Origin of the sequence: Enterococcus alcedinis, from assembly GCF_014635985.1 — a bacterium.
GTDB lineage: Bacteria > Bacillota > Bacilli > Lactobacillales > Enterococcaceae > Enterococcus_I > Enterococcus_I alcedinis.
The window spans coordinates 1-57,289 of the sequence record NZ_BMDT01000002.1; the positions used below are offsets into that span (position 1 = coordinate 1).

A 57,289-nucleotide genomic window follows, 5' to 3' on the forward strand; every position below is an offset into this window, starting at 1 on the left:
GATGGCTACCGCATTGAAGTTAAACGCGCGAAATAATTTTGATTCTTGTAAAAATAAACCTGTCGATAATAGTCGACAGGTTTATTTTTTTAGTCTTCTAACAGCCTTATTTATGATAAAGTTCTGCATATCGGTAATAAGTGAGGTTTTCTATCTATTATAAAAACTGGACTTTATATTTTTAAAAATAACTACCTTACAATCAACTCTCGTCAAAAAAGAGGGCTCACCGTAATAAATCCAGCGAACCCTCTTTTTCAATTTATTCTTTTTACTTATCCCAGAAGAATGTCCATTCTCCTAATTGTTCCCCTGCATTCACTCATTTAGATAGTTGGTAAGCATCAATTGTTCCTAGAATAACTAAAATCAGACCTCCGAAAAAAGGTACAGATGAATCCATAGTAATTTACTCACTTCCTTCTTCATTACATTTCCCTCTCCTCAACCTTCCTTTATAAAGTAAAAAGACCAATCACCGTTTAAGATGATTGGTCTCAAAATAATAATATATAATTGAAATTCTAGTTGTTTCTTAAAGAAAATTTGGGTAAAAACCTCATCATTTGTGATAAGGCTCTCCCCGATTTATCCGGAAGCAGCGATATATCTGCTCAACCAACACCAATCGCATCAACTGGTGTGGATAGGTCATTTTGCCAAATGAAATCTGCGCGTTGCTGCGTTTTAGCACGCTGTCGCTTAAGCCGAGTGATCCACCGATGACAAAAACGAGTTGGCTTTTACCTTGGATACCGAGTTGATTGATTTGTTGGGCGAATGCTTCACTTGTTGGATTCTTGCCATCGATGGCTAAAGCGTAGACGTATTCTTGGTCTTTTATTTTGGCTAAGATGCGCTCGGCTTCTTTTTCTTTGACTTGTAGCATCTCTAATTCACTTAAGTTTTCAGGCGCTTTTTCATCGGGAACTTCTATTAGTTCCATTTTGGTATAGGCTCCTAGGCGTTTGACGTACTCATTGATGCCTTGCACGAGATACTTTTCTTTCAATTTTCCAACACTTATAATTTTTATATTCACTTTCTCACCTTATTCTTTCTTTTTCAGTAAAGTTTTTAACAATGTTATGCACACTATACACAGGGTTATCCACAAAAAACAAGCATATCAGGCTTGTTTTCAAGCCTTTTCTGATAAGAACACCTGTTTCTTTTAAGTTACTCACATTATCCACAACCCTGTGTATAACTCGTTCAGCACTTACACACAGAGTTATCCCATTTTTATTCTCATAATTGTTCTGTTTTTTTTCATTAATTTTCAAATTTTTTAGCGCAGCTTTTTCATAATTTATTCAAACTCTATTAGTAGACTAATCCTTGAAAGTAATACTATACTATAGATAATGAATCAACAAGGAGGAATTCTGATGTCAAGAAAAAATGGTTTCTTTAAAAAATTTGGTATTGGACTGGCTGGTGGTGTTCTAGGTGGGATACTTGCTGTAGGTAGTTTCTATAATTTTTCAGGTACGTTATTTAACAATAATGGAAATGAAACACCTACAACTGAAACAACGGTTAATTCAAATAACAAAACCGAAGTCAGCAATATTAAAGTCAACGCGACAAGTGATGTCACTAAAGCAGTTGAAAAAGTTCAAGATGCGATCGTTTCCGTTATTAACTTACAATCAACACAATCAAATGATTTAGAAGATATTTTTGGAAATCCAGAAGTCAATGGCGATGGTGATGGCGAGCTGCAAACCGCTTCTGAGGGTAGTGGCGTAATTTATAAAAAAGATGGTAAAGATGCATATGTCGTAACGAATAATCACGTAGTCGAAGGACAAAAAGGCTTAGAAGTTATGCTAAAAGATGGTTCAAAAGTTCAAGCTGAACTGGTTGGTACGGATGCCTTTACCGATTTAGCCGTCTTAAAAATTCCTAGCGAAAAAATTGAAACAGTGGCAACTTTTGGTGATTCAGATTCACTAAATGTTGGTGAGCCAGCTATCGCAATCGGTTCACCGCTTGGTTCTCAATATGCGAACTCTGTGACCCAAGGGATTATCTCTTCTTTAAATCGTCCAGTTCAAAGCACAAATGAAGCGGGTGAGCTTGTAAGTATCAATGCCATCCAAACCGATGCAGCAATTAACCCAGGGAACTCTGGTGGTGCGTTAATTAACATCGCTGGTCAAGTAATTGGAATTAACTCAAGTAAAATTGCAAGTTCTGCTGGTTCTGGTGTAAGCGTTGAAGGAATGGGCTTTGCGATTCCAAGTAACGATGTCGTTGCTGTTATCAAACAACTTGAAGACAAAGGTCGTGTCATTCGTCCGGCACTCGGTGTGACAATGAGTGATTTAGCAAACATTTCCGTTCAACAACAACGCGAAATTTTAAACTTGCCTGAGTCTGTCGATAGTGGTGTCGTGATTCGTTCCGTTGCAGGTGCGACACCCGCTGAAAAAGCTGGGCTTGAACAATACGATGTCATTACAAAAATCGATGGCAAAGACATTACGAACAGCACTGAATTACGCGCAGCTTTATACAACAAAAAAGTCGGCGATTCAATGGAAATTACTTTCTACCGTGGCGATCAAGAGAAAACGGTAACCGTTGAATTATCTGTCGATCAATCAATTTTACAACAAGAGCAACAACAACAATTAGAACCAAATCAATAAAAAGAGTAAAAAAGGAAATGACGCCAACGAATGGCTCATTTCCTTTTTTTATTCTCGATTATTGACCAACAGCAAAAGCTGATCCGACAACAGCGTCTTGTGGTAACTCTAAAATCCCACGTTTCATTGATGCATTTGCTATGTTTAATTCTTTTGCAGAGCAAACCATGCCGTAACTTTCTACGCCACGTAATTCACCTGGCCAAATTAATAAACCATCGGGCATCATTGCGCCTGGTTTTGCAACAACAACTTTCAATCCTTTACGAATATTGGCTGCGCCACAAACGATTTGTAACACTTCACCATTATCGACTTCGATTTCAGTTACTGATAGATGATCACTATCTTCATGTGGGACACATGTTTTCACAAATCCTACAACAAATTTTGGTGAGTCATCCTTTTCTAAAATATCTTCAAATCCAGCTTTTTGAATCATCTCGTTCAATTGTGCCAATTGAGCATCATTGATTTGAACTTGACCGGTTCCTTCGATTGTCATCGCTTTTGAAATTTCAAAGAAGTTCCAACCAATCACACGACCGTCTTCTGTTTTCAAACGCGCAACGTTTTCACGACGTTCAACTGTTTGTTTCATACTCTTATCATCCGCCGTTACGACCATTAATGTGTCACTCACGTACTTTGGGTTATATGCAAAAATCAAAACTCATTCCTCCTAATTGTTTTCCTTGCTCATTGTATCAGAATTTCACTTTTATTTCATTACTTCCAATTTAAATAAAACAGTGTCTCCTGATTTTAAAACTAAATCTTTTGCGCCTTCTAGAGCCATTTCACCATTCAAATCGTACATCCAATATTTTCCAGCAGACTCATCTTGTGATTGACCATCAATACTATTGATAAAGCCATCTTGGTCTTCAATCTCAAAGTTGGCAGCCATCACATCATATAAGACATCGCCTTCGTTGAATGAAACTTCTTTGTTTTCAACTTCTTTCCCATCAACTGTAATCACAATGGTTGCCGTCGTTTGGGCAATTGCTTGACTGGTTGAGCTTTCATTTGAACTTGTGCTCTTTGTCTCAGGTGTGTTTGTTGCACAGCCACTAATCGTTAAGACACCTAAAATTGTTAAGAATAGTAAATTCATTTTTTTCATTGATTGTCTCTTTTCCAACAAAAAAGCCGATAGATTCGACTTTTTTGTTTGTTTATTTTGTTGATTCCGATTCATTTTCCGGTTGAGTAACGACTAATACATCACAGGGCGCTTTACGAATCACATAATTGGCTACACTACCTACCATCATCGTTTCGACACGATTCAATCCAGATTGACCGACCATAATCAAATCAATCCCATGCTTTTTCGGCAATTCGATAGCGAGTACGCTTTTGGCTTGTCCAAAAACTAAATCTTTGGTGACTTTTGAAAAATTCACCGATTCGGCATACAGTCGGCAACGCTCTAACAAGTCATTTCCATAGGTCATTTGCTCTTCAATGTACTCATTTCCTAGTGGTGCAACCGTTAAGGCGGTCGTCATTTGTTGTTCAATGATCATTGTCACAATCACTTCGCCCTCATTTCTACGGGCAACTTCGACTGCTTTACGAAAAGCCTCCATCGCATGTTCTGAACCATCGACACCGACTAAGATTTTTTTGTAGGTTTGTTCCATTTGATTCACGCTCCTAATTTATGATTTGTTTACTGATAAATTACGGATAAATGTGGCAATCTCTTCTTTTGTTTTACGCTCTTTATTGACAAGTCTTCCTAGCTCTTTGCCGTCTTTAATCACGACGAAGCTTGGAATACCAAAAATTCCCCACTCTACACACACATCGATAAAAGCATCGCGATCGACTTCAATCCATTGATACTCTGGAAATGATGCTTCCAATTCTGGCATCATTGGATGGATGTAGCGACAATCACCACACCAGTCTGCAGTAAAGAAAAAGATATTTTGGCCTTTTTCAACATAAGTAGCTAATTCTTCTAAATCTTTAGGAATAATCATTAAATCTATTTCTCCTCTATTTACCAGCAATAATTGTATCAACTGTTGATTTATCTAAGCCTTTTAAGATCTGAATTAGCATTTCACGTGCCGCTTCAAAATCTTGGATGCTAAACATGGTTTGATGCGTATGAATGTAACGGCCAGCAACACCAATTACTGTACTTGGAATCCCTTCATTCGCCATGTGAGCCGCGCCTGCATCGGTACCACCTTTTGATACGAAATATTGATATGGAATCTTATGTGTCTCCGCCGTATCAAGTAAGAACTCTTTCATCGCCGGTAACATAATCATCCCTGGGTCAAAAATACGTAAAAGTGTGCCTTCACCTAAATGACCAAAAGTACCGTTTTTCGTCACCGTATCGTCCGCAGGTGAACAGTCAACTGCAAAGAATAAGTCCGGTTTGAATTTCGTTGCCGATGGACGAGCGCCACGTAAGCCTACCTCTTCTTGAACGTTCGCTCCAGCAATCAGTGTGTGATTCAACGTTTCGTTTTGTAAGGCCTCTAACGCCTCTAAAACAAGGGTACAACCATAGCGGTTATCCCACGCTTTTGAAATAATATTTTTCCCATTCGCTGTTTTGATGGTATCAACCAATGGAACAACGGTATCACCTGGGCGTACGCCATATTCGATTGCTTCTTCTTTTGATTCGAAACCTGCATCAAACAGAATATCTGTAACTTCAACGCCCTTTTGAGCCGCGCCACCACGCATTAAGTGCGGTGGAACCGAAGATGAAATACAAGTATATTTTCCTTTAGCTGTTGTTAATGTATAACGTTGAGCCGATACTACGTAAGGATTCCAGCCACCTAAAGGCGTAACTTTAAATAAGCCACGGTCGTGTGAGCAGCAACCATAATTCTTGGCGCATCTTGTTGCGCGTGTTCGCGAATACCAAAGATACCACCTAAGCCATCTTGCTCGATACGATCGACTAGCGGCGTCATCGCTGTACGCATATAATCACGAACTTCGTGTTCAAAACCACTCGTTCCTTGAAGTTCCGTTAATTCTTTAATTCGTTGAAATGTTTTATCGTTCATTTAGTCGTTTGATTAAGATCAAACATTCGCCTCCTTAAATTCTTTACTACTTATAGTATAACTCAATTTTTACTTGTTTTGGTCTTTTCTTACTCGTTTTTTTTAGACTATGGTAAAATAGAGTTAAATAGAAAAGTAAGGAGAAATTGTCTATGTCTAAAGAACGTCACTTTTCACCTTTAAAAGCCGGTTTGATTATCGGTGCAAGTATCGGAGCGGCCGCAGGGATTTATGGCACGCTATTCGTTAAAAAAAATCAAACGATTAAACCAGATCAAATTTTAGCAACAATCAAAAAAGCCTTTCTAGCAGAAGGTCCAATCGAAGGCTCATGGATTGAACATGATCCCGTTTTTGTCGATCACATCGTCCAAGAGTCCAAAGCTTACAATGGTGGTATCGTCCGCTATGAAGGCGATGAACTCGTTGTTTATGAATTTTTAGCCGATGCTGATTCTGGTGCCATTTTGAATATTACTCAGTTGGAATCACAAGCGTAAGCAAAGGAAGCGTGTCGAAAGTCGATTTTTTTCTGAGAATTTAGTGCATTTTTTCAAAAAAGCAGACTTTTTCATCCGTTTATTTTTCAGATGTTTATATCATAAAAAAGGTGCTGTGACTTGTGTCGCAGCCTTTTTCTATGCGTTCTTTTTAACGATTCCTATTGATTGACCAATGCGCATAAAATGTGTACAATCAATGTCAGAGGTGAGTCCATGCCAATAACTTCTAAACAGATGGTTAAGTTACTTAAAAAACATGGATTTAAAGAAGTAACACAAAATGGCAGCCATCTCAAATTGTTCAATCCTTTAACGGAAAAAACAACGATTGTCCCTATGCATAGCAAGGACTTAGCCAAAGGATTAGAACAAGCCATTCTCAAGCAAGCAGGTCTGAAATGACTTGCTTGTGTCGTAACGAAAAAAACTGATATGCATTGAAAGGAGATTGAAACTACTATGTTAGTATATCCAGCTATTTTTATCGAAGACGGTTCATATATTGTTGTTTCATTTCCAGATATTCCGGAAGCAATGACTCAAGGCGAATCCATTGAACATGCCTATCAAATGGCTGAGGAAGTTTTAGGTCTCGTTCTAGAAGACAAAAAAGATTTCCCTAAAGCTTCAACGATTTCAACTGTGCAAAATGATTATCCTGACGCTACGATTGCTTTAATCGGAATTGACCTTGCGGCTTATCGTCGAAAATATCACTCTAAAACTGTCCGGAAAAATGTTACTGTTCCCGAATGGCTCAGCGACATGGCAGAGTCTGAACGCATCAATTTCTCTCAAACCTTAACAGAAGCCTTGAAACTAAAGTTAGGAGTCTAGCAAAGTCTAGGCTTCTTTTTTATTTTCCACACAAAAAAAGGTTGCTTGGAATTCACACCCAAAACAACCTCTTCGTTAAAAACTCTTAGTTATTTTTATTTTGCCAGACGATAAATTGCATCAGCGTAAATAACTGCCGCTCTGAATAAATCATCTAAGCTCATAAATTCATTCGCTTGGTGCATCGTGTCAGTGAAACCTGGGAACATCGCGCCAAAAGCAACCCCACGTTTTAGTAGACGGCCGTACGTACCACCACCAATAATTTGTTCGTAGCCTTTTTCACCAGTATGTTCTTCATAGACGGCTAATAAAGTTGACACTAACGGATCTTCCATTGGTACATAGTGTGGACCAGAGTGTTTTTCTTGTACATCTAGTTTTGTTACGTATTGCCCAATTGATTGTTCAATTGCCGCTGCCATTGTTTCTTTGTCGGTACCTTGTGGGTAGCGGAAGTTGAAGTTAATATACGCACCTTCTTCTCCTGCGATAAACTCAAATAAACCAGCATTCATCGTTAGTTTACCCATCTTCTCATCATTGTGAGCCGCGCCTAATTTTTCACCATAAACGTCTAAATGAATATGACTAGCTGTTGCAATAAAGTTTTTCGCGCCACCAGCAAAATCAAAATCTTCTAAAAAGACAGCTAAGTACGTTGCTGCATTAATTCCTGATTGTGGGTTCGCTCCATGTGCGCTCTTACCGATTAATTTAATGTTTACGTTTGCCGCATCAACATCAGCGGTTCCTGAAATTGGATTTTCTTTAACGTAAGCATCAAAAGCTGTTTTTAATGCATTGGCTGCTTCATTTGATGGTGTCACAATCGTTGCAATCGCGTCTTGTGGAACCATGTTCGGACGTAAACCGGCTTTAAAGTTGATTAATTCATATGTTCCGCCATTGGTACTTTCAAAATAAGGAGCAATAGAGACATTCCCTTTTTCACCATTGATAATTGGGAATTCCGCATCTGGTGCAAAACCAAAGTCCGGCATTGCTTCATGTTCAAAATAATAATCCATGTCTTTCCAAGTACTCTCTTCATCAGATCCTACAACGAAACGGATCTTTTTAGAAACAGGTAAGCCTAGCTCTTTAATAATTTTTAGTCCATAATAAGCCGCCATACTTGGGCCTTTATCATCTGAAGAACCTCGCGCATAAATTTTGTTATCTTTAATTACTGGAACATAAGGATCAGTATCCCAACCATCACCCGCTGGTACAACGTCCATATGACCAAAGATTCCTAAAATTTCATCGCCTTCGCCGTATTCAATGTGTCCAGCGTAGTTATCAACATTTTTAACGATAAAGCCATCACGCTCACCGTAAGCTAACATATGTAATAATGCATCACGCGGTCCAGGTCCAAAAGGAGCGTCTGCTGTTATTTTATCGTCTTCTCTTTCACTTTTTACTTTTAAAAGCTCGATTAAATCGTTTAATAAATCATCTTTACGCGATTCAACTTCTTGTTGCCAATTGATTGTCATATGATTTCCCTCCAAATAAATTTTCTATTATTATCATACCACTTCTACTTTTTAAATGGGGTGTTTTTAATAAATTAAACCCACTTTTCCTTCGCTATTTCGCTAAAAACACGATAGTTTCCAACAGCCTTTGAATCTTCTCAATAAACGATTATCTCCAATATTGACAGTCACACATTTCAAGTTCAAAAAAGAATGCAGTCCTTTTAATCACAAAAAAAGTCAAGTAACATAAATGCTACCTGACTTTTTTTATTTATCTCAATTAGCTACGTAACGCTTCAACGTCACGAGCGATTACTAATTCTTCATCTGTTGGGATCATGAAGACTTTAATTTTTGATTCTGGTGTTGAAATGACAGTATCTTCACCACGTTTTGCATTTTGTTCTGGATCGATTTCACAACCAAACCAAGACATACCGTTAATAATTTGCTCACGGATTGCTGCATCATTTTCACCAATTCCAGCAGTAAAGACGATAGCATCAACACCGTTTAGCACAGTTACGTAACTACCGATATATTTACGGATACGATCAGCAAAGATGTCTAATGTCACACGAACTTCTGGTTTGTCGCTGTTTGCTTCTAAATCACGCATATCACTTGAGATACCTGATAAGCCTAAAAGACCTGATTTTTTGTTTAATGTATCAACCATTTCGTTAATGTTTAAATCTAATTTTTCCATTAAGAATGGTAATGTTGAAGCGTCGATATCACCTGCGCGTGTTCCCATGGTAACACCTGCTAATGGCGTGAATCCCATTGAAGTATCAACAGAAATACCACCGTCAACCGCCGTGATTGAAGCACCGTTTCCTAAGTGGCAAGTAATAATTTTTGTTTCTTCAATTGGTTTACCTAACATTTCAGCTGCACGTTGCGCAACGAACTGGTGGCTCGTACCGTGGAAACCATACTTACGTACTTTGAAATCTTCGTAGTATTCTCTTGGTAAAGAATACAAGTAGCTTACTTCTGGCATTGTTGCATGGAATGCTGTGTCAAATACGGCTACACTAATAATTTCAGGCAATAAGTGTTTGAACGCTTTGATTCCCATTGCATTTGCTGGGTTATGTAATGGCGCAAATTCCGCTAAATCTTCAATGTTTTTTAGCACTTCATCATCAATGATAACTGAACGATCGTAGAATTCTCCACCATGAACGACACGGTGACCAACACCTGTGATTTCATCGTATGAAGCTAAGATTTTCAAATCGATTAATTGATCTAATAACATTTTAACCGCAACATCGTGATCTGCGATATCAACGATTGTTTCGTATTTTTGATCTTCACCGTATTTAATTGTAAAAATTGAATCATTTAAACCAATACGTTCTACGATTCCTTTTGCGACAACTGTTTCTTCTGGCATAACATATAGTTGCCATTTTAAACTTGAACTTCCAGCATTAATTGCAATTGTTTTAGACATTTTTTGCTCTCCTCAATAGTTGTTTTATAATTTAATTTCGTAAATAAATTTACGATTCGTGCACCGTTTTAAAAGTTTTTTTGCTTCCAGTCAGTGACTTCTTTAAAGAAGTGATTGATAATTTGCGGATCTTTCAAACTTGCCAATTGTGCAACAAGAATCTTATCTGCTTGTTTAGCCAATGTTCCTTTATTTTGTAAAATGACAATACTTTTACGAGAAGCCTCATTTTTGAATAATTCATCTGGTAATTGGATGATGCCTTGTAAATAAGCTGTTTCCCCTAACCAGTTTTTGAAATATTCACTTTGTTCGCTATCTAAAAAGTTACTTGGTAATAAAAAGAATCCATAGCCATTTTGACGAACTTGCTTCATTGCCTGTTCAACTAATAAATGGTGGGCATAGCTATGTCCTTGTTTTGACGCCATCGCAAAAGGATAAGCAATACTATCAACTGGGTAATAACCCACTGGTAAGTCACTTACAGCGACATCTACAACATCTGGCAACTCTTGCTGTAATGCATCTTGATGTGAAAGCGTTGCTTGCGTGTTCATCCATTGATTATTTGCTTCTGCAATTTCAATTAACAACTCGTCGTTATCAATGCCAATGCCGCGAGCTTCATAACCTGACAATTTCAAATTGGTTAATAAAGTAAAGAGCAAATTCCCCGTTCCAACTCCAACATCCAATATTGTTAACGGCTCTTTTTTATCTGTATAGAATTGTGCGATTAAATAAACAAATAAAAAACCAATACTATCTGGCGTTAATTGATGATTGGCTTGAACCGGTTCGTTTTGTGTTCCTTTTAAAAGTAATAACTGCGCTAATTTTCGTATGTCTTCAGGTTCTAGTTTCTCTGCTTTTAATTCTCGATAAATCGCTTGTAACTTCTCAACAGTTTCTGCATCTGGGACATCGCTAATCACTTGCACATTGTATCCATCTAAAATATTGCCTACTTGTTCAAGATAGGCTTCAAAAAAAGAAGTTGTTAAGGCATTTTGCAACAGTTCAATGGCTTCTAAATTTAAATGAAAGTTTTTTTCTACACTTTCCACTGACATAAGGCACCTCTTTTCAATAATCACTATAACAACTTTTATTCCTGTTTAATTTTATCTGATTTGACCTAAATAATCAACCCGTTCCACCTGTGATTTTATTTTTGTGAATTGATTCTTCGGAAAACGCTGAAAAGAATGATAAAAAAGTGAGTAATACGCTTTTTCATCATTCTTTTATTTTCATTCTTTTCACGATTCATTCGATTTCACCAATCGATTCAATCCTCGATTCGTCTGTACTATTTTGGTTATAAATCTGTACTCCTTCATTAGACACAAAATCTCGTCCATCCGAAGATTCACCTTGTTTTGAATCATTCGTTTCTTCTGTTATCAATAGCTTTTCTTGATACGTTTGTTGGTGTTTTTTCGTTTTTGAGACAAGTGATAAGATCGTTTCTTTTTGAGTAAATGTTACACTGCCAGTAGAATAATAGTACGTCCCACTTACTGGCCTCTGCGCTTTCGGGATTGCTAAATACTCGGCTAAAAATAATTCTTTCATAATCGCCATTTTGTAATATTCTGAATGACGATTCGCTGTAAAGACCGTCAGCTGATAATTTTCAGCAAGTGATAAATATAAAAAAGTCAATATTCCGAGTGTCGCAATCGCTACGACCATTAGACTGCCACGGTACTTATGGGATGGTCCATTTACCAACTTTTTCCACTCCATTCAAAAAGCGCACCGTAAAAAGAATCGCATCACCCTGACGATCAAAGGTAATCGCCTGGACTTGCGTTAGTATCGGTTCGGTGCCTCCATTATTACTGAGATAAACATATTTTTTATTCGAACTGTATTTAATTGCTAGCGTAACAACCTTTCCTTCATGCAGTTCCTCGCGCTCAAAAATTAGTGCGGTAGAACTCATATCCCTAAACGTTCCTTTCTCCGTTATTTTATCAAATTGAATCAAAAAAATTTGCCATTCTAATTCTTCCCGACTCTCAACCCGCTGGAAAATCTGCTGACTCTGGGAAAATACGCCAGATAACATCAAAAAGAATAAACTAATAAAAAACAAAGAAATCAAACATTCAATCAATGTAAAGCCATGATAATTATTTCTCACGGTAGATACCAAACTCTTGTTGTCCAAACGTAATTTTGGCAGACGGTGAGTCTTGCAAACGATAACTGACTTGATATTTGCCATTTCGGTGAATGATTCGTTGTTCATCAGATTTGTTCATTTTACGCCCCTCCACGACTTCTTCGTATAGAACGCGATACATTCTCGATTCAATCATTTTATTTTCAATATCTACTAAAAAAGCCACTTCGCCTTTATAAAAAAACAAGATAGCAAATGTGATCACACCAAACGAAAGTAGCGTTTCAATTAAAATAAACCCTTTATGGTTTGTTCCTGATTTCTTTTTCATAATGCCCCTTACCAAACAAAAAGTTATAAGAAACTTGAATTTTCTTTGCATCCCAATCAACGAAGAAAGAACGCATTTGTCCTTTATCACCGGTACCAATCGCAAAATTCATTGGTGGAAAATTCGAAACGCGTAGTCCTTCTGGCACTGGTAAATCAAAGGTCTGTTCTCCCACAATAAAATGAATTGTACGACTACCTTCCCCTCGCCCCATAATCACACGATCTTGCTCAACGAAAGAAGCTTGGTGATTCAGCAAAATATGCTTATCTAATTTAGTGAAAAAATGCCGAATTGCTAATTCTTGTTCAAGGTTTTTCGTTATCACGACACTAAAGGTTACTATTACACTTACCAAAGTTAAGACTAAGAGGGATTCAACAAGTGTGAACCCAGCAAATTTAGGCTTCATCGCTTGCCTTTAATTTCTACTTCATAGAGTTCTTTTTGCTTCTCATCGGTAAATAAACCCGCCTCTTCCTCTAGGGTTAAGGTTCTCCCTTTTTCAAATTCGGCCAATTCAATTTGCGTTCGCATCGTTGCAACAATCGCTTTGTCACTTTCTTCCATTGCTTTCGTTTTTGAGTTTCCTAAATTCGGGATAAATAACAAAACCAACACACTAATAATCAAAATTACAACCATCATCTCCACTAAAGTGAATCCGTCATGTAACTTATTTTTTATTTTTTCAAACATCAAATCAATCCTCCTATATTTCCGTAAATCGGTAAAAACATCGCAACATAAATCATCACAATGACGATAGCAATCAATAAAAAAACGATTGGTTGGACCCATTTCAGTGTTTTTTCGACTTTTTGAATTAGTTTATTCAATAATAACTGATGGTAAATTAATAGTTCTTCCCCTAACTTGCCTTTTAACTCACCTTGGAAAACAATAAATGAAAACTCTGGTGTTAAAAATGAATACTGTGGTAGTTGTTCAGTTAAAATAACACCTGAACGTAAGCCACTATTCAATTCATTGGCAAGTGCTACCATCAGTGATTGCTGAGGCAACTGGATTAACGTTTCTAGAATTTGCTTCATTTCAAGTCCTTCACGAAATAGTTTTCCCCACTCTAATGCAAAATAACTTGTTTGATAGAGACAATACCAGGAGCCGACTAAGGGAAATGTACTCCAATAATGCGCACGTTGTAAAAATGATTTGCGCTTCAACCATTGATGGTGGACCAGTACCAATACGAATCCAAATAATAAGATTAATAAGAAAATCATTGGACTATGGGTTAAGAATAAAATGCCCCAATGATCCGTTTGCACCATATTTGAAGCTAGTAATTGCGGTAATAAAATCCAGCGCATGCTAAGCAACATCCCCATCGAAAAAAGGAGTAAGACAAAAGGATACGTCATCACTTTTTGTAATTCTGTACGCTGATGTGCCACGAGTTGGTTATTGTTCAATAAATTTTGTAACGTCTCAACTAAATCTCCATGAACTTCAGCTAATTGTATTTGTAGCACTTCCTGTTCAGAAAACCCTATGACATGAAAGCATTCACTTAGTGATTTCCCTATGGCTAACCCTTGTTGGATGCCTGCTAACAGTTCATCAGAGAACTGTCGACTTCGCAGCATGACTTGTAAACTTTCTTGTAATCGAAAGCCATTCCCTAGTAACAAAACAAACATTTCTAAAATCGCCAATCGCGCCTTCGATTTTCTCCTTGAAAATGGCTTCATAACTCACCGTCAACATTCGGCCAAATCCATGATTTACTCGATCCTTGCTCAAAAAAGAAGTCATACGCAAACAATGCTTTCATCTCAGACTGCTTTGTTAAAAGTAATTGTTGATAAATTACGCCCATTAAACAATTGTCTAATTCGCTACTTTCACCCACTAAATCGACTAATCGACTTCTTGTTTCATTGACGCCTTTCGCATGGATGGTCGCAAAGACTTTATGCCCCGTCAAAGCCGCTCGAATTGCTGCCTTAGCCGTTAATGCATCTCTAATTTCGCCAATAATTAAGACATCTGGGCGATGACGTAAGGCCAACTTAATCAATTGATCGTAATTTTGTTCAATCTTATCATTCGTTTGCAATTGCAAAAAATCGGGTTGCTCGATTTCAACCGGATCTTCAATCGTAATGACTTGTCCATCAATTTGTTGTGCTAAATGATACATAAATGTTGTTTTCCCTGAGCCAGTTGGACCGCTAAACAAATATAAACCATTTTTTTCATGAATATTTTTTTCAATCAATGTGACATCTTCCGGACAAAAATAACCTAAATTCTGGAGATTAAAGTCATGTAAAAATCGAATCACTAAACTCTCCTTCCCGCGATAATCTCCAACGGTCGATAAACGTAAGCGCGGCTGACACGTTGGTAAAGGATACGTGATTGCACCTAATTGTGCTTTTCTTTTCTCACCGACATCCATTTCACCTAAATATTTAAAACGTGCTATTAATTGCTGGGCAACTTCCACACTGACCTCGTCTTCAAAAGGAATCATCTGTTGATCTCTTCGATAATAAACCGATGCCTTTTCATTTAGAAAATAGATATATAAATCTTGCATGCGTTCTTCAATCCCATAGGCAATTAAATCATCTGAAATCGTTTCAATTTGCATCCAACTCTCTCCTCTCATAAATAACTTTACGCAAGATTCATTCATATTTTTTTGAACAAAAAAATAGACTGTGACAAAAGCCACAGCCCATTTAATATTCGATTGATCAAAAGTGATAAAAGTTTACTCTTTCGAAAAATTTAACTACATTCAGTTGCTCAGAACACTGCAGCATTTGTTACACTAGCTTATCAAATGTTCTATTCTTTCAATATTTCTTGTGCAATTAATGAAGTATAAGCATCTAAGCCAATCTCATTGGGATGAACACTATCTTCTCTAAACCAAGTTACTTGCCCTTGGCTACTGTCATACCAGTCAATCAACGTCACATTTTCATACTTGGCTGCCATATCTGCTAATAGACGGTTTACGTCATTTTGCCAACGTTGAGTTGGAACAAAGACATTGACTAAATAAACTTTTCGATTGCCCAAGACTGCCATTAGTTGCTCAAATTGTCCTTGCGTTGCCGTACCATTTGAACCCAATCCTAACAATACGGTATCTTTTAACAACCCTTTATCTTTCAACTTCTGTAAATCTTCTACACTATCGTACAATTGGCGTCCGACAACTGCATCAACAATAATATGAGGGAAGACTTCTTGTAAGTTCAATGTCGCGCCTAACATTACCGAATCACCAAACGCGGTTATTTCCAATTGTTTACCTCGTATGACTTGTTCTTTCGTCAATTGATAGCGAGTCATGATTTGTTGCATTTCTTCTGTTGGTGACTCATTATTTACTGGCTTTTCATTCACTTTTTCTTCTGGTTCTTTAGGATTAATCAACGTATCTTTCGCAGCATTTGTATTCTTTTCTACCGCCTCTTGAAACTCTCGTTGTTCTTGCGTAATCAGATTGGCAGGTGCTGTCACAATGCCAAATAATCCGATTAAAACAACGACTGTCACTAAACTATATTGAATTTTCTTGCCCGTACTCATCGGCTCTTTTAACGTAATAAAAAATTGTTTCAATGTGTCAAAACGCCATTTAATTTTATTTTTTTCAATAAAACGATAGGACAGTTCACTCAATCCAAAAATCAAAATGAGTTCAATGACTGTATGCAACCAGACATTTTCAGCAATATTTTTTACTTTTGCCTCATAAAAAATCATAACTGGAAATTGATATAAATAAATACTATAACTTCGTTGTCCTAAGTAGCTAAAAATTGGATTCGTTAGCCAACGATTCCAATTCGCACCTGGGTGTGCAATCGTCGCAACTAATACGAGCGCTGCCAAACTAATCAAATAAAGACCACCATAATACACAAACGAATAACGCGCATCTAAAAAGAAAAAAGCGAGAATTAATGTAGATAACGAGATACCTCCTGCGAGATTCAGAACCCTTTTTGCTTGAATGGGGATTTTTTCGCTTAGTTGAGTACTCGGCCATAAAAATGCGAGAAGACTACCGAGCCAAATTGAAAACAGACGTGTATCAGTCCCATAGTAAACACGAGTCGGGTCACTGCCTGGTTGGTATAAAATCGCCATTAGGATTGCCGATACAAGGGTACCAATGAAGAGAAATTTCGCAATATTTTGTTTTTTAGGGACGAATTTCATTAGTAGGATAAATAAAATTGGCCAAATCAAATAATTTTGCCCTTCGACTGCCAATGACCATAAATGGGTGAAAGGCGATTCATTATTAAAACGATCAAAATACGACATCCCATTACTGATTTGCCACCAGTTATTTACATAAGTTAGACTACTCAAAAAAATGGCTCGTAAATTATCGAGTAAGTTTCGTTGAAATAAAGTAATGTAGGCTGTCGACCCAAGCAATAGCGTAACCAAAGCAGGATAGAGTCGTTTAATCCTTCTTACATAAAATGATTTTAGGTCAATTCTTCCATTTGATTGCCACTCTTGTCGTAATAAATCAGTAATTAAATAACCTGAAATGACAAAAAAAACAGGCACACCTAAATAACCACCGCGCATTTTTCCAGGCATTAAATGATAAAATATCACACCAATAACGGCTAACGCTCGTAAGCCATCCAGTCCTGTGATATATCTTCTTTTTTTCTGTTGATTTTCCATGGTGCTTCCCTCTTATCTCAGCAATTTCTTCTTTATCTATCATGCCATAAAAAAGCAAAAAAATCTCATTCAATTTGGCTCTTTAGGAAAAATTAATGGATTCATTTTTTACAGCATCGGTAACATTTAAGCGCTTCTTGCTTTAGCTTCCTAAGCAAAAAAAATAGTAGGGTGTTCGACCCCTACTAAAAATTCAGTATTAAGTAAATAATTTTTACTACACACTTTAAAAAAACCTTCGATAATCGGTATTTCTAAAGCTGACATTCAGAAATAAGCCAATTTTGGAAAAAATGAAAAAACCATTTTCTTCCCAGATACTTGCTTATTTTTCATGTCAAAACGCTTTACAAATAACCTTGTTCGAATCAGTATTGATTGAGCAGTGACTCGGTAATAAGCCTGAATCTTTTTGAAAGTAAAAAACACTTTCAAACGATTCTTTGCTTATTACTCGTCACTAACACTCAATAAATAACCTTGTTCTACAAATCTTCTTCGTAAAATCGGCCTAGTATTTGAACGTTTTCGGAGATGCTGACGAAGGATTTTGGATCGTTTTCTTTCATGATTTGTTTTAATATTGGTAACTCAAAGCGGGTTACAACGGTGATCAAGACTTTCTTTTGATCATGACGGAACGCGCCTTCTGCTTCGTTAATGATTGTAATCCCACGACGTAAGTTTTTATGAATGCCATGAATGACGGCATCTGCTTCTGAAGTGATAATCATGACTTGCATTTTCTTTTGCTTCGTATAGACGGCATCCGTCACTTTACCACTAATAAAAATTGCTAGCGCGCTATATAATGCCGATTGCCAACCAAATAAAAGACCAGCTGCAACCATAATCATTGAGTTAAAAATAATCGATAGTGAGCCAATTGTTTTCCCCGTTTTCCGACGTATCGAAATAGTGATAAAGTCGAGTCCTCCTGATGAGGAATTGCTTTTTAAGATGTAACCGTTAGCTGCTCCTAATAATACACCACCAAAAATCGCATTGATCGTCGGATCGGTCGATAGGACTTGATTGGGGATAATCTGCATGAACAATGACGTAAAGGCTACCGTCATCCCTGTGTAAAGCGTAAATTTCGGGCTGATTTTATACCAACCTAATAAGAATAGTGGGACATTCAATAAGAGTAATACAATAGATAATGGTAATTCCACGCCAATCATTTGTGTCGATAATCGACTAATAATTTGAGCAATTCCCGTGACCCCACTTGAGTAAATATTTCCTGAATCATAGAAGAAACTGACTGCCACTGCTGCTGCGATTGCATATACAACGGAGGTTGAAGCCTTTGCCGCATATTTTGACCAAGGAACCTCCTGAAACCATCGAACCATTTTTTTATTAGCCTCGCTTTATATCAATTTTTTTATCATATTCATTATACGCTTTTTTATTAAAAATAAAACAAGCAATTGGTACAAATGAGGATTTCTCCCCAAATGCACCAATTGCTTAATCAAATCTTATTCTTGTTCGACAGTTACATCGATACCTAATTCAAATAATTGTAATGGTGCGACTGTGCTTGGCGCTGAAGACATTGGATCCATTGCACGACCATTTTTAGGGAAAGCAATCACTTCACGAATATTCTCTTCACCTGCAAGTAACATCACTAAGCGGTCTAGACCTAACGCGATACCACCGTGTGGCGGGAAACCGTAGTCTAATGCATCTAATAAGAAACCAAATTGGTTTTGCATTTCGCGATGTGAGAAGCCTAATGTTTCAAACATTTGCTCTTGCAATTCACGAGTGTGGATACGTAGCGAACCGCCACCTAACTCGTAACCATTTAAGACAATATCGTATGCTTGTGCATGAACTTTGCTTGGGTCTGTCGCAAGTAAGGCAATATCTTCTTCTTTTGGTAACGTGAACGGATGGTGAGCAGAAACAAAACGGCCCGCTTCAGCATCGTGTTCAAATTGTGGCCAATCAATCACCCATAGGAAATTGAATTGCTCTTCATTGATTAACTCTAACTCTTGACCAAAACGTGAACGTAACGCACCTAAAGCTGCAGAAACAACTTCAAAGCTATCGGCACCAAACATTAATAAGTCACCGACTTCAGCATTTGTTGCAGTAATAATATCATCTGTTGCTTCAACTAAGAATTTCGCGATTGGGCCTTTTAAGCCGTCCTCTTCCACTTTTAACCAAGCTAAACCTTTGGCACCGTATTGTGCAACAAAAGTTCCTAAGTTGTCCATGTCTTTACGTGAATATTTCGCTGCAGCACCTTTGGCATTTAACGCTTTGACAACTCCACCATTTGATAGAGCCATTTGGAAGACTTTAAAATCAATGTCTTTCACTGTTTCAGAAAGATCAATTAATTCCATATCAAAACGTGTATCTGGTTTGTCGCTACCGTAACGGTTCATCGCATCTTGCCAAGAAATACGTGGGAATGGCGCTGTAATGTCTTGCCCTTTCACGTCTTTCATGACTTTGACTAACATTTCTTCCGTCATTGTTTGAATTTCTTCTGCCGTTAAGAACGTGCTCTCAATATCGACTTGCGTAAATTCAGGTTGACGGTCGCCACGTAAATCTTCGTCACGGAAACAACGAACGATTTGGTAATAACGGTCAAAACCAGCATTCATCAATAATTGTTTAAAGATTTGTGGTGATTGTGGTAAAGCGTAAAAATGACCTGGGTGAACACGCGATGGGACTAAATAGTCACGCGCGCCTTCTGGTGTTGATTTCGCTAAGTATGGTGTTTCGATATCTAAGTAATCTTGGCTATCTAAATATTCGCGAATCGAACGTGTTGTTTTCGCACGCATCATAATGTTTTGTGTCATGCGCGGACGACGTAAGTCTAAGTAACGGTATTTCATACGAGACTCATCACCAACATTGGCATCATCTTCGATTGGGAAAGCTGGTGTTTTCGCTTTGCTTAAAATCGTAATTTGATCAGCCATTACTTCAAATTCGCCGGTTTTCATTTTCGGGTTAACAGCTTCTGGTGCACGAGCAATCACTTTTCCGCTAATTTCAATCACGTATTCGCTACGACAAGTATCCGCTGTTTCCCATGCTTCTTTTGATAATTCTGGGTTAAAAACAACTTGAACGATGCCTTCACGGTCACGTAAATCGATAAAGATTACGCCTCCTAAGTCACGACGCTTTTGCACCCAACCTTTTAATACTACTGTTTGTTCTAAATGCTCTTTTGAAACTAAGCCATTATAGACTGTTCTTTTAGCCATTTTATTCTCCCTCTTCTTTCGTCATCTGGTCATAAACTGCACCAAAATCTTCGTAAATTGCCGTTAATGGCACTTGAATTTCTTTACGTGTCGCCATTGCTTTGACGTTAATCATACCTGACTCTAATTCACTTTCGCCTAATGTTAAAACGAGTGTCGCATTTAATCGATCGGCTGTTTTAAATTGACCTTTCGCTTTACGGTTTAACACATCACGATCGGCTGAAAAACCTGCTTGGCGAATTTTTTGAACGACTTTTAACGCCTCAAGATTGACTACTTCACCAAGATTGACTACGTATGCATCTAATTGGTGGCTCGTTGGTAACTCGACACCTTCCGCTTCTAAAACAAGTAAGACACGTTCCATCCCAATCGCAAAACCAAAGCCTGGCGTTTCTGGTCCACCAAGTTCTGCGACTAATTGATTGTAACGACCACCGGCACAAAGGGTATTTTGTGCACCCAATCCTTTAGCGTCACTCATGATTTCAAAAATCGTATGCGTATAATAATCCAACCCACGAACCATATTACTATCGATTTGGTAAGGAACTTCTAGCGCATCAAGCATCGCTACCACTTCATCAAAATGCTTTTTAGCCGGTTCACTTAAATAATCCAAAATCGATGGCGCATCGGCCACAAATTGCTTATCACGCTTGTCTTTACTGTCTAACACACGTAATGGATTTTCATTTAAACGACGTTGCGAATCTTCACTTAATTCGTCTTTCAACGGTGTTAAATAATCGATTAATGCTTGACGGTAATTTTGACGCGTTTCAGGATCACCTAATGAGTTGATGACTAAATGAAACTCGCTCATGCCTAATTGTTCAAAATAAGCCAACGCCATCATCATCGTTTCAACATCAGTTGCTGGATTTTCAGAACCAAATGCCTCTACCCCAATTTGATGGAACTGTCTTAAGCGGCCCTTTTGTGGACGCTCGTAACGAAACATTGGGCCAGTATAATAAACTTTGTATGGTTTTGTATATTCTGGTCCGAATAATTTATTTTCAACAAATGAACGAACAACGGGTGCTGTGCCTTCTGGACGTAAAGTAATGTGACGGTTTCCTTTGTCATAAAAATCATACATTTCTTTCGTCACGATATCACTTGTATCACCTACACTGCGCGTAATCACTTCAATGTGCTCAAACATCGGTGTGCGAATTTCTTGGTATTGATAGTCACTAAACAATAAACGAGCCGTCTCTTCAATAAATTGCCACTTCTCGATTTCTCCTGGCAAAAGGTCAGCTGTGCCTTTTGGGCGTTGATAACTCATACTCTTTCCTCCTTATAAAATAAAAAAAACGCCTTATTTCTCTACAGAAATAAGGACGCAATCATCTTCACGTGGTACCACCTAACATTCGAAAGTTCGACAAAACAGAACTTTCCTCAAACGATTAACGCTCGTACACGAAGAGGCTTTTCTTCCTCTCATCTCCAGATTGTCTTTCCGTCGTTTTCCCTTGAATAACTCTCAGCCACGGTTATTCTCTCTAATAAGTCAAAAACAGACATACTCGATCCTTCATCGATTTTCTTTAATAGTAGTTCCAACATTACAAGAAAATTCCATGAAAGTCAAGTGAATCTTTGAATAATCACTAGAAGATAACGTAACAAAAGGATGCTCTTTCGAAAAACGACACGAAGTTCTCAGAGTAAAGCAACTTTTTTCACATCGATTCTTTTCGTTGGAAATAAAAAGCAAGATAAAAGATTGCGGTTAAAAGACACAAACCACTTGACCAAAATCGCAAATTCTCTTGGAATAAAAACAACCATAAAATGGCAACAATCGTTGGAATATTAATCTTCCCTTTAAAGAACAGTTGCTGTTTACTTTGATAGACAAAAGCAAGTATGTGAATCACTAAAACTACCGCCAAAACCGTCCATAAAATCAAGACGTTTTGATTACCCCTTAAGTTCATTCCACCAAAGGTTCCCATGTGGACATCGACGGCTTCTGGCACAAGAAAAATCGGTAAATTAGCAGCCACTAACGCCAACAAAACATTTAATAATGCAAAACCAATCGGATACGTTTTCTTTTCCTTCTTCAAATAGGCATTCGTATACAAATAATTCATCGTCCATTTGCCTTTGACATAATCCAACAAATTCGTTTGTTTATCCATGGTGATCCTTCCTTTCGGTGAATGCGCGAGTCAATTATTCCTAACTTTAGTATAAACGATGACTGCTTGACTTTCATGAGTAAAACTGGAAAAACAGACGTTTCCTCTAGACTTCTAACAACCATCATTGTTATGATAATAGTATCATAATCAATGGAGCTGAAATCATGAAAAAAGGCTTACCTACCGCAATTTTAATCTTATCGTGGGCGATTATTACTGGCCTATTACTCGATTCTTTTTCTGTTTTTTCCGTTAATAACGATGGACTATTAGCGATTGGTCTAAGCTTATCCTATTTAACGATAGGCAGTTTCATTTTCTTGCAATTAATCAATCAACCTTTTAGCGATTCTTTTGTTTATCTAACAACGTCACTCGCCTTCTCCTCACTCTTATTGCATGCCAATCTTCCTATATACTATGACTTAGGCGTTTTTTTCTTATGTCTTTTCCCATTTTCACTTTTGTTCTTTCTTTATGCTTTTATCCAATCAAATCATCCCACGAAACTGATGAAGCGCTTGGTTCTTCTTGCACTCCTTGGTGGCTTCGTTGCTTACTCTTTTTTTATCAATCAATGGACTCAGCAAACATTACTTCTTTTCTTTCTTTTTTCAGCCGTCCTCTCACTACGAATGATTCAACAAGAAAAACAATTGTTTTTTGATCGATTCACGTTTCAGTTATTACGTATCGGAGTCGTTGCTAGTTTTACGCCCTTAATCTTTCTTTTCACTCGTTCTTTCTTTTTTACAAATATCGTTAATTGGCGTCTTGCTTCTATGACTGTCTCGCTATTTATTTTCCCCACAGTGATTGTTTTTATTTTGATTCATCAAAAAATGTTGAAACTTCCTACGCTAATTCTTGAATTTTTTATTTTACTCTTCTGCTGCCTATTAATTGTTTCTGTTTTTCAAATATTACCAATTTCAAGCTCTACAAACACAGCCATCTGGTTACGAGTTTGACTTTTACTATAATCAGAAAATGGCACACCCTTCAACGGAAACAACTGCAGCAGCAACAACGAACACTTTCAAAAGAACAAAGCGATTTATTGAATCAAGTAACGTATTCTGATTTTTTGCATAATGTCTCTACACTTCTAACTAGTCGTTTATGCGAGCTGACTCAAAGTGAAAACTTTTTATTTTTGACTCAAAAAAAGAATGAAATCATGACACTAAGTCAAAAGGGCTGGCTCACGAAAGAAGACGTAATGCCCCTACTACCTGATTTCTACACAACTTCCAAAGTTGTTGAGCGAAACAATCAATCATTCAAAGCTTTACGTGTCCGACAAGCCGAACAGATACTGTGGCTGTTTTTTGAACAATCGTTAGACAATGCTTCTGATGTAGAAATCACCGCTTTTCTTCAACAATATTCGGTGATTACCAAAACGGTTCGTCTGTTACACGATGCACAAAAACAAACTATACGCATTACTTACATGACGAGGTGTTGCAAACGATTATTGCGTTAAATACCTTGATGCACCAACTAGAAGGTGACGCAGAAATAATGGAACTAATCACACTCGAATTTACTAAATTGATTGCATCGATTCGAAACGAGATTTTCAACACGGCACCTTCGACCTTGTATCATATTCCATTCGAAGACAACGTGGCCATTTTAATCCAGGATTTTAACCAACGCTATCCTGATCGCCATTTTCAATTGCGCCATCGCGTCTCACAACAACCGCCAGAATTTGTCATCGCACCAATTTATCGTATCATCAAAGAATTAAACGAAAACAGCGCCAAACATGCACACGGAACGCTCGTCGAAACAACGCTTGAAATCACAGCCGGTAATTTGACACTAACCGTTGAAGATGATGGTATCGGCATTGCTTCCTTAGAATACTTAGAAAAAGAGCTGATTCATAAAAAAGGGCATATTGGCTTGCTTTCGATTAAGAATGATGTCAATTGGCTAAATGGGACATTTGAAATGATTCCATCTGAAAAACACTCTACTGGAACAAAGATCAAAACGACAATCCCTTTAGAAGTCATGGAGGTTACAAATGAAAATACTATTAGTTGATGATCATTATTTAATCGGAAAAAGTTTAGAACTCACTTTGAATAAATACGAAAGCGTGACGGACTTTAAACATTTGATCGACCCATCTTTAACGCTTGAAACTGTCAAAAAGTACCAACCTTCCATCGTCCTGATGGATATTCATATGGGCGAATACAATGGTATTGAACTGGCTGAACAAGTCATCGCAAACTTCTCAAGTAAAATCATTTTCCTGTCAGGCTTTAATTTAGTCGAATACCATGAACAAGCACAAGCGATTGGTGCCTATGGCTTTTTCAGTAAAAATCTACCCATTGACCAACTGATTACCCAGCTTGAAAAAGTCCATTTCGATAATGTCTTCGTTTTTCCAAAAGAGAACGAGCAAGAACGGCTTTATCGCAGCTTAAGCCCACGTGAAAAAGAGATTCTACAACTGCTCGCACAAGGCGTCAAACAAACAGCGATTGCTGATGAATTAGCGATTAGTGATCGAACGGTCCGTAACCATATTTATACGATTAACGAAAAACTAGAAACAACTTCGGCTTTAACTTCCGTCATCAAAGCGATTGAATTAGGAATCGTTCGAGTGAAATTGCAATAATATTTTCGAAACATTTCGGTGATTTGTGCTAAACTAAAGGTACTACTAATCCAATTTAAAGGAGTTTCCTATGACTTATTCTGGTTATTTACGACAACCCCATTACTACGAAACAGATCAAATGGGGATTATTCATCACTCCAATTACATTCGCTGGTTTGAAGAAGCCCGTGTTGATTGGCTGACATTTTTAGATGTGCCTTATTATAAAATTGAAGCAGCTGGGATTATCATTCCTGTTTTAGCTGTCAGTTGCGACTATAAAGAAATGATTCGTTATGAAGATCAAGTACGGATTGAGGTCACAATTGATAAATATACCGGCACGCGTTTAGATTTTTCTTATGAGATTTTCAATCAAACAACCAATCAACTCTTAACAGTCGGAACAAGTAAACATTGTTTCTTAAGTAAAGAAAACAATCGCTTGCTTCAATTAAAACGTAGTCACCCTGAAATCCATCACATTTTCTTAGAAACATTTGAACAGCAAAAAGGACAAACCAATGATTAGACAAGCCAGTCTTACAGAAATCACATTTGTTGCAACGCTTGCTCAAGAACTTTGGCCTGATAATACCGTTGCCTCACTGGAAGCGGAGATGCGCGAAAGTCTCAAAAATTCCGATACTACTTTCTTCCTATACTACGCTGACAATCAAGCGGTCGCTTTTGCCCATGTTCAATTGCGCCATGATTATGTTGAAGGGACAGACAGCTCGCCCGTCGGTTACTTAGAAGGAATCTATGTACAAGAAGCGCTTCGTAAACAAGGGATTGCTGGGCAATTATTAACTGCTTGTCAAACTTGGGCCAAGCAACAAGGTTGTACAGAATTTGCGAGTGATTGTGAACTGACGAATGACGAGAGTTTACGATTTCACTTATCCCACGGATTTATTGAAGCGAATCGGATCATTTGTTTTACGAAAAAACTATAAATAGAAAAAAGGAATTCAGCCCAAACGAGCGAATTCCTTTTTTATTATTCTATTTGTTCCTTTTCTTCTCGTACGACAGTTTCAAGTGCATCCACTTGTTTTTGCAGTTCTTCTAAAAGCGATAATTGAATCGTTTGAATCTCAATTAAATGTTGCCATTCATTGGTTAATAAATGATCCAACTTTTGATGCAACAAACGAATTTCGATTTCTGCCTTTAAATTGGTTTGATAATCATTGGACGTTTGTAACCGATCACGTTCCGCTTGTCGATTTTGACTCATCATAATAATCGGTGCTTGGATGGCAGCTAAACAAGACAAAACCAGGTTTAGCAAAATGTACGGATACGGATCAAACCTTTGGCCGAATAACGCAAGCGAATTTATCGTAATCCAACTAATTAAAACAAACATAAAACTGAAAATAAACGGCCAACTCCCACCAAACTTCGCAATCGCATCTGCTGTTTTTTGTCCTAAGGTCAATCGATTTTTAATGCTATGGTTTGTATTTTTCGTCACTGGTTGCCCTTGTTCAATACTCTTAAATACCGTTTCATTTAGATGATTCATCTCTTTAGAATCACTTTGAATCGTTTCTTTAATATGAGCCAAACGATAGTCCGTCACACAAGAAAAGCAGAGCATACTTGCATCTGTTAACTCTGGATGATCGCTTAGAATCATTTTTTTCACATCCGGTTCAACCTCTTTTAATAAGACACCCGTTACAAGTGAATTGCCACATATTGAACAATGAATCGTCGTTTTCCCCATACTAGACACATCCTTTATTTGATGGTAAAATCCTCTTCTTCGCGCTTATTATAGCATATCTCGCTTCTATTAAAGAGCGTTTACATTCTGATCAGAAGCAATCGGTTTAATTAAAAGATGGATATCAGTTATACTATTATTGGAGGGATGAACATGAAATTAGCCATTCGAAAAAGAAAAATTGGGAATATTCCTATTTTAGAAGTTGTAGATGAAACAAAAATTTATGAACCGATGCCGTTGATTATTTATTATCATGGTTGGCAAACAGCCAAAGAGCTCGTCTTAACTCAGGGCCGAAAATTAGCCAAGCAAGGGTTTCGTGTTGTCTTACCTGATGCTGCCAATCACGGCGAACGTAAAACAGAGCTTTCCCCAATCCCATCATTAACTTTTTGGAATAGTATCCAAAGTAACTTATTTGAATTTTCATTTATCGTTGATTTTTTTGAAAATTTAGGCGTTACAACCAATCAAATTGGTGTCGGTGGGGTTTCAATGGGTGGCATGACGACCGCTGGATTATTAACCCAACATCCAGAAATTACTGCAGCAGCTTGTATTATGGGGTCACCCGCCATGATTCGTTATCGTGAACGGATTTTATATCATGCCAATGCGGCAGGTTTCTTTTTGCCACATGATTATGAACAACTGCTGGGATGGATTGATGCTTATGATTTGGATTCGCAAATTGAAACATTAGGCGAGCGTCCGTTCTTAATTTGGCACGGCACCGACGACGAAAAAATTCCTTATGAACATATCCAAGACTTTGTTGAAAAACATCCGCAAGAAAACATTGAATTTGTTTCCGAAGACGAACGTCACTTAGTTCGTGGGGCAACAATGGATTTAGTCACCGACTTTTTTGTCGAACACCTTTCCACTGAAAATCAGGTCTAAAAAAGAACGTTCGTAGTCAAGAGATACTTCCTTGGCTACAAACGTTCTTTTTATTTGGCTTTGACTTGTTCAATAAAGGCATCGAAATGGGTTCTTGTCTGTAGTTGACGATTACATGCCTCACTGTTATAGCAAATATAATTGCCTTTAGTTTTGTACTGTCCGTCTTTATTGACTTTTCCTTTGACTGTAAATAAAGAAACCCCACTCGTTCCATGACAAATCGTACAAATGCCTTTTTTGACTTCATTACTAATTGTTCCTTGCAACCCTTGGAGTTTCGCATTTTGATAATACAAAATGAATTTACTTTGTTGACCTGGATCATTCCAAGCGTAAAACGAATATTCTTTTAAATCAATGGTTTCCCAATCGGGCATTTGAATTTTCTTTGTTTTGGCGAAAGCCTTCTTAACTCCCGCTTCACTTGGTTGTTTAAACGGGCGAACAAATAAACGTAGATTCTCCAAATAGCGATCGACTTCTCTTTGACTATCGGTAATTTTTTCAATCGCCATTACAATTGCTAATTCTTCTTGTGTTAAATGACTTAATTCTTCTTTAATCGTTTCAAAAGCCAAACCACGAACCGCTTGAATCGTTGAGCGATCATTGACACTGCGATGCGTTTGGGCTAGTAGTTGCGTTTGTTCACGTAAAAAGTAATAGTTATAGGGTTCTAAAAATGGATGCATGATACCCCTCCTCTGTCGAAAGTATAACGAAAATAAAAATAACGGTCAATGATTGTTTGCTATTCTAACGTCTGGATGGTATGCTATGTCATAACTTTTTTAGGAATCGGAGTGGATGCATATGTCAAAATATTTTCATTTACCAATCGGAGACGGTTATTCTTTAGTCGCAGCTGAAATCACGATGGCTGAAGACATTTTTAAATTGGTTGATTCGAATCGTGAGCATTTACGAACCTTTTTAGATTTTGTCGATGCTTCCGTCGATGTAACCTTGCAAGAAAATTATATCAAAATGAAACTTCAAGGTTCGGCTAACGGCACCGATAAGCTTTTTTTCATCGCATCTGGCGATCAATTAATCGGAACCATCGATTTGCATGCCATTCATCCCACTGTAAAAAAAGCTGAAATTGGCTATTGGGTTCATACGGATTACACGAAAAAAGGCGTAACCTCTAAAGCCGTACGTGCGCTTTGCCAGTATGCCTTTGATGTTCTAAAATTAAACAAGTTGACCATTATGGCTGATGTGCGAAACATCGGCAGCAATAAAGTCGCTCAAAGTTGTGGCTTTACACTACTAGGTACACGCCCACAAGATATTTTTATTTATGAAGAGTTTCAAGATATGAATGAATACTACTTATTAAAAGAATCTTTTCGTTAAAAAAATCCCCCTGATTTTTCTCTTGATGCGAAAAAAATCGGGGGTTTTTATTCGATTAATCAATCGTTGAAGCAATGTATAACGCTAACAGTTGTTGTGTCAAAGGGCCTGGTTTCCCATCACCTATCGCCTGACCATCAATCGATACTATTGGCACGATTTCATAGATACTATTTGTTACGAAACATTCGTCGATATCTGCTAGTTGACTGACTTTGACCGCTTCTTCGATCACAATCAGATTATTTTCCTTCGCTAGTTGCAATAAATGTTGCTTCGTAATACCTGGTAAAATCAAGTTCCCATCTGGATGAGTGTAAATCACACCATCAATCACAAACCAAGCATTTGAAGCCGAGGCTTCCGTAAAAACACCATCGCGCTCAAGTAACGCGTCATCATAGTCTTTCTTGACTGCTTCATCGAGTGATAACAGATTCCCCATCAAACTCAGAGACTTAATGTCGCAATGCAACCAACGCATATCTGGAATAACGGTTGCTCGCTGCCCCGTTTGTTGAAGCACTACAGGGCGTTCAAACGGTAACGTATAGCCCAAATAAACGGGTGTTACACTGCCTTTTTCTGGAATTAAATGTTGTCTAGGCGAAACAATCCCACGTGAGATTTGAAAATAAACGAGCCCATTTTGAACTTCTGTTGCTTCGATTAAATCTTCTAGCATCTTTCCTAATTCTGATTTTGTAAATGGTAAACCTAAATGAATCTTCTCTGCGCCTCGTTCCAATCGGTCGAAATGCTCGGAAAACATAAACATTTTTCCGGCATAAATCCGTACCGCTTCATATAAGCCATCGCCAAAGTGATACCCACGATCTTCAAAAGAAATCGCTACTTCATCCTTTTCAACAATTTGTCCATTGAATAATGTTTTCATTGCCCCATCCCTCATCTCATTTATTCGTGTAATCACTAAAATACTTCGTCTGCCATTTTTGTGTTCGTGCTGCACTCGCATTTAAATCGGTTTCCCATATCGGATAGACTCGCAACGCCATTTTCCCTTTACTCGTGTCACTCGATAAAATTCCTTGCTGCAAAAGTACCTCTTTCGGAAAAAGAAAGCATCCTTGTTTTTCGGCATCCTTAACAATCACGATTAGCTGGTTCGGTGCTTCTAAAAAAGCATACGGCTGATTTTTATTTTGCGGATCTTTTTCCCAAAACACGACAAAATAGCCTTTTTTCTTCGGTGTCTTTTTGGCTAAACGACTCCGAAACGTCTCACCACTTATCGTGAAAGTCATTCCTTCATAATCTTCATTTTGTGTTTCATACGTTCTATTTTCGATTTTTTGATCTGACGTTAGCCAATAATCTTGTAACCAATTCAATGTTTGCATAGGCAGCCCTTTCTTAACGATTGATTCTAGCATACGCTAGAAGTAGAAAAGATGCGAACTGTTCAAAGCACAATTCGCATCTTTTGCGTTGATTTTTATAGAGGAAACAATGGTAATTCTTCTAAAAATACAATGTCCTCACGATTGGCAGCGTCGCCTTCTGCTAAAACAGCTGCTTGGGCAATCACCTTCGCACCGGCTTTTTCAACCAATGTGACTAATGCTTGCAAGGATTCGCCAGTACTAATCACATCATCAATAATCGCGACATTTTTCCCAGCAATCAATGCAGCGTCGCGTCCATCTAAGATTAAGGTCTGTTCTTTTTGTGTTGTAATTGAAAAAACCGATGCTTCTAAAGGGGCATCCATATAGGCTTTAACGCTTTTTCGAGCGACGATATACGTTTTAAAATCCATGATCCGTGCTAACTCTTGCAACAAGGGAATCCCTTTGGCTTCAGCTGTGACTAAATAATCGATGTCGGTTGGTAATTTTTTAGCCAAAGCAATGGCTGCCTGGGTTGTCATTTCTGCATCTCCCAATAAAACAAATGAAGCAATCGCTAAATCTTCTGCCACTTGAATAATGGGCAACGTTCTTTTTAGCCCGGCTACTTGTAATTCATATGTCTTCTCCATATTATAAGAACACTCCAATCATCGGTAAAATAAATTTAATCACTAAACCTGCTAGCATCCCAAAAAATGGATCAAACAAAGCCGTTACAACCATCGTCACACTACCGACTAATGGATTTTCAGCTACAGCTGGTTGAATATTTCCAGTAACCGTTACAAAAGCACCTAAAACAAATAAGAAACCTGCAATCGATTCAGTCGGAACGTATTTCCCCATTTTCGGTAAAATCCCTGTCCCTAAAATAATCGCCATAATCGTCATCATTAAGACACCTGAGAAAACAGGATTTGGCGCACTACCTGTCGCAGAGATAATCGATTCCAGTGGTGCCCCACCAAAAGCACTCGAGATTAAATCAGCAACAGAACTAACAACCGTTAACACATCAACGTTGACCGGATTGGCCTCACTGCCCGTCATACTTCCCGTAATCATCCCAAAGGAGATATTTGAACCGATATTCAGACAAGCAAGTGCAAGCGCGCCACGTAAGATACGCCCTGAAAACATTGGTTTAATGAACGATAGTTTTTGATCACCCACACCAGCCGGTAATTCAATTGTCGCTTTTTTATAATAAACCGAATAAAGCGTTGAAATGACCACCGATAGTAAAATCGTATAAACCAAATCTTTCGTAAAAATATACACGAGAATAGCCGAGATCATTGAAATCCAACCCACATCGACATTCGTTTGCGTCATACGAATTGCTGCACGAGCTAAAATAAAACCAACCCCCGCCATCATTCCAGCAGTAATATCGGTGCCTAAAAAATCAACTAACGTATTCATCCAACCCAATAAACCCACAGCCGTCATTAATACTGCTGCCCATAAAATAATTGAAATTCGTTCGCGTTTATTATCCCCTAACGCACCCGCAACTGTAATCGATTCGACTTGAAACGAAATCGGAGCAACCGACCCCGTCACCGCATTCGCCACTGCCGAAAAAGCAAAAGCAATCGCGGTTGGAAATGCTGCAAAACCTAATGATAACGCTAAAATCCCTTGTGGTACGCCATTAATGACTACACCAATCGCAGCCAGTAAATCTTGAATAAATTCCATAAAAACACTCCTTATTGTCTTTAAAATCTCCTATTCAGTTTATCGAATCAAAAACCCTTCCGCAACCATTTGTTACCATTTAATCATATTCAACTCAATATCGTTCGTATAACAAAACAAAAATCTCTTTAAAAAGAATAAAAAATAAGAACAATCAATTAATATCCGAACGTAAAACATTTATTTCATCTCCCTAATTTTCTTTTATTCTTTTCGTTTAGATACCTTATTTCTATTTTTTAAACACAAAAAAACCCACTATTTCTAGTGGGTTAAACGTTGTTTTTACAATGTTTTCAAGCTTATTTAGCTAATGCTGTTTTAGCTTGATCTGCAATTGCAGTAAATGCTGCTGCATCGTTAACTGCTAAATCTGCTAACATTTTACGGTTAACATCAATTTCAGCTAATTTCAAACCGTGCATTAATTTTGAGTAGCTTAAGCCATTGATACGAGCTGCCGCGTTGATACGTGTAATCCATAATCCACGGAAATCACGTTTCTTTTGACGACGATCTCTATATGCGTAGTAATATGAGTTCATTACTTGTTCTTTTGCTGTTTTAAATAAAGTATGTTTCGAACCGTAATAGCCTTTTGCTAATTTAAGCACCTTTTTACGACGCTTACGAGTTACTGTTCCACCTTTAACACGTGCCATGTTTAATTCCTCCTAAATGTAAATGTATCTTTTCTTGAATTTTTTAAATTACTTAAAGCGTAGCTATTCTTATTATTTTAAGTAAGCTAGCATTTGACGAATACGTTTGTAATCGCCTTTTGAAACCATGCCTGCTTTACGCAATTGACGGCGTTGTTTCTTTGTTTTTCCGTGGAAACGGTGGCTTGTAAATGCACGGAATCTCTTTAATCCGCCTGAACCAGTACGTTTAACGCGCTTTGCTAATCCGCGGTGTGTTTTTTGTTTTGGCATAACTAATTTCCTCCTCAAAATCTTTCATTATCTGACAGTTTCACTAATTGCTTAGTGAGCCGCTATTTACTTGTCGTTTTTTGGCGCTAACACTAGGAACATGCTGCGTCCGTCCATTTTCGCTTTCTGTTCCACTGTTGCAATATCTGTAGTTTCTTCAGCCAAACGATCCAGAACTTTCTGACCAATCTCTTTATGGGTAATGGCGCGTCCTTTAAAACGAATAGAAGCTTTCACTTTATCGCCTTTTTCAAGGAACTTACGTGCATTGCGAAGTTTTGTTTCGAAATCATGAATATCAATTGTTGGACTTAAGCGAACTTCTTTAACGTTAATCACTTTTTGTTTCTTACGGGCATCTCTCTCGCGCTTTTGCAAGTCGAAGCGATGTTTTCCGTAATCCATAATACGTGCAACGGGTGGATTTGCATTAGGTGCAACTAAAACAACATCTAAGTTTGCTTTTTCAGCAAGCTCTAATGCTTCTGATTTAGTTTTTACTCCAAGTTGTTCTCCATCTTGATCAATCAATCTTAGTTCACGAGCACGAATGCCGTCGTTTACCATCATATCCTTTGCTATGGTCATTCACCTCCAAGTTTTTTTGCGAGAAAAAAAGTTGTATTAATAGGGCGTAAAATACAAAAAAAACGAGTTCTTATTCGAACCCGCGCGTACTCCAGCCTAAAAACGATCTGAAATCCTATTCTGCCCAGCAAAAATTATCACTAAGGCGAGAAGCGGGTGCTTCTACTTTTATTTCTCAACTTTAACAGTATAGCAAATATATATAGACACGTCAATGGTTTTACTAATATTTTTTCAACTTCTATGCTAGAATAAAGAAAAAAGACGTTTAGGAGGCTTCTTATGCATATTCCAGCAGAATCCATTGACGATTTGATTTCAAAAAGTGAACATCAAGAATTATTCCAGCTACTGGATCAGTGGATGCAAACCACTTTCCCACAGTTAAATCGCCGACTGGTTCAAACGAAAACCATTACCTTCGTGGCTTACGGAGATTTAGCCAAAGCCAATCCAGAAGATCCTTTTTCATCGCTCGTTGCACTTGCACCTCAAAAAAATAATCTTTCCTTCTATATAACAGGCGAAAAAAATGGTGAACCTATTTTAGCAAACTATGCACACCTCTTCCCAAAATCAGCCATGGGGAAAACGTGCTTACGATTGCGAAATACAAAAAAACTTGATTTCACGGTATTAAAAGCGATCGTCAATGACGTCATTACGTGGAACGCGACACAAGTATAATACACAAAAAAGGAATCACCCGAGGGTCATTCCTTTTTTGTTACCGATTATTCTGCAGCAGCTGCTGCTTTGTTAATGTAGTTAAATGGTTGGTTGTAGTGTGGTAAGAAGAATAAGTCTAATAGTGCTAACTCATCAACAGTTACCCCTTTAGCAATCGCTAATGAGAACATGTGGATTGCCATACCAATTTCTGAAGTTGTTGAAGACATTTGTGCACCAACAATGCGACGTGTTTTCGCATCGTAAACGATACGTGTTTTAACGTTGTCGTTATCTTTCATGAAGGCTGGTTTTTGAGTATCTTCAATGTCTGTATATTTAACATCTAAGCCAAAACGTGGTGCTGATTGTACAGAGTAACCTGTTGAAACCATGTGTAAATCAAAGATTGTAATACCGTTTGATCCTTGAACACCTGGAGATTCGATTTTGTTTCCACCGATGTTTTCACCAGCTACAATTCCTGTACGAACAGCGTTACTTGCTAAAGCGATATAAGCTGTGTCTTGTAAAGCGTTTGAGTAAACTGTTGCACAGTCACCGACTGCGTAAACGTCTTTGTCACTTGTTTGTTGGTGACGGTCAACTAAGTATGCACCATTTACAAATGTTTCTAAATGGTCGCCAGCTAGGCCACTGTTTGGACGGAATCCGATTGCGTTGATAACAACATCAACTTCGTAAACGCCTTTAGCAGTTACAACGGCTTCAACTTTATCTGTTCCACGGTATTCTTCAACAAGTTCACCTAAATGTAACTCAATGCCGTTATCCGCTAAGTTTTTATCCATGTCATCGGTAAACCATTTGTCATAGTAGTTTGGTAATGAACGATCCGCTGCATCAAATAATAGAACATGTTTGCCACGACGTTTTGCCGCTTCCGCAATCTCAACACCGATGTAACCCGCTCCAATAACTGCAACGTTTTTCACATCGTCTTGATCTAATAATTGATCAATCATTTGTCCTTCATGGAATTTCTTCATGAATTGGATGTTGCCTAAGTCATGTCCAGGTACTTTCGGAGCGATTGGTAATGAACCAGTTGCTAAAACAAGTTTGTCATAGCTTTCATCCCACTCTTTACCGTCTGCCGAAACACAGTGAACAGTTTTGTTGGCATAGTCCACTGAAGTCACGTCTGTAGACATGTGGATTGTTGCACCTTTTGCTTTAAATTCTTCTTCGTCTGTGTAGAATAAACCTTCATATTCTTCAATTTGACGACCTACCCAAAGTGCTGTCCCACAGCTTAAGTAGCTGATGTGGTCTGTTTTTTCAATTAAAACAACTTCCTGATTATCGAATTTATCTAATAGTGTATTGGCAGCTGAAATCCCGGCGTGGTTCGATCCAATAATTACTGTTTTTGTCATGTGTGTTGCCCCCTTTAAATATTTACAAGCTTAGTATAACGGGCATGTGAATATAAAAACTATCAAGAATTTTTTCACATGTGAAAAAGTTGCAAGTTTTTATTTGAAAGGTTGTTTTAAAGGGATTCTTTAATTTTAAAAAAATCAATAAAAATTAGATTGTGAAATATCAATCTTAATATTTACTTAAAAAAATAAAAAAGCCATGATTTCAATCATGACTCCTACGATAATTGTGACTGATTACTCGTCCTTGGACGCTTCAGCAACCTCTGATTCTAAACGGTATTGTTGGAGCAAATGCTCGGCGATAACTCTTCCGTTGGATAAAATCAAAGAACGATTTTTCCATCGGCTTCGTTATCACTCGCATCTGGACGCTCCAAATCAATAACCTCTGATTTAAACGGTATTTCTGAAGTAAAGACTCGGTAATATGCTTGATTCTTTTTGAAAGTAAAAAACACTTTCAAACGATTCAATCTTATTACTCGTCCTTGGACACTTCAGTAATAACCTCTGATTGTTCTCGTATTAAATAAATGGGGCGTTTTTTTGTTTCTAAGAATATTTTTCCGATGTATTTACCAATAATCCCTAAACATAAGAGTTGTAAACCACCCATAAAGAGCATAATCGAGACGATAGAAGGCCAACCGCTTGTTGGATCACCGAATAGTAAGGCTCGGGTGACAATGAAGATTAACGCGATTCCAGCGCCTAGACAGGACAAGGCGCCTACGAATGAAGCGAACATCAGTGGTGCCTCTGAGAAATTGACGATACCGTCTAATGAATATTTAAATAATCCCCAGAAAGACCATGACGTTTCGCCTGCGACACGTTCTCGATTCTCATACGCGATGTATTCTGTTTTGAAACCTACCCAACTAAAAATACCTTTTGAAAAGCGGTTGTACTCGGTCATTTCCAAGATAGCATCCACCATTTGTCGGGTCATTAAGCGGAAATCTCTTACGCCATCAATCATTTCGGTATCGCTAAATTGATTAATAATTTTGTAAAAGGCTTTAGAAAAAAAGCTGCGAATCGGTGGTTCTCCGGTTCGATTCTTACGTCGCGTACCGACACAGTCCAAATGTTCATTCTGAAGCATGTCTAACATTTGTGGTAGTAGCTCTGGAGGGTCTTGTAAGTCCGCGTCCATCACAGTAATAACCGATCCTTTGGCGTTTTTAAGCCCGGCATAAAGTGCGGCCTCTTTGCCAAAATTACGTGAAAAAGATAAGTAGTGAATCTCTTGGGGTCGTTGTTTATTTAATTCTTGTAAAATCGTTAATGTTTGATCCTTCGAGCCATCATCGACAAAAATGTATTCAATCTCTTGCGCGATAGGTGTCATAACAGCATCAACTGCTGCGACAAAATGCGGAATCGTTTCTGCTTCATTAAAACATGGTACGACAATCGAAAGCATGCCTTCGCCTCTTTTCTGATTTTTCTTTCTTTTATTATAACGTGTTTGTTGAACGACTGACAAGCAAGGTTCGAAACAAAAAAATCTTTCCACAGGAGATTCCTTAGAAAGATTTTTTTCATTACTATTTAGCTGTCGTTAAGATCCCTATTTGGCGGACTTCTTTCACTTTTTCTTCAATAATTCGTAAGACTTCTTTGGCCGCATCCGTATCTTCTACGAAATTTAAAACATCGCCGTCGATTTGGATTTTAGGACTTTCATTATATTCTTCATACCATTTATCATAACGATGGTTTAATTCTTTATAATAGTCATATAAATTCGGGTCATAAGTAATTTGTTCGAAATCACGACCACGTTTTTGAATTCTTTCAAGCATTGTTGGGAAAGATACACGAATATGAACAAGTAAATCTGGATGTTTCTTATGTGCCGCATGTGGTAATTCTTCTAACATATTCTTCAACAATTCATCATAAACACGTACTTCTGTCTCCGTTGCACGGCCTAAATCGGCATTTAAATGAAATAAAAGAGAATCTTCATAAATCGAACGATCCAGCACATTATTATCATGTTTTAGTGCTTTTTTGATACTTTCAAAACGTTTGTTTAAAAAGTAAATCTGTAGTAAAAAAGCATACTTATTTGGGTCTTCGTAAAATAATGGTAAGACTTCGTTATCCTCAACCGACTCATAAAAAGCTTCACTTTCTAAATGCTCTGCTAACATTGCGGTCAAACTAGATTTACCCGCACCAATCGTTCCTGCTAATACAATCACACTCATATCTCCTAACTCATTTCTATTTAATTTCCCTATTTTTTTCAACTGTCTTACCTTACAACACCAAATCAGTACCGTCAAGAAAAGAACGACGTGAAAATTATGACAATTATGTTAAATTTTGTTAGGTTTCTTTCAAAATCGTATAAGAAGACTTAACGAATCTCACTTTTTCTAGTACTATAGTTAAGCATGCTCTATTTAGCAAATACGAATGAGTGCTTTTTACGTTTCTCTTCTATTGCCTTCACGGCTAAAATCAAACGTAAGAATCACGATTTACTAAAAAAGAATGAAGGTTGAACAAACGGATGAAGACAATTGGAGTCGGTCATGGTACAGGTAAAATTATTTTAATGGGCGAACATGCTGTTGTTTACGGTGAACCAGCAATTGCCTTTCCTTTTCGCGGGGTACGTGTGACAGCAACATTTAACGCTAGCGCACATAATCAAATCACATCGAGTCACTATTCAGGATTGTTAGCAGATGCCCCAGAAGCATTGCAAATCATTCAACAGCTTACCACTCACCTTTGTCAGCAATTTGATCAAGGTCCTTTTCATTTAACGATTGAAAGTACCGTTCCTTCTGCTCGAGGGATGGGCTCCAGTGCAGCCGTTGCGACAGCGATTACGCGTGCTTTTTTTGATTGGATAGACGTCACGCTTTCAGACACTGACTTACTTACATATGTCAATTTCTCAGAAGCAATTGCACACGGAAACCCCAGTGGCATCGACGCCGCCACAACGAGTGGTAGCCAGCCGATTTACTTTGAAAAAGGAAAAGATTTCGAAGCCTTTCCTTTAAACATTGACGCCTATTTATTAGTCGCTGATACTGGAATTCTCGGTCGAACACGTGAAGCCGTCGCCGCTGTTGCACAATTAATGAAAACAAAGACCGAGTACACCAATCATTTGATTCACCACTTGGGTCATCTTTCTCGTTTAACCAAAGAAGCAATTATTCATAATCAACCACACGAACTCGGGCAGTATATGAACTTCGCTCAAGAAGATTTAAGACAATTAACAGTCAGTAACGAACGACTCGACGAATTGATTCAACTTGCCCGTGACAACGGTGCACTTGGCGCCAAACTGACTGGTGGCGGTCGTGGTGGTTGTTTTATCGTTTTATGTCAAGACTATCAAAGTGTGACACACATTCAAACACAATTAAAATATGCTGGGGTCAAGGATACCTGGATGCAAGGATTAGGAGTTTATGAACATGTATAAAGGAAAAGCCCGTGCACATACAAATATTGCACTCATTAAATATTGGGGTAAAGCCGACAAAGAATTTATCATCCCTATGAACAATAGTTTATCACTGACACTAGATGCTTTTTACACAGAAACGATGGTGACTTTCTCAGAGACCTTCACACAAGATACGTTCTATTTAGATGGTGCGCGTCAAGATGAAAAAAACACAAAAAAAGTCAGCCAGTTTTTAGACCTCGTTCGCTCTTTAGCCCAAAAGGATTTATTTGCAACGGTTGAAAGTCAAAATTTCGTGCCGACAGCAGCTGGACTTGCTTCTTCTGCGAGCGGCTTATCTGCTTTAGCAGGTGCTTGTAATGCAGCTTTAGAACTCAATTTATCCGATCAAGACCTTTCACGCCTAGCACGTCGAGGATCCGGTTCAGCTTGTCGTAGTATTTATGGTGGTTTTGTCGAATGGGAAAAAGGCCAAGATGATGCGAGCTCTTTTGCAAAAGTGGTCCCTTCCGATCAATGGGAAGACGATTTAGCCATGATTTTTATCTTAATTAACGATCAACAAAAAGACGTTTCAAGCCGTGATGGTATGGAACGTACCGTCGAAACGTCAGTTTTTTATGATGGTTGGCTAAAAACAAGCCCGATTGATTTACAAACAGCTAAAGAAGCGATTGCTGAAAAAGATTTTGAAAAACTCGGTACGGTAACCGAAGCAAATGGTTTGAAAATGCACGGTACAACACTAGGTGCGACCCCACCATTTACTTATTGGTCACCAGAAAGCTTGACTGCGATGAATCGTGTACGCGAAATTCGTCAGATGGGGCTTCCTTGTTATTTCACAATGGATGCCGGTCCAAACGTCAAAGTCTTATGTCAGAAAAAAGACGTGAAACAAATCTTAGAGCAACTCGAACAAAGCTTTAACAAAGAACAATTGACTTGTGCCTTTAGTGGTCCAGGTCTGGAGTATTTAGAAACGGATGTGACAGCATGATTGAAGTTAGCGCACCAGGAAAACTTTATATTGCCGGGGAATATGCCGTCGTCGAACCTGGACACCCAGCCATTATTGTAGCCGTGGATCAATTTATTAGCGTAACGATCGAATCTGCAACAAAAAATGGTAGCATCCAGTCGGCGCAATACAGTGATTTACCCATTCGTTGGACACGAAAAAATGGCGTACTTGTTTTGGATCACCGCGATAATCCTTTCCATTATATTTTAGAGGCCATCCGCCTAACAGAGAAATACGCACAAGAGCAAGGTCGCTTACTTGCTTTTTACCACTTAAAAGTTCGCAGTGAATTAGATAATTCGAATGGTCGAAAATACGGCCTTGGATCAAGCGGAGCTGTAACGGTCGCGACGGTCAAAGCTTTAAATGTTTTTTACGACTTAGAAATGGACACCTTGACGCAATTTAAAATTGCTGCCCTTGCTCATCTAGCCGTTCAAGGAAATGGCTCTTGTGGTGATATTGCAGCTAGTTGCTATGGCGGTTGGATTGCCTTCTCGACCTTCGATAGCCTTTGGATCAAAGAAAAACAAAGTAAATGGTCATTAAGTGCCTTATTGGACGCCGAGTGGCCTAAATTATCGATTCAACCATTAGATACACCAAAAGACTTACGCTTATTGATTGGTTGGACAGGTAGTCCCGCATCAACCTCTGATTTAGTCGATCAAGTCAACCAATCCAGAGAACATGAGGAACATTCGTATCAATCTTTTTTAAACGAAAGCCGTGAATGCGTCGAGAAAATGATTCTAGGTTTCCAAACTCAAAACATTCCTATGATTAAACAAATGATTACCCGCAATCGTCAATTATTAGCCAGTCTGGCAACAACGACGGGTGTTATTATCGAAACGCCCGCGCTCAAAAAATTGTGTGACCTCGCTGAAAAATCGGGCGGAGCTGCAAAATCTTCTGGTGCAGGCGGTGGCGATTGTGGCATTGTGATTACCGATAAAAAAACAGGGATTTTACCCTTGATGAGTCTGTGGGAAAAAGCTGAAATCACGCCGCTTCCTCTACACGTCTATCACTACCCTAAAGGAGGAAACTAACGATGGATCGCAAAGATGAGCACGTCTCACTGGCTAAAGCCTTTCATAAACCAAAGTCTAATTCATTTGACGACGTTCGAATCATTCACCAATCAATACCATTAAGTAATTACGATGAAACATCGATTGCCACCCATTTATTGGGTTACGAATTAAGCGCACCTTTTTTCATTAATGCGATGACTGGTGGCAGTGAAAAAACAGGATACATTAACCAAGAACTAGCAATTTTAGCACGTGAAACTGGCTTAATGATTGCAACAGGTTCGATTTCAGCCGCTTTACGCGACCCTAGCGTTGCCAAAACATTTACAATTGTACGTGATGAGAACCCCGAGGGCATCATATTAGCCAATATTGGTGCAGGCTCTTCGTTAGAAAACGCCAAACGTGGGATTGACCTTATCCAAGCAAATGCCTTACAGATCCACCTAAACGCACCACAAGAACTTGTAATGCCTGAAGGAGATCGCGATTTTTCAAATTGGCTCAGCCTCATTGAAGAAATCGTCAAAGGCGTCGATGTTCCAGTTATCGTTAAAGAAGTCGGTTTTGGGATGTCTCGACAAACAATTCATCAACTAATTGATGTCGGTGTGACAACCATTGATATTGCCGGATCTGGCGGCACAAGCTTCACCCAAATCGAAAATGCGCGCCGTCGAAAACGTGAATTTTCTTATTTAAATGATTTCGGGATTACAACGGTTCAATCGCTATTAGAAGCCAACGAAGTTCCAGGTCTCTTTAATTTAATCGCATCCGGTGGTATCCGAAATTCGTACGATATCTTTAAAGCCCTTTGCTTCGGTGTAAAAACCGTCGGCATTTCAGCAAGTATCTTAAATCAACTACTCGTTAATGACCTTGAAGACACCATCGCCCTTGTCAAACAATGGCAACAAGAACTTGTGTCGCTTTATACACTCGTTGGCGCCAAAACAACCGAAGACCTCAAAAAAGTCCCACTCTTCTTAACAGGAGAAAACAAAGACTGGTGCCAAGCAAGAGGCATCGATTATACAAAATATAGCCAAAGGTGATTTCTTGAGCGCTTTGATACGAGTGATAAGCAAGGATTTGTTTGAAAATGTTCTGTGCTTTCAAAAAGAATCCGGCTTATAACCGAGTACCAGCTCAAAAAATCCCGTTCAATCAAAGGTGTTAAAAAAATCGTTCTGACCTGAGCTACTGGAGGGAAATACACACAATCGTGCTTTTCGATTGAGGGGATTTTCTGAAGTAGCCGAAGGTCAGATTTTTTTACCCGTTCAATCTAGGTGTTAAAAAAGACGCTTTGCTCTGAGTAATTGGAAAGAATTCCAATCAATCATCCAAATATTTCTAAACAAAAATAGCCCTGTAGCAACGCTCTCCCATGGGAATAGTTGCACAGAGCTATTTTTTATTTTTTCCCAAACAATCGTTGGAAGAATCCAGTTTTTTCTTGCTCATCCACTACTACTTCTGTTGTTTGATTCACGGTAATGCCTTTATCCTTTAATTGGCGTTGAAAAATTAGGTTGTCTTGTAGATTCAAGGAGTTCAACTCTAGGACACCTTGGAGGCTACCAATTAAGCGGCGTAATTCGCCTTCGGTTAAATTCAAAAATTCTTGGCTTTTGTTTTGCTCATCTAGTTCTTCTAAATCGGTAATCAAGGTGCGTAGTAATTGATTTTGTTCTGAAAAAACGCGAGAAATCTCTGTGACTTCAATCGTTTCAATTGTTGTAACAGTTGATAAATCTGTCACAACACGTAAACTATCCGCATAATCTCTGAGATCAAAGACAAAATTTTGGAGGACTTCTTCTTTCATAATGTCACGCGTTGCTGATAAACGTTGTTGGAGCGCAATTAAGCTTCCTTGTGAGTTCGTTAATGCTTGTAACGTTTCAATTGTCATTCGTTCTTCCACCTTTTATGTTGTAACCTTTTAATAATAGTCTACCTGATGGATTCATCTAGTCAAGGAAAATTCGAAACAATTATTCTTTCCAATACTTTTCTTCCTATTCAATGAAATGCTCCTTGTAATCACATCTGCAAACACTTACAACAAATGTAAATATTCACTCTTATTCAATTACCCAATACACGAAAAAGGAGACTCAAATGAAAAATCTATCAATTCACTTTATCTTAGGTTTGATGTCACTATTGATTGGTAGCCACTTCTTGATGCAAAATAATGGCTACAATCCAATGAATTTTACGACCGATCTTACTCCTGGACATTTACTGATTGCTCTTGGCGTCATTTTGTTGCTGTATTGTTTTGGGGTCTTTTTTTATGAATTGAGTCGAATGAATCGAACAGATAAAAACCAAGAAAAATCAAAAGACGAAGCACTCAAATGAGGCTTCGTCTTTTTTACGCTTTTAATTATGCGTTGTACGCATCGATAATGATTTGTTTTAATTCTGAAATTAATGGTTGTTTTGGATTCGCTGTTGTACATTGGTCTTCATAAGCCAATTCAGCCATACGATCCACTGTTGAATCTAGAACTTCTTGTGTCACACCTTGTGCTTTCAAGTTCATTTCGATTCCAACTTTTTCACCTAATTCAGTAATCGCTGTTGCTAATGCTTCCACTAACTCTTCAGTCGTTTCACCTTTTAGACCTAAGAAACGCGCAATATCTGCGTAGTCTGTATCGGCACGGAAGAAGTCATATTTAGGGAACATTGCATGTTTTTGAGGGTCTTTCGCATTGTAGCGAACAATATGCGGTAAGATAATCGCATTTGTACGACCGTGTGGAATACCGTACTCTCCACCAATTTTATGAGCAATTGAGTGAGAAATTCCTAAGAATGCGTTGGCAAATGCCATCCCTGCCATTGTTGAAGCGTTATGCATTTTCTCACGTGATTCCATATCTGGACGTAAAGTTGATGCCTCTAAGTAATCGAAGACAATTTTAATCGCTTGTAAGCTTAATCCACGTGTGTAATCAGATGCCATTACTGAAACATAAGATTCAATCGCATGGGTTAAAACGTCCATTCCTGTATCTGCTGTAACTGAAGCTGGTACTGATAATACGAATTGTGGATCAATGATCGCTACATCTGGTGTCAATGCATAGTCTGCTAATGGGTATTTCACGTGTGTTTCACTATCTGTGATTACTGCAAAAGGCGTTACTTCTGCACCCGTACCTGATGTTGTTGGAATACATACAAATTGTGTTTTTTCAGGTTTTTCAATTTGGTATGTACGTTTACGAATATCTAAGAATTTTTGTTTTGCGCCAAAGAATGATGTTTCTGGGTTCTCATAGAACATCCACATGCCTTTAGCCGCGTCCATTGCTGAACCACCACCGATAGCAATAACGGTATCTGGTTTGAAGTTCATCATTACTTCTGTTCCTTTATAAACCGTATCTGTTGAAGGGTTTGGTTCAACATCAGAGAATACTTCAATTTGAACAGTGTTCGTGCGACGAGCTAATACTTCACGGACACGATCTACGTAACCAAATTGAACCATTCCTGGGTCACAAACGATCATCACACGTTCTAAGTTTTCCATATCTACTAAATACATTAATGAGTTTTGTTCGAAGTAAATTTTAGACGGTAATTTAAACCATTGCATATTATTTCTCCGTTTCGCTAAAGTTTTCACGTTAATTAAGTTTACAGCTGATACGTTACGTGATACAGAGTTTTTACCGTAAGATCCGCAACCTAATGTTAATGAAGGAATCATTTCGTTATAGATATTTCCGATTCCGCCTTCTGCTGATGGTGTATTGACTAATACACGACAAGCTTTCATGCGTAAACCGAAGCGGATTTGTAAATCTTCGTCTTCACTATGAATAACAGCTGTATGTCCTAATCCACCTAAATCTAACATCGCTTCACACAACTCTAAGCCGTGCTCTGTATTTTCTGCTTTAATCATCGCTAATACTGGTGATAATTTTTCACGTGAAAGTGGGTAATCTGCGCCAACACCTTCTAATTCAGCGACTAACATTTTCGTTCCTTCAGGTACTTTAATGCCTGCAAGTTCTGCAATTTTCGTTGCTGGCATTCCAACGATTGCTGGGTTAACCGCATATTTACCTTCGTTCATTACCGCGTCTTCTAATTTTTGTAATTCGCTTGGTTTTACAAAGTATACTTGGTGCGCTTGGAATTCAGCTTTGACTGACTTGTAAACTTCTTTATCAACAATGATTGCTTGTTCTGATGCACAAATCATGCCGTTATCAAATGTTTTTGAAACGATTAAATCATTAACTGCACGTTTGATTTTCGCTGTTTTTTCGATATAAGCTGGTACGTTACCTGGTCCTACGCCTAGTGCTGGTTTTCCTGTTGAGTACGCAGATTTAACCATTCCCGCACCACCTGTTGCTAAAACAATCGCAATTCCTGGGTGATTCATCAAACCTTGAGTTGCTTCAATTGATGGATGTTCAATCCATTGTACACAGTTCTCAGGAGCACCTGCTGCAACCGCTGCGTCACGAACGATACGTGCAGCTTCAGCTGAACATTTTTGTGCGCTTGGGTGGAAAGCAAAGATAATTGGGTTACGTGTTTTAATTGCGATCATTGCTTTAAAGATTGTCGTCGAAGTTGGGTTTGTTGTTGGTGTTACCCCACAAACGACTCCAACTGGTTCAGCGATTTCGATCAAACCTTTTTGTTTATCTTCACTGATGACACCAACTGTTTTGTTGTCTTTAATTGAGTGCCAAATGTACTCAGATGCGTACATGTTTTTGATTGCTTTATCTTCATAGATTCCGCGACCTGTTTCTTCAACTGCCAATTTCGCTAAAGGCATGTGCTCGTTTAAAGCTGCCATCGCCATCTCATGAACAATGTGGTCCACTTTTTCTTGGTCAAAGTTTTCCATTTCTTTTAGAGCGACATTTCCTTTTGCTGCCAAATCGTCAATCATCACTGAAACATCAATTGTTGCCACGTCTTCTTTTTTATCTACTGTTTTACTCATGATAATCCTCCTAAGAAAATTTAATTTTTAGTTTGTTATCTATCTCACAAATCAATCATACACAATTTCTTTGCATTTGTAAACAGTTTCCTGTGATTTTCTTCACAACTTTTCAAAAGCATTGATGAAAAAGAAGTTAAACATTGATATATCAACATTTAAAAGTATTTGTTTTCTTAAATTTATTTTTCAACAAATCATTTATGACTGTAAAAATCTGACTTTATTTTCAAATTTCATGAAAAATAACTAAATATAAATGTGAAAAAACGAACGATGTTAACAAAAAGATCATCACTCTATTAAAAGAAATGAATTTTTTATTCAGATAAGTGATTAATCAATGTTCCACGATGAACACTTCTACTAATTCATTATTATCGAAAGTGAAATTACTAGCGCATTATATAAAACATGAGCACTTATACTGTACAAAATATTTCTCTTCCACCAATAAATACCTCAATATAATAAACCCTTCCAAAAATATGGTAGCAATAGGATAAGATTATAGTCCGCTGCTGCATGTTCTTGTGCAGATGATAATAGAAGCTAGCAAAATTCCACCCTCTTTGATAACTTGGATATCTGCTTTTCCATGAAGATAAGGATATCTTGTTTTTAATTTTGTCGTTTTTGATTCTACACCTAGACTTTCTATCTCATTGATTAATCTGAATACGCAAAAAAATCCAGCTAGACGTTGTTGTCTAACTGGATTTCAATTTGATTATTCTGCTGGTGTTTCTTCTTCAACGATGACTTCTGTTACAGAATCATCATTTTCAACTACTGCTGCTGGTTTTACTGTACGAATCGACGTACGTTCAAATTCTAAGTAAATTCCTTCGCAATCTAAGACAATCGTATTTTTATCTTTATTGACTTCAGATACAACACCGTGTAAACCACCGATTGTAATAACGCGGCTACCTGGAGCAACGCTATCCATTAGTTCTTGACGTTCTCTTTGTTGTTTCTTTTGTGAACGTTGCATAAAGATTAACATCGCCACGATTGGAAGAATCATAATTATTGCTGACATTTATTTCACCTCAACTTTTTATCTAGGTTAACTGTACCAAAAAAGGATTCACTGCACTAGTCTTTTCACAAAAAAATCAGAAATTTCTCGCATTATCTTTATTAAATCCGTAAGATTCAATGAAGTGTTGGCGGAATTCTAATAAATTATCGTCCATAATTGCTTGGCGAACTTGTTTCATCAAGTTAATCAAGAAGTGTAAGTTATGGTACGAAGTTAATCGCATACCGAATGTTTCATCCGCTTTAATCAAGTGGCGAACGTAAGCACGCGTATAATTCTTACATGTGTAGCAATCACAATTTTCGTCAATCGGTCTAAAATCACGCGCGTATTGCGCATTTTTCACAACTAAACGACCGGTAGAAGTCATACAAGTTCCGTTACGAGCGATACGAGTTGGCAAGACACAGTCAAACATATCAATTCCACGAATCACACCGTCAATTAATGAATCTGGCGCACCAACACCCATTAAGTAACGCGGTTTGTTATCAGGAATGAGTGGTGTCGTAAAGTCTAAGACACGGTTCATTTCTTCTTTTGATTCACCTACAGATAATCCACCGATTGAGTAACCTGGGAAGTCCATACTAATCAAATCTTTGGCACTTTGGCGACGTAAATCTTCAAATCCTGCTCCTTGGATAATTCCAAATAATCCTTGACGATCTGGGTTCGCATGCGCTTTTAGACCGCGCTCTGCCCAACGAGATGTCCGTTCCACCGATTTTTTAACATAGTCATAACTTTCATCAAATGGTGGGCATTCGTCAAAACTCATCATAATATCTGGACCAAGTTTATTTTGAATTTGAATCGCTTTTTCTGGTGATAAGAACATTTTCGAGCCATTTAAGTGGTTTCTAAAATGAACCCCTTCTTCTTCGATTCGACGCATATCTGCGAGTGAAAAGACTTGGAAACCACCAGAATCGGTCAAAATCGGTTGATCCCAGTTCATAAATTTATGTAAGCCACCTGCTTCTTCAATCAAGTCTTCTCCTGGTCGCAACCATAGGTGGTATGTATTACTCAAAATAATACCGGCACCCATCGCTTTTAATTCCTCTGGTGCCATTGTTTTTACCGTTGCTAGTGTACCAACGGGCATAAACATTGGTGTTGGAAACGTACCGTGAGGTGTAATAATTTCACCTAAACGCGCACCTGTATGTTTTTCTTTTTTTATTAATCGATAACGAATGGCTGGTTCCGTCATTCATTTCCCTACTTTCTAATGAGTCACTATTTATTTTGCACCCTTCATCATAAAGCTTTCTTAACCTTTTTGCAACTATCCATAAAATAATCACTCGAAAGTTTACCTATTTTTATAACTTTTCCAAATCATTTGTTATACTGGACATAGAGACAAAAAAATACGCTGAATTTGTCTCAAAATAAATTTGAAAAGGTGTGAATATAATGAAATCAAACGCAATGTTAAAAGCGGAAGCAAAGGAAGCATTACAAGGTCGCTGGAAAGAAGCGGTTTTGCTTAATTTGATTCCGACTGTCATTTCTATTCTAGTTGCTCTTATTTTTCTGGCGTTAATCGCTGTACCGGCTTATTTTCTTTTTAACTCCGATATGGTCCAATCGGCTACAAGTAATTTCAACACTGAAGTAAATCTTGGAGGATCAGGCGCTCCTAGTTTTGCTGGTGGAATCATCGCAACGCTGTTCAGCGTCGGTATTTCATGGACATTTCTTGATGTTTTACGTCGTCAAAAGATGACCATCGAACCATTGAAAGATGCTTTTAGAGGATTCCAAGCACCCTACGGTATCGGTATTGTCGTTATCTACCTATTAACGGCGATTTTCACTTTCTTATGGAGCTTACTGTTTATTATCCCAGGGATTATTAAAAGTTATGCTTATTCCCAAGCCTACTTCATTTATTATGACGAATACCGCGAAACGGGTGTCGCTCCAAGTTACCGTGATTCAATCACAAAAAGCCGCCAATTAATGGATGGTCACAAAGGGAGATTATTCCTATTAGACTTGAGCTTTATCGGTTGGCATATCGTTTGTCTCTTCACTTTAGGGATCGGTTATCTATGGCTAACGCCTTATATCTCAACGACTAAAGCAGCTTTTTACGATAGTTTATAAGATTCAAATCATCGAGCTATTTTGAAAATAATGGACAGAGTAAAGTACTCCGCTATACGACCGCAAGACGTTCGTATAGCGGTTTTTCTTTTCATTCTATTTCCAGAGCGTATTTTTTGCAAGCGCTATCATTTTATGCTATTATATGGGTGTAAGGAAGGAACAAAGTTGTTGGTTTAATTTTCTAGTATCAAACATTTTTAGATTCAGATTTAAGATAGATTGGTAAAAAGAGAATAATCGTAGCAAAAAAGTTGTTCGTTTTACAAGCTTCACCTAGTATTCCATGTGCAGAGTAATACCATTTTTAGATATGGCCACAAGTACTTAAGAAGAAACATACAGTACCTGAAACAAAAGATGTACATGATTTGCAAATGAATTTAGTTTCGAACCTTTGAAAGTAAACAAGATTTTTGTTAAACCGTGAGAATGTTACTTTGCATCAACAGTAATAAAAACCAACAACTCCTTCCGAAAGTAAAAAGCAGCTGTTCTAGAAATATTAGAACAGCTGTCTTTTTTATGATTATTTGCTCGAATTTTTAACGAACATCGCATCACCAAAGCTGAAGAATCGGTACTTTTCTTCGATTGCATGGTGATAAGCCGCTAGCGTATTGTCACGCCCTGCAAAAGCACTGACTAACATCACAAGCGTTGATTTTGGTAAGTGGAAATTTGTTGAAAAAGCATCAATCACGGTAAATTGATAACCGGGTGTAATAAAAATACTCGTCCAACCGCTGTCCCCTTGAATTTGACCATTAAATTTAGTCCCAATCGTTTCTAACGTACGAATCGAGGTCGTACCGACTGCGACAATTTTCCCACCTGCTGCTTTCACTTCATTTAAAACAGCTGCCGATTCATCGCTTAGACGATAAAATTCACTGTGCATCTCATGTTCAGCGATATTATCCACACTGACTGGACGGAAAGTTCCTAAGCCGACATGGAGTGTCAAGTAAACAAGGCGCACCCCTTTTGCTTGAATTTTATCTAATAGTTCTGCTGTAAAGTGTAATCCTGCCGTTGGTGCGGCTGCGGAACCATTTTCTTTGGCATAGACGGTTTGGTAACGATCTGGATCTTCCAAACGTTCCTTGATATAAGGAGGCAAGGGCATTTCACCCAATGATTCCAAATTCTCTAGGAAGATTCCCTCGTATTCAAAACGAACGATTCGTCCACCATGTGCGAGCTCCTTTTCAACGATGGCTTTTAGACGACCATCACCAAAAGAAATTTCTGTTCCTACTTTGGCACGTTTAGCAGGCTTAATTAAGGTTTCCCATGTGTCGCCTTCTATATTTGTTAAAAGCAATACTTCGAGATGACCGCCGGTTGCAGGCTTTTCACCATATAAACGCGCCGGTAAAACTCTCGTGTCGTTCATAACTAAAGCATCTCCTGCATTCAGTTCATCTAAAATATCATAAAAATGCTTGTCTTCCATTTCACCTGTTGCCGCATCGAGTGTTAATAAGCGCGAACTTGTCCGATCTTGTAACGGTGTTTGGGCAATTAAGGTTTCTGGTAAGTCAAAATCAAAATCTTCTGTTGTTAACATGTCTCTCACTCTTTTCTGTCTGTCAAATACTCTAGAATATTCTAACATTCTTTCGACAAATAGAAAACTATCCGGTAATTGTTTGTGATTTTCTTAAGTGTTTTAGGCTATTTTCTGATAAAACGCTAAATTCTAATCAAATTCTAATTTAATGTTTTCAGAAAACTTTCCTCCGACCTACGCTCACAAGGGATAGCGCCTGATTATATTTTCATTAAAAACCGTCGATTTCGTTGATTTATCGCCCTTTTTTCATGTCTTGTTCTACTTAATATTTGTCATTACTTCGTTTTTTTGGCACACTTAAATAGCTATCCGCAAAAATTTAGAAAGATAAGAGGTGGTTCTTTTGATCGAATTTCAAAATGTATCCAAAATATATCGTGGCGGAAAAGTAGCGGTAGAAGAGATAAATCTATCTTTTGAACAAGGTGAATTTATTTGTTTTATCGGTACGAGTGGAAGTGGGAAAACAACTTCCATGCGAATGATTAACCGTATGACCGAACCAAGTAAAGGTAAAATCTTAATTGATGGACAAGATATCCAGAAATTAAATGCGGTCGAATTGCGTCGTAAAATTGGTTATGTCATCCAAAGTATTGGTTTAATGCCTCATATGACGATTCGCGAAAATATTACACTCGTCCAAAAATTATTAAAGGTCGATCAAGCCAAACGTGACCAAACAGCGGAAAAAATGATTGATTTAGTGGAGTTACCACGTGAAATGCTTGACCGTTACCCTAGCGAACTTTCTGGTGGTCAGCAACAACGGATCGGTGTTGTCCGTGCTTTAGCTGCCGATCAAGATATTATTTTAATGGATGAGCCTTTTGGAGCACTTGACCCCATTACACGCGATTCCTTACAAGATTTAGTGAAAGACTTACAAGAGCGTCTTGGTAAAACAATCGTCTTTGTTACCCATGATATGGATGAAGCGTTAAAATTGGCGAACCGAATTGCCATTATGAGTGAAGGTCGTGTCGTTCAATTTGACACACCTGAAAATATTTTAAAAAATCCTGCAAATACGTTCGTTGAAGACTTAATTGGTGAAGACCGCTTATTGCAAGCTCGACCGGATAAAACGATGGTTGGCGAAGTCATGTTAAATACAGCAATTACGATTACAACTGAAAAATCAATTCAAGAAGCGTTGCGTCTGATGCGTGCCAAACGAGTCGATACTCTTTTAGTGACGGATAACCAAAATATTCTAAAAGGCTTTGTTGATATCGAATCAATTAATAAAAATCGTGGTTTAACCGGTAGCGTTGGCGATATTTTACAAACAGAAGTCTTCTTTGTGAAAGAAAATTCCCTTTTACGTAATACATTGCAACGAATCTTAAAACGTGGATTGAAGTACGTCCCTGTAGTGGATGAGCAAAAACGCGTTGTCGGTATTATCACCCGTGCTTCTCTCGTTGATATTGTTTACGACGTTGTTTTCGGAGAAGAAGAGACCATTACCGATGCGGTTGAGTCTTTCAACACGGATGAAGTAAAGGAGGGGTAGACCATGAGCTTCTTTGAAGAATACGGTGGTCAAATTTTTACGACGACAATGGAACATATTTTCATTTCATTTGTCGCTTTATTACTCGGAGCGTTAGTCGCGGTTCCTTTAGGGATCCTTTTAACCCGTGCACCTAAAATAGCAAACATCGTCTTAGGGGTTACGAGTGCCCTTCAGACAATTCCTTCTCTCGCATTACTGACACTGATGATTCCGTTCTTAGGTGTTGGACGTGTCCCTGCGATTATTGCTTTATTTATCTATTCATTGCTACCGATTTTACGAAATACGTATATCGGTTTGAAAAATGTCGATGTCAATTACTTAGATGCCGCCAAAGGAATGGGAATGACGCCTGCACAATCGATTTATCAAGTCGAAATTCCTTTAGCTTTACCAACGATTATGGCCGGCTTACGTTTAGCTGCTGTCTACGTTATCGCTTGGGCGAGTTTGGCTTCCTACATTGGTGCCGGTGGTCTAGGTGTCTTAATTTTTAGTGGTTTAGATAACTATCAACCAAATTTAATCTTTGCCGGAACAATCCCTGTAACGATTTTAGCGTTAGGCACGGATTATTTATTAGGTAAGTTAGAAAACAAACTGACCTCTTCTAATTTAAAAAAGGAGGCAGAATAATGAAAAAGATGAAACAACTCTTCTTATTTTTTGTCATGGCTTTTGCACTATCCGCTTGCTCCTTACCTGGTCTTAAAACCAGTAACGATCCGAATACGATTGCGATTACGGGTGGTATCACAACCGAAGCGCAAATTCTAGCAAGTCTGGTCGCAGAAATGATAGAACATTACACAGATAAGAATACAACCATTATCAACAACTTAGGAACAACGAATATTAACCATCAAGCGATGTTAAATGGCGATGCCCAAATTTCAGCGGCACGTTATACCGGAACCGATGTCGCTTCTACTTTACAACTGGAACCGATTATTGATCCAAAAGAAGCATTTACTGTCGTCAAACGTGAATTTAAAGAACGCTTCAATCAAGTATGGTACCCTTCCTATGGTTTTGCCAACACCTATGTTTTTCTTGTTCGACAAGACACAGCCGAAGAGTTTAATTTAAAAACTGTCAGCGATTTAGCTCAAGTAGCCGATCAACTCGTTGTCGGTGCTGACCGTGCTTGGATGGCGCGTGAAGGCGATGGTTACCAAGGTTTCGTTAAGACGTATGGCTTTAGCTTTGAATCGATTTTGCCAATGCAAATTGGTCTGGTCTACAATGCGGTTGCAGCTAATCAAATGGATGTCGTCTTAGGGTATTCAACCGATGGACGAATTGCCAGTTATGATTTAGTCATGTTAGAAGACGATTTGAACTTCTTCCCACCTTACGACGCTTCACCTGTTATCACCCAAGAATTACTGGATGAAGTGCCAGAACTAGATACGATTTTAATGAAGCTTGCAGGTGTGATTGATACAACCATGATGCAAAAATTAAACTATTTATCCGACAATGATTTAATCGAACCATCAATTGTCGCGAAAGATTTTTTAGAAGAAAACAATTATTTCGAAGAAGGAGGGAAATAAGATGGCTGACTTGAATTTATTCCAACAATTCCTACTTTATTTCAATGAAAATGGTGGCTATGTCTTCACACAATTCGTACGCCATTTCCTGATTTCCTTCTACGGTGTCCTATTTGCAGCAATCGTCGGTATTCCACTTGGTATTTTTATTTCACGTCGAGTGACTTTAGCCGACTGGGTGATGCGAATTGCCAATCTCATTCAAACAATTCCCGCGTTAGCGATGGTTTCGATTTTAATGCTTGGACTCGGTCTAGGGGTTAACGTCGTGATTGTAACGGTCTTTCTATATTCCTTATTACCAATTATCAAAAATACTTACACTGGCATGCGCCAAGTCGATGCAGGGATTTTAGATGTCGGTAAAGGAATGGGAATGACACAATGGCAACGATTGTATTTAGTCGAAATCCCACTATCGATTTCCGTTATTATGGCTGGGATTCGAAATGCCCTCGTCCTTGCGATTGGAATTACCGCAATCGGTACTTTCGTTGGTGCCGGTGGTCTTGGGGATATCATCGTCCGTGGAACGAACGCGACAGATGGTGCAGCGATTATTTTAGCCGGTGCGCTACCGACCGCTGCGATGTCGATTTTTACCGACTGGTCATTAGGAATTATTGAACGAAAACTCGATCCAACAAGTAAAAAGAAAAATTAATAACTAAAAAAAGCTTTTCTCTTCATCGATTAAAACCGATGAGAGAAAAGCTTTTTTTGTTGTTTGAATGGTACTATTGTTCTTATTTTTGGAGTTCCCTCCTACTTTTAGAGTTATTAGTTAAGTAGTGTTGACGGACTCAAGCTGACTAAGGACAGTAGTCAGACTCGTTAGAATTTTTCCACTCAATTTATTCGATATTGTTCTTAAAACCGATTGAGATGAATAAAGAAAAAAGTTGCTGACTTCCAATTTGGAAATCAACAACTTTTTCCTCTCATGAATGCGAAAGAGACGTAACCGATTATGCGGACGTTCTGACGTCATCCACCTCTACTTTTTGCGATTGACTGTCGAAACGTTATCCCCCTATTTATACTTTGATTGCTAGCCCATTTCAAAAAAATATCGCTTTTGGTTGTGACTTTGATGTACGAGACATCTCCTGCTTTCGTTTCTGGTGAATCACGTAAAAAAAAGGTGTGACAAAAATCGTTTTGCTCTGAGAATCTGGAAGTAAATTCGAACAATCGGGGCTTTCAATTGCTCGAATTTAGTGAAGTTTCGAAAAAGAGCAGACTTTTTTCACCCGTATATCGATCAAACGCTCGTGAAAAGACAAGGGGCTGTGACATATGTCATAGCCCCTTGCCTTTTCTCTATTCATTTTTAATGAAAGAAGTGACTCTCTCTTGCTCGTTTTTCGATTTTTTCGGTAAAGGGTTCAACTTTTGGATAGACCCATGTGCCGAGGATGGCAAAAACAATCATCAGGCTAATTAAGACGATGATGTCTAGCCAAGCATTTGCCCAATAAATACCTCCTGTTGCTTCTCTTAAAAGATTCACAGCGTAAGTAAAAGGTAAAAATGGATGAATTGCTTGGAAGAAAGGACCCGATACTTGGATTGGGTAATTTCCACCTCCACCTGAAATTGAAAGGACGAGGATAATAATCCCGATACCTTTACCTAGATTTCCAAAGAGTGCCACGAAGACATAAATCATCATCATAAAGGTTAAGGCAATCAAGACCGCGAATAAAACACTGGCTAGTGGATTGGCGGTATCAACGCCTAGTCCCCAAAGATTCCCCAGTGAAACAATGAGTGCTTGCGGGATTGCAATGCTTAAGAAGGTCAGTAGGCGTGCGACAAACGTTTCTCTCTTAGTATATTTCCCTTTTTCTTCCTCACTCAAATGAAACGATGTAGCGGCTAAGCTCGACAGTAACAAGGCTCCGACCCATAAACACAACGCAGTATAAAACGGCGTGCTCGCAGAACCATTGTTTTCGATTGGATAATATTCTTTTCGTTTCAACTCGACCGGATTGGCCAAGAATTCACTTTCAGATAACGCATCGGCTTTCAATAATTTGATAATGTCACCTAAATCAATCATTGATTCGCCTTTTTCAATCGCTGCGGCGGCTTTTTTAATTCCTTGTTGAATCGTTGGCCAGTCCTCATTGATTAAACGTACGCCCTCATTTAAGGCACTTTCCACACTTGGCATTTTATCATTGACCATCGTTAAAGTGTCGGTCATTTCCTTTTTAATTACGGGCCACTCATTTTGACTGAAGGCTGCCGCTCGTTGGAGTTTTTCACCTAAAACGGGCAAATCATTTTTATATAATTCTGCCCCACGATTAATGCCTTGAATAATCGTTGATAGGTGGCTACTCAACATTTGATTGGCTGTATGAATTTCTTGACCAATGGCTGGTAACTCTTTTTCATATTTTTCTAACAGTTGAACCGCATTTTGAATCGTTGTTTGTGTCGCACTTAGCAACTTCGTTAAGTCAATTTGACTGCCTTTTTCAAGTAGTTGTTGCACGTTACTTAAGGCTGGTAGGACTTCTTGAGTTAATGTGCGGTCAATTGTTGCAGTGATATTGGCAACATCGATACTTCCAATGACTTGGTTAATACCTGCTGAAACAGCTTCAATTTGATTCACATGTTCTAAAAGCGTTTCTTTAGAGATCGTATCACTATTCGAAATTAAAAACTGGTTCAATTGTTGCAGCTGCTGAATGCGTTGTTTTACATCTGCTAGTTGTCCAAGGACCCCATCAAAGACTTGTTCCTGATTGATTTGAGTCAACCATTGACTGAGTCCATCAATGAGACGAATTTGTTCACTCATCGTTGTATCAGCGGTTTGTAAAATACGTAAAATTGCCGCTTTCTCTTCTGGTGTGAGTCCTGTTTCTGGCTGTGATAGATAGGCTTGTAAATCCTTAGCGATACTGTTGATTCTCGCAGAAACGCTGCCCAATGCCTCAAAATTAAAGGTGACAATTTTTTGAATTTGTGGCAACGCTTGTTGAAGTTTCGTTGC

At 38.2% G+C, this 57,289-nt stretch carries 62 protein-coding genes, 1 pseudogene and 2 other annotated features (1 of these 65 cut by a window edge); of the genes and pseudogenes, 23 read left to right on the top strand and 40 right to left on the bottom strand.

The features are described 5' to 3' along the window. Positions 1-562: 562 nt before the first annotated feature. Complete coding sequence (rlmH, locus tag IEV09_RS02850) at positions 563-1,042, bottom strand: 23S rRNA (pseudouridine(1915)-N(3))-methyltransferase RlmH (protein ID WP_188366765.1); 480 nt, start codon at positions 1,040-1,042, stop codon at positions 563-565. Between the two features lie 349 nt (positions 1,043-1,391). On the opposite strand from rlmH, the gene IEV09_RS02855 reads away from it, so the two are divergent. Then, entirely contained in the window at positions 1,392-2,660 is a 1,269-nt protein-coding gene (locus tag IEV09_RS02855; protein WP_373281470.1) for a S1C family serine protease, read from the top strand. Between the two features lie 58 nt (positions 2,661-2,718). On the opposite strand, the gene ytpR is transcribed toward IEV09_RS02855, so the two are convergent. The 5 genes and pseudogenes from ytpR to pepA all read right to left on the bottom strand — a co-directional run bounded on the left by ytpR (position 2,719) and on the right by pepA (position 5,716). Continuing rightward, positions 2,719-3,330, bottom strand: coding sequence for a YtpR family tRNA-binding protein (gene ytpR, locus IEV09_RS02860; protein ID WP_188366767.1), 612 nt, complete (start codon positions 3,328-3,330; stop codon positions 2,719-2,721). Between the two features lie 51 nt (positions 3,331-3,381). Next, complete coding sequence (locus IEV09_RS02865) at positions 3,382-3,789, bottom strand: DUF4430 domain-containing protein (RefSeq protein ID WP_188366768.1); 408 nt, start codon at positions 3,787-3,789, stop codon at positions 3,382-3,384. A gap of 52 nt (positions 3,790-3,841) precedes the next feature. Next, a complete protein-coding gene (locus IEV09_RS02870; RefSeq protein WP_188366769.1) occupies positions 3,842-4,312 on the bottom strand; it encodes a universal stress protein in 471 nt (156 codons plus the stop codon). Positions 4,313-4,330: 18 nt separating this feature from the next. Next, a complete protein-coding gene (locus IEV09_RS02875) occupies positions 4,331-4,657 on the bottom strand; it encodes a thioredoxin family protein (protein WP_188366770.1) in 327 nt (108 codons plus the stop codon). Positions 4,658-4,673: 16 nt separating this feature from the next. Further along, positions 4,674-5,716, bottom strand: a pseudogene (pepA, locus tag IEV09_RS02880) (glutamyl aminopeptidase). A gap of 152 nt (positions 5,717-5,868) precedes the next feature. On the opposite strand from pepA, the gene IEV09_RS02885 reads away from it, so the two are divergent. From IEV09_RS02885 to IEV09_RS02895, 3 genes are all read left to right on the top strand, one after another. Then, positions 5,869-6,216 (top strand): PepSY domain-containing protein, encoded by a 348-nt coding sequence (locus IEV09_RS02885; RefSeq protein ID WP_188366771.1) that lies wholly within the window; start codon positions 5,869-5,871, stop codon positions 6,214-6,216. Between the two features lie 216 nt (positions 6,217-6,432). After that, positions 6,433-6,621, top strand: coding sequence for a type II toxin-antitoxin system HicA family toxin (locus IEV09_RS02890; RefSeq protein ID WP_188366772.1), 189 nt, complete (start codon positions 6,433-6,435; stop codon positions 6,619-6,621). Between the two features lie 57 nt (positions 6,622-6,678). Next, a complete protein-coding gene (locus IEV09_RS02895) occupies positions 6,679-7,056 on the top strand; it encodes a type II toxin-antitoxin system HicB family antitoxin (RefSeq protein ID WP_188366773.1) in 378 nt (125 codons plus the stop codon). 95 nt (positions 7,057-7,151) lie between these two features. On the opposite strand, the gene pepV is transcribed toward IEV09_RS02895, so the two are convergent. From pepV to IEV09_RS02970, 15 genes are all read right to left on the bottom strand, one after another. Further along, entirely contained in the window at positions 7,152-8,561 is a 1,410-nt protein-coding gene (gene pepV / locus IEV09_RS02900) for a dipeptidase PepV (protein WP_188366774.1), read from the bottom strand. A 265-nt stretch (positions 8,562-8,826) separates the two neighbouring features. Then, complete coding sequence (locus tag IEV09_RS02905; RefSeq protein WP_188366775.1) at positions 8,827-10,011, bottom strand: acetate/propionate family kinase; 1,185 nt, start codon at positions 10,009-10,011, stop codon at positions 8,827-8,829. 68 nt (positions 10,012-10,079) lie between these two features. Then, entirely contained in the window at positions 10,080-11,087 is a 1,008-nt protein-coding gene (locus tag IEV09_RS02910; RefSeq protein WP_188366776.1) for a class I SAM-dependent methyltransferase, read from the bottom strand. Positions 11,088-11,283: 196 nt separating this feature from the next. Continuing rightward, complete coding sequence (gene comGG, locus IEV09_RS02915) at positions 11,284-11,751, bottom strand: competence type IV pilus minor pilin ComGG (protein ID WP_188366777.1); 468 nt, start codon at positions 11,749-11,751, stop codon at positions 11,284-11,286. After that, positions 11,729-12,166, bottom strand: coding sequence for a competence type IV pilus minor pilin ComGF (comGF, locus tag IEV09_RS02920; protein ID WP_188366778.1), 438 nt, complete (start codon positions 12,164-12,166; stop codon positions 11,729-11,731). Before comGF ends, comGG begins: the two co-directional genes overlap by 23 nt. Further along, a complete protein-coding gene (locus IEV09_RS02925) occupies positions 12,156-12,479 on the bottom strand; it encodes a hypothetical protein (RefSeq protein WP_188366779.1) in 324 nt (107 codons plus the stop codon). The genes comGF and IEV09_RS02925 overlap by 11 nt, the downstream gene beginning before the upstream one ends. Then, positions 12,451-12,891: a type II secretion system protein gene (locus IEV09_RS02930; RefSeq protein WP_188366780.1), complete on the bottom strand. Its 441-nt coding sequence runs from the start codon at positions 12,889-12,891 to the stop codon at positions 12,451-12,453. Before IEV09_RS02930 ends, IEV09_RS02925 begins: the two co-directional genes overlap by 29 nt. Then, complete coding sequence (locus IEV09_RS12815; protein WP_188366781.1) at positions 12,888-13,178, bottom strand: prepilin-type N-terminal cleavage/methylation domain-containing protein; 291 nt, start codon at positions 13,176-13,178, stop codon at positions 12,888-12,890. The genes IEV09_RS02930 and IEV09_RS12815 overlap by 4 nt, the downstream gene beginning before the upstream one ends. Beyond that, positions 13,178-14,158 carry a competence type IV pilus assembly protein ComGB gene (gene comGB / locus IEV09_RS02940; RefSeq protein WP_229731657.1) on the bottom strand — a complete coding sequence of 327 codons (981 nt, stop codon included), beginning with the start codon at positions 14,156-14,158 and terminating at the stop codon, positions 13,178-13,180. The genes IEV09_RS12815 and comGB overlap by 1 nt, the downstream gene beginning before the upstream one ends. Before the next feature lie 32 nt (positions 14,159-14,190). Next, a complete protein-coding gene (gene comGA, locus IEV09_RS02945; RefSeq protein WP_188366783.1) occupies positions 14,191-15,102 on the bottom strand; it encodes a competence type IV pilus ATPase ComGA in 912 nt (303 codons plus the stop codon). A gap of 200 nt (positions 15,103-15,302) precedes the next feature. After that, positions 15,303-17,177: an acyltransferase family protein gene (locus IEV09_RS02950; protein ID WP_188366784.1), complete on the bottom strand. Its 1,875-nt coding sequence runs from the start codon at positions 17,175-17,177 to the stop codon at positions 15,303-15,305. Between the two features lie 485 nt (positions 17,178-17,662). Continuing rightward, positions 17,663-18,538, bottom strand: a complete 876-nt coding sequence (locus IEV09_RS02955; RefSeq protein WP_188366785.1) for a YitT family protein — start codon at positions 18,536-18,538, stop codon at positions 17,663-17,665. Between the two features lie 129 nt (positions 18,539-18,667). Beyond that, positions 18,668-20,437, bottom strand: coding sequence for an aspartate--tRNA ligase (gene aspS, locus IEV09_RS02960; RefSeq protein ID WP_188366786.1), 1,770 nt, complete (start codon positions 20,435-20,437; stop codon positions 18,668-18,670). 1 nt (position 20,438) lies between these two features. Beyond that, positions 20,439-21,737 (bottom strand): histidine--tRNA ligase, encoded by a 1,299-nt coding sequence (gene hisS, locus IEV09_RS02965; RefSeq protein WP_188366787.1) that lies wholly within the window; start codon positions 21,735-21,737, stop codon positions 20,439-20,441. A 48-nt stretch (positions 21,738-21,785) separates the two neighbouring features. Then, positions 21,786-22,002, bottom strand: a binding site (T-box leader). A 135-nt stretch (positions 22,003-22,137) separates the two neighbouring features. Next, positions 22,138-22,602, bottom strand: coding sequence for a hypothetical protein (locus IEV09_RS02970; RefSeq protein WP_188366788.1), 465 nt, complete (start codon positions 22,600-22,602; stop codon positions 22,138-22,140). Between the two features lie 167 nt (positions 22,603-22,769). Between IEV09_RS02970 and IEV09_RS02975 the strand changes: the two genes are divergently transcribed. The 6 genes from IEV09_RS02975 to aac(6') all read left to right on the top strand — a co-directional run bounded on the left by IEV09_RS02975 (position 22,770) and on the right by aac(6') (position 26,196). After that, the gene (locus IEV09_RS02975; RefSeq protein ID WP_188366789.1) at positions 22,770-23,576 is read left to right on the top strand and encodes a hypothetical protein; all 807 of its coding nucleotides are present in this window, start codon (positions 22,770-22,772) and stop codon (positions 23,574-23,576) included. Positions 23,577-23,785: 209 nt separating this feature from the next. After that, positions 23,786-24,094, top strand: a complete 309-nt coding sequence (locus IEV09_RS02980) for a hypothetical protein (protein WP_188366790.1) — start codon at positions 23,786-23,788, stop codon at positions 24,092-24,094. Then, on the top strand, positions 24,073-24,666 hold the full coding sequence (locus tag IEV09_RS02985; RefSeq protein ID WP_188366791.1) for a sensor histidine kinase: 594 nt from the start codon (positions 24,073-24,075) through the stop codon (positions 24,664-24,666). Before IEV09_RS02980 ends, IEV09_RS02985 begins: the two co-directional genes overlap by 22 nt. Next, on the top strand, positions 24,647-25,255 hold the full coding sequence (locus IEV09_RS02990; protein ID WP_188366792.1) for a response regulator transcription factor: 609 nt from the start codon (positions 24,647-24,649) through the stop codon (positions 25,253-25,255). Before IEV09_RS02985 ends, IEV09_RS02990 begins: the two co-directional genes overlap by 20 nt. Positions 25,256-25,325: 70 nt before the next feature. Continuing rightward, positions 25,326-25,769, top strand: coding sequence for an acyl-CoA thioesterase (locus IEV09_RS02995; RefSeq protein ID WP_188366793.1), 444 nt, complete (start codon positions 25,326-25,328; stop codon positions 25,767-25,769). Beyond that, entirely contained in the window at positions 25,762-26,196 is a 435-nt protein-coding gene (gene aac(6') / locus IEV09_RS03000) for an aminoglycoside 6'-N-acetyltransferase (RefSeq protein WP_188366794.1), read from the top strand. Before IEV09_RS02995 ends, aac(6') begins: the two co-directional genes overlap by 8 nt. A 44-nt stretch (positions 26,197-26,240) precedes the next feature. Here aac(6') and IEV09_RS03005 read toward each other — a convergent pair whose 3' ends face one another. Then, positions 26,241-26,975, bottom strand: coding sequence for a DUF1003 domain-containing protein (locus tag IEV09_RS03005; protein ID WP_188366795.1), 735 nt, complete (start codon positions 26,973-26,975; stop codon positions 26,241-26,243). Positions 26,976-27,128: 153 nt separating this feature from the next. On the opposite strand from IEV09_RS03005, the gene IEV09_RS03010 reads away from it, so the two are divergent. Then, the gene (locus IEV09_RS03010) at positions 27,129-27,881 is read left to right on the top strand and encodes an alpha/beta fold hydrolase (RefSeq protein WP_188366796.1); all 753 of its coding nucleotides are present in this window, start codon (positions 27,129-27,131) and stop codon (positions 27,879-27,881) included. A 50-nt stretch (positions 27,882-27,931) separates the two neighbouring features. Here the strand turns inward: IEV09_RS03010 and IEV09_RS03015 are convergent, their stop codons facing one another. After that, positions 27,932-28,576, bottom strand: coding sequence for a FusB/FusC family EF-G-binding protein (locus IEV09_RS03015; RefSeq protein WP_188366797.1), 645 nt, complete (start codon positions 28,574-28,576; stop codon positions 27,932-27,934). 121 nt (positions 28,577-28,697) lie between these two features. Here IEV09_RS03015 and IEV09_RS03020 point away from each other — a divergent pair, with 121 nt between their 5' ends. Continuing rightward, the gene (locus IEV09_RS03020; protein WP_188366798.1) at positions 28,698-29,246 is read left to right on the top strand and encodes a GNAT family N-acetyltransferase; all 549 of its coding nucleotides are present in this window, start codon (positions 28,698-28,700) and stop codon (positions 29,244-29,246) included. Positions 29,247-29,301: 55 nt separating this feature from the next. Here IEV09_RS03020 and dat read toward each other — a convergent pair whose 3' ends face one another. The 7 genes from dat to infC form a co-directional block, all read right to left on the bottom strand. Continuing rightward, positions 29,302-30,144, bottom strand: a complete 843-nt coding sequence (gene dat / locus IEV09_RS03025) for a D-amino-acid transaminase (RefSeq protein WP_188366799.1) — start codon at positions 30,142-30,144, stop codon at positions 29,302-29,304. Positions 30,145-30,160: 16 nt separating this feature from the next. Continuing rightward, on the bottom strand, positions 30,161-30,610 hold the full coding sequence (locus IEV09_RS03030) for a MepB family protein (RefSeq protein ID WP_188366800.1): 450 nt from the start codon (positions 30,608-30,610) through the stop codon (positions 30,161-30,163). A 95-nt stretch (positions 30,611-30,705) separates the two neighbouring features. Beyond that, complete coding sequence (locus tag IEV09_RS03035; RefSeq protein WP_188366801.1) at positions 30,706-31,251, bottom strand: phosphoribosyltransferase family protein; 546 nt, start codon at positions 31,249-31,251, stop codon at positions 30,706-30,708. A gap of 1 nt (position 31,252) precedes the next feature. Continuing rightward, entirely contained in the window at positions 31,253-32,326 is a 1,074-nt protein-coding gene (locus tag IEV09_RS03040) for an NCS2 family permease (protein ID WP_188366802.1), read from the bottom strand. A 302-nt stretch (positions 32,327-32,628) separates the two neighbouring features. After that, positions 32,629-32,988 (bottom strand): 50S ribosomal protein L20, encoded by a 360-nt coding sequence (gene rplT, locus IEV09_RS03045; protein ID WP_188366803.1) that lies wholly within the window; start codon positions 32,986-32,988, stop codon positions 32,629-32,631. A 72-nt stretch (positions 32,989-33,060) separates the two neighbouring features. Further along, positions 33,061-33,261, bottom strand: coding sequence for a 50S ribosomal protein L35 (gene rpmI / locus IEV09_RS03050; protein WP_188366804.1), 201 nt, complete (start codon positions 33,259-33,261; stop codon positions 33,061-33,063). A gap of 66 nt (positions 33,262-33,327) precedes the next feature. Continuing rightward, entirely contained in the window at positions 33,328-33,849 is a 522-nt protein-coding gene (gene infC / locus IEV09_RS03055; protein WP_188366805.1) for a translation initiation factor IF-3, read from the bottom strand. Between the two features lie 48 nt (positions 33,850-33,897). Then, positions 33,898-34,023, bottom strand: a sequence feature (ribosomal protein L20 leader region). Between the two features lie 108 nt (positions 34,024-34,131). On the opposite strand from infC, the gene IEV09_RS03060 reads away from it, so the two are divergent. Further along, positions 34,132-34,536 carry a DUF1801 domain-containing protein gene (locus IEV09_RS03060; protein ID WP_188366806.1) on the top strand — a complete coding sequence of 135 codons (405 nt, stop codon included), beginning with the start codon at positions 34,132-34,134 and terminating at the stop codon, positions 34,534-34,536. 47 nt (positions 34,537-34,583) lie between these two features. Here the strand turns inward: IEV09_RS03060 and nox are convergent, their stop codons facing one another. From nox to IEV09_RS03080, 4 genes are all read right to left on the bottom strand, one after another. Then, the gene (gene nox / locus IEV09_RS03065) at positions 34,584-35,918 is read right to left on the bottom strand and encodes a H2O-forming NADH oxidase (RefSeq protein ID WP_188366807.1); all 1,335 of its coding nucleotides are present in this window, start codon (positions 35,916-35,918) and stop codon (positions 34,584-34,586) included. A gap of 332 nt (positions 35,919-36,250) precedes the next feature. Beyond that, complete coding sequence (locus IEV09_RS03070) at positions 36,251-36,400, bottom strand: hypothetical protein (RefSeq protein WP_188366808.1); 150 nt, start codon at positions 36,398-36,400, stop codon at positions 36,251-36,253. Between the two features lie 5 nt (positions 36,401-36,405). Then, entirely contained in the window at positions 36,406-37,356 is a 951-nt protein-coding gene (locus IEV09_RS03075) for a glycosyltransferase family 2 protein (protein WP_188367096.1), read from the bottom strand. Positions 37,357-37,480: 124 nt separating this feature from the next. Continuing rightward, on the bottom strand, positions 37,481-38,149 hold the full coding sequence (locus tag IEV09_RS03080; protein WP_188366809.1) for a deoxynucleoside kinase: 669 nt from the start codon (positions 38,147-38,149) through the stop codon (positions 37,481-37,483). Positions 38,150-38,457: 308 nt separating this feature from the next. Between IEV09_RS03080 and mvk the strand changes: the two genes are divergently transcribed. Genes mvk through fni form a run of 4 tightly spaced genes read left to right on the top strand, consistent with a single transcriptional unit; the run spans position 38,458 to position 42,500 of the window. Further along, the gene (gene mvk, locus IEV09_RS03085) at positions 38,458-39,393 is read left to right on the top strand and encodes a mevalonate kinase (protein ID WP_188366810.1); all 936 of its coding nucleotides are present in this window, start codon (positions 38,458-38,460) and stop codon (positions 39,391-39,393) included. Then, positions 39,386-40,378: a diphosphomevalonate decarboxylase gene (gene mvaD / locus IEV09_RS03090; protein ID WP_188366811.1), complete on the top strand. Its 993-nt coding sequence runs from the start codon at positions 39,386-39,388 to the stop codon at positions 40,376-40,378. The genes mvk and mvaD overlap by 8 nt, the downstream gene beginning before the upstream one ends. After that, positions 40,375-41,457: a phosphomevalonate kinase gene (locus IEV09_RS03095; RefSeq protein ID WP_188366812.1), complete on the top strand. Its 1,083-nt coding sequence runs from the start codon at positions 40,375-40,377 to the stop codon at positions 41,455-41,457. The genes mvaD and IEV09_RS03095 overlap by 4 nt, the downstream gene beginning before the upstream one ends. 2 nt (positions 41,458-41,459) lie before the next feature. Then, the gene (gene fni, locus IEV09_RS03100) at positions 41,460-42,500 is read left to right on the top strand and encodes a type 2 isopentenyl-diphosphate Delta-isomerase (RefSeq protein ID WP_188366813.1); all 1,041 of its coding nucleotides are present in this window, start codon (positions 41,460-41,462) and stop codon (positions 42,498-42,500) included. A 362-nt stretch (positions 42,501-42,862) separates the two neighbouring features. Here fni and IEV09_RS03105 read toward each other — a convergent pair whose 3' ends face one another. Then, on the bottom strand, positions 42,863-43,363 hold the full coding sequence (locus IEV09_RS03105) for a hypothetical protein (protein WP_188366814.1): 501 nt from the start codon (positions 43,361-43,363) through the stop codon (positions 42,863-42,865). A gap of 209 nt (positions 43,364-43,572) precedes the next feature. Here IEV09_RS03105 and IEV09_RS03110 point away from each other — a divergent pair, with 209 nt between their 5' ends. Continuing rightward, positions 43,573-43,818 carry a hypothetical protein gene (locus IEV09_RS03110; RefSeq protein WP_188366815.1) on the top strand — a complete coding sequence of 82 codons (246 nt, stop codon included), beginning with the start codon at positions 43,573-43,575 and terminating at the stop codon, positions 43,816-43,818. Positions 43,819-43,843: 25 nt separating this feature from the next. On the opposite strand, the gene adhE is transcribed toward IEV09_RS03110, so the two are convergent. The 3 genes from adhE to tgt all read right to left on the bottom strand — a co-directional run bounded on the left by adhE (position 43,844) and on the right by tgt (position 48,711). Then, positions 43,844-46,444: a bifunctional acetaldehyde-CoA/alcohol dehydrogenase gene (gene adhE / locus IEV09_RS03115; RefSeq protein WP_188366816.1), complete on the bottom strand. Its 2,601-nt coding sequence runs from the start codon at positions 46,442-46,444 to the stop codon at positions 43,844-43,846. Positions 46,445-47,174: 730 nt separating this feature from the next. Next, positions 47,175-47,489, bottom strand: coding sequence for a preprotein translocase subunit YajC (yajC, locus tag IEV09_RS03120; RefSeq protein ID WP_188366817.1), 315 nt, complete (start codon positions 47,487-47,489; stop codon positions 47,175-47,177). A gap of 76 nt (positions 47,490-47,565) precedes the next feature. Continuing rightward, positions 47,566-48,711: a tRNA guanosine(34) transglycosylase Tgt gene (gene tgt, locus IEV09_RS03125; RefSeq protein WP_188366818.1), complete on the bottom strand. Its 1,146-nt coding sequence runs from the start codon at positions 48,709-48,711 to the stop codon at positions 47,566-47,568. A 206-nt stretch (positions 48,712-48,917) separates the two neighbouring features. Here tgt and IEV09_RS03130 point away from each other — a divergent pair, with 206 nt between their 5' ends. Continuing rightward, the gene (locus tag IEV09_RS03130; protein ID WP_188366819.1) at positions 48,918-49,613 is read left to right on the top strand and encodes a DUF975 family protein; all 696 of its coding nucleotides are present in this window, start codon (positions 48,918-48,920) and stop codon (positions 49,611-49,613) included. A gap of 529 nt (positions 49,614-50,142) precedes the next feature. Here the strand turns inward: IEV09_RS03130 and queA are convergent. Then, complete coding sequence (gene queA / locus IEV09_RS03135; protein WP_188366820.1) at positions 50,143-51,186, bottom strand: tRNA preQ1(34) S-adenosylmethionine ribosyltransferase-isomerase QueA; 1,044 nt, start codon at positions 51,184-51,186, stop codon at positions 50,143-50,145. A 349-nt stretch (positions 51,187-51,535) separates the two neighbouring features. On the opposite strand from queA, the gene IEV09_RS03140 reads away from it, so the two are divergent. From IEV09_RS03140 to IEV09_RS03155, 4 genes are read left to right on the top strand one after another with little or no spacing between them, the layout of a single operon-like run. Continuing rightward, on the top strand, positions 51,536-52,711 hold the full coding sequence (locus IEV09_RS03140) for a betaine/proline/choline family ABC transporter ATP-binding protein (RefSeq protein WP_188366821.1): 1,176 nt from the start codon (positions 51,536-51,538) through the stop codon (positions 52,709-52,711). A 3-nt stretch (positions 52,712-52,714) separates the two neighbouring features. Then, positions 52,715-53,350, top strand: coding sequence for an ABC transporter permease (locus tag IEV09_RS03145; RefSeq protein ID WP_188366822.1), 636 nt, complete (start codon positions 52,715-52,717; stop codon positions 53,348-53,350). Beyond that, positions 53,350-54,273 (top strand): osmoprotectant ABC transporter substrate-binding protein, encoded by a 924-nt coding sequence (locus IEV09_RS03150; RefSeq protein ID WP_188366823.1) that lies wholly within the window; start codon positions 53,350-53,352, stop codon positions 54,271-54,273. Before IEV09_RS03145 ends, IEV09_RS03150 begins: the two co-directional genes overlap by 1 nt. 1 nt (position 54,274) lies before the next feature. After that, a complete protein-coding gene (locus tag IEV09_RS03155; RefSeq protein ID WP_188366824.1) occupies positions 54,275-54,937 on the top strand; it encodes an ABC transporter permease in 663 nt (220 codons plus the stop codon). Between the two features lie 669 nt (positions 54,938-55,606). Here the strand turns inward: IEV09_RS03155 and IEV09_RS03160 are convergent. Continuing rightward, positions 55,607-57,289, bottom strand: the 3' portion of a protein-coding gene (locus IEV09_RS03160) for a YhgE/Pip domain-containing protein (protein ID WP_188366825.1). The gene runs 1,023 nt beyond the window's last position; 1,683 of the gene's 2,706 nt are visible here — the last part of the coding sequence; its start codon lies off the right edge, out of view — the gene reads right to left on this strand; the stop codon is at positions 55,607-55,609.

Excerpts from the sequence above, each read along its gene's own strand:
- IEV09_RS02855 (WP_373281470.1), top strand. The coding sequence starts at position 1,392 with ATGTCAAGAAAAAATGGTTTCTTTAAAAAATTTGGTATTGGACTGGCT.
- IEV09_RS02865 (WP_188366768.1), bottom strand. The coding sequence starts at position 3,789 with ATGAAAAAAATGAATTTACTATTCTTAACAATTTTAGGTGTCTTAACG.
- IEV09_RS02870 (WP_188366769.1), bottom strand. The coding sequence starts at position 4,312 with ATGGAACAAACCTACAAAAAAATCTTAGTCGGTGTCGATGGTTCAGAA.
- IEV09_RS02875 (WP_188366770.1), bottom strand. The coding sequence starts at position 4,657 with ATGATTATTCCTAAAGATTTAGAAGAATTAGCTACTTATGTTGAAAAA.
- IEV09_RS02885 (WP_188366771.1), top strand. The coding sequence starts at position 5,869 with ATGTCTAAAGAACGTCACTTTTCACCTTTAAAAGCCGGTTTGATTATC.
- IEV09_RS02890 (WP_188366772.1), top strand. The coding sequence starts at position 6,433 with ATGCCAATAACTTCTAAACAGATGGTTAAGTTACTTAAAAAACATGGA.
- IEV09_RS02895 (WP_188366773.1), top strand. The coding sequence starts at position 6,679 with ATGTTAGTATATCCAGCTATTTTTATCGAAGACGGTTCATATATTGTT.
- pepV (WP_188366774.1), bottom strand. The coding sequence starts at position 8,561 with ATGACAATCAATTGGCAACAAGAAGTTGAATCGCGTAAAGATGATTTA.
- IEV09_RS02905 (WP_188366775.1), bottom strand. The coding sequence starts at position 10,011 with ATGTCTAAAACAATTGCAATTAATGCTGGAAGTTCAAGTTTAAAATGG.
- IEV09_RS02910 (WP_188366776.1), bottom strand. The coding sequence starts at position 11,087 with ATGTCAGTGGAAAGTGTAGAAAAAAACTTTCATTTAAATTTAGAAGCC.
- IEV09_RS02925 (WP_188366779.1), bottom strand. The coding sequence starts at position 12,479 with ATGAAAAAGAAATCAGGAACAAACCATAAAGGGTTTATTTTAATTGAA.
- IEV09_RS02930 (WP_188366780.1), bottom strand. The coding sequence starts at position 12,891 with ATGAAGCCTAAATTTGCTGGGTTCACACTTGTTGAATCCCTCTTAGTC.
- IEV09_RS12815 (WP_188366781.1), bottom strand. The coding sequence starts at position 13,178 with ATGTTTGAAAAAATAAAAAATAAGTTACATGACGGATTCACTTTAGTG.
- comGA (WP_188366783.1), bottom strand. The coding sequence starts at position 15,102 with ATGCAAATTGAAACGATTTCAGATGATTTAATTGCCTATGGGATTGAA.
- IEV09_RS02950 (WP_188366784.1), bottom strand. The coding sequence starts at position 17,177 with ATGGAAAATCAACAGAAAAAAAGAAGATATATCACAGGACTGGATGGC.
- IEV09_RS02955 (WP_188366785.1), bottom strand. The coding sequence starts at position 18,538 with ATGGTTCGATGGTTTCAGGAGGTTCCTTGGTCAAAATATGCGGCAAAG.
- aspS (WP_188366786.1), bottom strand. The coding sequence starts at position 20,437 with ATGGCTAAAAGAACAGTCTATAATGGCTTAGTTTCAAAAGAGCATTTA.
- hisS (WP_188366787.1), bottom strand. The coding sequence starts at position 21,737 with ATGAGTTATCAACGCCCAAAAGGCACAGCTGACCTTTTGCCAGGAGAA.
- IEV09_RS02970 (WP_188366788.1), bottom strand. The coding sequence starts at position 22,602 with ATGGATAAACAAACGAATTTGTTGGATTATGTCAAAGGCAAATGGACG.
- IEV09_RS02975 (WP_188366789.1), top strand. The coding sequence starts at position 22,770 with ATGAAAAAAGGCTTACCTACCGCAATTTTAATCTTATCGTGGGCGATT.
- IEV09_RS02980 (WP_188366790.1), top strand. The coding sequence starts at position 23,786 with ATGACACTAAGTCAAAAGGGCTGGCTCACGAAAGAAGACGTAATGCCC.
- IEV09_RS02990 (WP_188366792.1), top strand. The coding sequence starts at position 24,647 with ATGAAAATACTATTAGTTGATGATCATTATTTAATCGGAAAAAGTTTA.
- IEV09_RS02995 (WP_188366793.1), top strand. The coding sequence starts at position 25,326 with ATGACTTATTCTGGTTATTTACGACAACCCCATTACTACGAAACAGAT.
- IEV09_RS03005 (WP_188366795.1), bottom strand. The coding sequence starts at position 26,975 with ATGGGGAAAACGACGATTCATTGTTCAATATGTGGCAATTCACTTGTA.
- IEV09_RS03010 (WP_188366796.1), top strand. The coding sequence starts at position 27,129 with ATGAAATTAGCCATTCGAAAAAGAAAAATTGGGAATATTCCTATTTTA.
- IEV09_RS03015 (WP_188366797.1), bottom strand. The coding sequence starts at position 28,576 with ATGCATCCATTTTTAGAACCCTATAACTATTACTTTTTACGTGAACAA.
- IEV09_RS03020 (WP_188366798.1), top strand. The coding sequence starts at position 28,698 with ATGTCAAAATATTTTCATTTACCAATCGGAGACGGTTATTCTTTAGTC.
- dat (WP_188366799.1), bottom strand. The coding sequence starts at position 30,144 with ATGAAAACATTATTCAATGGACAAATTGTTGAAAAGGATGAAGTAGCG.
- IEV09_RS03030 (WP_188366800.1), bottom strand. The coding sequence starts at position 30,610 with ATGCAAACATTGAATTGGTTACAAGATTATTGGCTAACGTCAGATCAA.
- IEV09_RS03035 (WP_188366801.1), bottom strand. The coding sequence starts at position 31,251 with ATGGAGAAGACATATGAATTACAAGTAGCCGGGCTAAAAAGAACGTTG.
- IEV09_RS03040 (WP_188366802.1), bottom strand. The coding sequence starts at position 32,326 with ATGGAATTTATTCAAGATTTACTGGCTGCGATTGGTGTAGTCATTAAT.
- rplT (WP_188366803.1), bottom strand. The coding sequence starts at position 32,988 with ATGGCACGTGTTAAAGGTGGAACAGTAACTCGTAAGCGTCGTAAAAAG.
- rpmI (WP_188366804.1), bottom strand. The coding sequence starts at position 33,261 with ATGCCAAAACAAAAAACACACCGCGGATTAGCAAAGCGCGTTAAACGT.
- infC (WP_188366805.1), bottom strand. The coding sequence starts at position 33,849 with ATGACCATAGCAAAGGATATGATGGTAAACGACGGCATTCGTGCTCGT.
- IEV09_RS03060 (WP_188366806.1), top strand. The coding sequence starts at position 34,132 with ATGCATATTCCAGCAGAATCCATTGACGATTTGATTTCAAAAAGTGAA.
- nox (WP_188366807.1), bottom strand. The coding sequence starts at position 35,918 with ATGACAAAAACAGTAATTATTGGATCGAACCACGCCGGGATTTCAGCT.
- IEV09_RS03075 (WP_188367096.1), bottom strand. The coding sequence starts at position 37,356 with ATGCTTTCGATTGTCGTACCATGTTTTAATGAAGCAGAAACGATTCCG.
- IEV09_RS03080 (WP_188366809.1), bottom strand. The coding sequence starts at position 38,149 with ATGAGTGTGATTGTATTAGCAGGAACGATTGGTGCGGGTAAATCTAGT.
- mvk (WP_188366810.1), top strand. The coding sequence starts at position 38,458 with ATGAAGACAATTGGAGTCGGTCATGGTACAGGTAAAATTATTTTAATG.
- mvaD (WP_188366811.1), top strand. The coding sequence starts at position 39,386 with ATGTATAAAGGAAAAGCCCGTGCACATACAAATATTGCACTCATTAAA.
- IEV09_RS03095 (WP_188366812.1), top strand. The coding sequence starts at position 40,375 with ATGATTGAAGTTAGCGCACCAGGAAAACTTTATATTGCCGGGGAATAT.
- fni (WP_188366813.1), top strand. The coding sequence starts at position 41,460 with ATGGATCGCAAAGATGAGCACGTCTCACTGGCTAAAGCCTTTCATAAA.
- IEV09_RS03105 (WP_188366814.1), bottom strand. The coding sequence starts at position 43,363 with ATGACAATTGAAACGTTACAAGCATTAACGAACTCACAAGGAAGCTTA.
- IEV09_RS03110 (WP_188366815.1), top strand. The coding sequence starts at position 43,573 with ATGAAAAATCTATCAATTCACTTTATCTTAGGTTTGATGTCACTATTG.
- adhE (WP_188366816.1), bottom strand. The coding sequence starts at position 46,444 with ATGAGTAAAACAGTAGATAAAAAAGAAGACGTGGCAACAATTGATGTT.
- yajC (WP_188366817.1), bottom strand. The coding sequence starts at position 47,489 with ATGTCAGCAATAATTATGATTCTTCCAATCGTGGCGATGTTAATCTTT.
- tgt (WP_188366818.1), bottom strand. The coding sequence starts at position 48,711 with ATGACGGAACCAGCCATTCGTTATCGATTAATAAAAAAAGAAAAACAT.
- IEV09_RS03130 (WP_188366819.1), top strand. The coding sequence starts at position 48,918 with ATGAAATCAAACGCAATGTTAAAAGCGGAAGCAAAGGAAGCATTACAA.
- queA (WP_188366820.1), bottom strand. The coding sequence starts at position 51,186 with ATGTTAACAACAGAAGATTTTGATTTTGACTTACCAGAAACCTTAATT.
- IEV09_RS03145 (WP_188366822.1), top strand. The coding sequence starts at position 52,715 with ATGAGCTTCTTTGAAGAATACGGTGGTCAAATTTTTACGACGACAATG.
- IEV09_RS03150 (WP_188366823.1), top strand. The coding sequence starts at position 53,350 with ATGAAAAAGATGAAACAACTCTTCTTATTTTTTGTCATGGCTTTTGCA.
- IEV09_RS03155 (WP_188366824.1), top strand. The coding sequence starts at position 54,275 with ATGGCTGACTTGAATTTATTCCAACAATTCCTACTTTATTTCAATGAA.